Origin of the sequence: Bacteroides reticulotermitis JCM 10512 (genome assembly GCF_000517545.1) — a bacterium.
GTDB lineage: Bacteria > Bacteroidota > Bacteroidia > Bacteroidales > Bacteroidaceae > Bacteroides > Bacteroides reticulotermitis.
The window spans coordinates 1-57,671 of record NZ_BAIV01000034.1; the positions used below are offsets into that span (position 1 = coordinate 1).

35 protein-coding genes and 8 pseudogenes are annotated in these 57,671 nt (G+C 42.3%); 25 read left to right on the forward strand and 18 right to left on the reverse strand.

Annotated features, from left to right (window positions below):
* Positions 1–63: 63 nt before the first annotated feature.
* The 8 genes from JCM10512_RS17595 to trpB form a co-directional block, all read right to left on the reverse strand.
* The gene (locus JCM10512_RS17595) at positions 64–1,107 is read right to left on the reverse strand and encodes an asparaginase (RefSeq protein ID WP_044165002.1); all 1,044 of its coding nucleotides are present in this window, start codon (positions 1,105–1,107) and stop codon (positions 64–66) included.
* A 200-nt stretch (positions 1,108–1,307) separates the two neighbouring features.
* The gene (gene trpA, locus JCM10512_RS17600) at positions 1,308–2,078 is read right to left on the reverse strand and encodes a tryptophan synthase subunit alpha (RefSeq protein ID WP_044165003.1); all 771 of its coding nucleotides are present in this window, start codon (positions 2,076–2,078) and stop codon (positions 1,308–1,310) included.
* A gap of 21 nt (positions 2,079–2,099) precedes the next feature.
* Complete coding sequence (locus JCM10512_RS17605) at positions 2,100–2,723, reverse strand: phosphoribosylanthranilate isomerase (RefSeq protein WP_044165004.1); 624 nt, start codon at positions 2,721–2,723, stop codon at positions 2,100–2,102.
* Between the two features lie 33 nt (positions 2,724–2,756).
* On the reverse strand, positions 2,757–3,539 hold the full coding sequence (gene trpC, locus JCM10512_RS17610; RefSeq protein WP_044165006.1) for an indole-3-glycerol phosphate synthase TrpC: 783 nt from the start codon (positions 3,537–3,539) through the stop codon (positions 2,757–2,759).
* Positions 3,540–3,547: 8 nt separating this feature from the next.
* Entirely contained in the window at positions 3,548–4,543 is a 996-nt protein-coding gene (gene trpD, locus JCM10512_RS17615) for an anthranilate phosphoribosyltransferase (protein WP_044165007.1), read from the reverse strand.
* A gap of 4 nt (positions 4,544–4,547) precedes the next feature.
* Positions 4,548–5,114, reverse strand: a complete 567-nt coding sequence (locus JCM10512_RS17620) for an anthranilate synthase component II (RefSeq protein ID WP_044165009.1) — start codon at positions 5,112–5,114, stop codon at positions 4,548–4,550.
* Positions 5,115–5,118: 4 nt separating this feature from the next.
* Positions 5,119–6,477, reverse strand: coding sequence for an anthranilate synthase component I family protein (locus tag JCM10512_RS17625; protein ID WP_044165053.1), 1,359 nt, complete (start codon positions 6,475–6,477; stop codon positions 5,119–5,121).
* A gap of 159 nt (positions 6,478–6,636) precedes the next feature.
* Positions 6,637–7,827: a tryptophan synthase subunit beta gene (gene trpB / locus JCM10512_RS17630; protein WP_044165010.1), complete on the reverse strand. Its 1,191-nt coding sequence runs from the start codon at positions 7,825–7,827 to the stop codon at positions 6,637–6,639.
* Positions 7,828–8,460: 633 nt separating this feature from the next.
* Here trpB and JCM10512_RS17635 point away from each other — a divergent pair.
* The 4 genes and pseudogenes from JCM10512_RS17635 to JCM10512_RS17650 all read left to right on the forward strand — a co-directional run bounded on the left by JCM10512_RS17635 (position 8,461) and on the right by JCM10512_RS17650 (position 12,738).
* Positions 8,461–9,606 carry an iron-containing alcohol dehydrogenase gene (locus JCM10512_RS17635; RefSeq protein WP_044165011.1) on the forward strand — a complete coding sequence of 382 codons (1,146 nt, stop codon included), beginning with the start codon at positions 8,461–8,463 and terminating at the stop codon, positions 9,604–9,606.
* A gap of 392 nt (positions 9,607–9,998) precedes the next feature.
* Positions 9,999–10,619 (forward strand): flavodoxin family protein, encoded by a 621-nt coding sequence (locus JCM10512_RS17640; protein WP_244437278.1) that lies wholly within the window; start codon positions 9,999–10,001, stop codon positions 10,617–10,619.
* Positions 10,620–10,697: 78 nt separating this feature from the next.
* Positions 10,698–11,770, forward strand: a pseudogene (locus tag JCM10512_RS17645) (alpha/beta hydrolase).
* A 395-nt stretch (positions 11,771–12,165) separates the two neighbouring features.
* The gene (locus JCM10512_RS17650) at positions 12,166–12,738 is read left to right on the forward strand and encodes an HdeD family acid-resistance protein (RefSeq protein ID WP_044165015.1); all 573 of its coding nucleotides are present in this window, start codon (positions 12,166–12,168) and stop codon (positions 12,736–12,738) included.
* Positions 12,739–12,900: 162 nt separating this feature from the next.
* Here JCM10512_RS17650 and JCM10512_RS17655 read toward each other — a convergent pair whose 3' ends face one another.
* From JCM10512_RS17655 to gltB, 10 genes and pseudogenes are all read right to left on the reverse strand, one after another.
* Positions 12,901–15,090 (reverse strand): glutamine synthetase III family protein, encoded by a 2,190-nt coding sequence (locus JCM10512_RS17655; protein ID WP_044165016.1) that lies wholly within the window; start codon positions 15,088–15,090, stop codon positions 12,901–12,903.
* 97 nt (positions 15,091–15,187) lie between these two features.
* Positions 15,188–16,553 (reverse strand): annotated as a pseudogene (locus JCM10512_RS17660) (ammonium transporter).
* A gap of 104 nt (positions 16,554–16,657) precedes the next feature.
* On the reverse strand, positions 16,658–17,014 hold the full coding sequence (locus JCM10512_RS17665; RefSeq protein WP_044165018.1) for a P-II family nitrogen regulator: 357 nt from the start codon (positions 17,012–17,014) through the stop codon (positions 16,658–16,660).
* Between the two features lie 149 nt (positions 17,015–17,163).
* A pseudogene (locus tag JCM10512_RS17670) lies at positions 17,164–17,903 on the reverse strand (hypothetical protein).
* Between the two features lie 175 nt (positions 17,904–18,078).
* Complete coding sequence (locus JCM10512_RS17675; RefSeq protein WP_044165020.1) at positions 18,079–19,311, reverse strand: LL-diaminopimelate aminotransferase; 1,233 nt, start codon at positions 19,309–19,311, stop codon at positions 18,079–18,081.
* A gap of 128 nt (positions 19,312–19,439) precedes the next feature.
* Complete coding sequence (gene dapF, locus JCM10512_RS17680; protein ID WP_044165022.1) at positions 19,440–20,246, reverse strand: diaminopimelate epimerase; 807 nt, start codon at positions 20,244–20,246, stop codon at positions 19,440–19,442.
* A gap of 828 nt (positions 20,247–21,074) precedes the next feature.
* Positions 21,075–21,836: a glycerophosphodiester phosphodiesterase family protein gene (locus tag JCM10512_RS17685; protein ID WP_044165024.1), complete on the reverse strand. Its 762-nt coding sequence runs from the start codon at positions 21,834–21,836 to the stop codon at positions 21,075–21,077.
* A gap of 119 nt (positions 21,837–21,955) precedes the next feature.
* Positions 21,956–23,619 (reverse strand): annotated as a pseudogene (gene asnB, locus JCM10512_RS17690) (asparagine synthase B).
* A gap of 13 nt (positions 23,620–23,632) precedes the next feature.
* On the reverse strand, positions 23,633–24,976 hold the full coding sequence (locus JCM10512_RS17695) for a glutamate synthase subunit beta (protein WP_044165025.1): 1,344 nt from the start codon (positions 24,974–24,976) through the stop codon (positions 23,633–23,635).
* 64 nt (positions 24,977–25,040) lie between these two features.
* Positions 25,041–29,587: pseudogene (gene gltB / locus JCM10512_RS17700) on the reverse strand (glutamate synthase large subunit).
* A gap of 360 nt (positions 29,588–29,947) precedes the next feature.
* On the opposite strand from gltB, the pseudogene glmS reads away from it, so the two are divergent.
* The 21 genes and pseudogenes from glmS to JCM10512_RS17810 all read left to right on the forward strand — a co-directional run bounded on the left by glmS (position 29,948) and on the right by JCM10512_RS17810 (position 57,389).
* Positions 29,948–31,790, forward strand: a pseudogene (glmS, locus tag JCM10512_RS17705) (glutamine--fructose-6-phosphate transaminase (isomerizing)).
* A gap of 101 nt (positions 31,791–31,891) precedes the next feature.
* Positions 31,892–33,775, forward strand: a complete 1,884-nt coding sequence (locus JCM10512_RS17710; RefSeq protein WP_044165026.1) for an amidophosphoribosyltransferase — start codon at positions 31,892–31,894, stop codon at positions 33,773–33,775.
* Between the two features lie 28 nt (positions 33,776–33,803).
* Positions 33,804–34,984 (forward strand): annotated as a pseudogene (carA, locus tag JCM10512_RS17715) (glutamine-hydrolyzing carbamoyl-phosphate synthase small subunit).
* Positions 34,985–35,085: 101 nt separating this feature from the next.
* A pseudogene (gene carB, locus JCM10512_RS17720) lies at positions 35,086–38,321 on the forward strand (carbamoyl-phosphate synthase (glutamine-hydrolyzing) large subunit).
* A 1,545-nt stretch (positions 38,322–39,866) separates the two neighbouring features.
* Positions 39,867–40,448, forward strand: coding sequence for a UpxY family transcription antiterminator (locus JCM10512_RS17725; RefSeq protein ID WP_044165028.1), 582 nt, complete (start codon positions 39,867–39,869; stop codon positions 40,446–40,448).
* 2 nt (positions 40,449–40,450) lie between these two features.
* Positions 40,451–40,813, forward strand: coding sequence for a UpxZ family transcription anti-terminator antagonist (locus JCM10512_RS17730; RefSeq protein WP_044165029.1), 363 nt, complete (start codon positions 40,451–40,453; stop codon positions 40,811–40,813).
* A 123-nt stretch (positions 40,814–40,936) separates the two neighbouring features.
* On the forward strand, positions 40,937–42,871 hold the full coding sequence (locus JCM10512_RS17735; RefSeq protein ID WP_044165031.1) for a polysaccharide biosynthesis protein: 1,935 nt from the start codon (positions 40,937–40,939) through the stop codon (positions 42,869–42,871).
* A gap of 222 nt (positions 42,872–43,093) precedes the next feature.
* Complete coding sequence (locus JCM10512_RS17740) at positions 43,094–44,404, forward strand: UDP-glucose dehydrogenase family protein (RefSeq protein WP_044165032.1); 1,311 nt, start codon at positions 43,094–43,096, stop codon at positions 44,402–44,404.
* A 120-nt stretch (positions 44,405–44,524) separates the two neighbouring features.
* Positions 44,525–44,959, forward strand: a complete 435-nt coding sequence (locus JCM10512_RS17745; protein ID WP_052517284.1) for a cytidylyltransferase domain-containing protein — start codon at positions 44,525–44,527, stop codon at positions 44,957–44,959.
* A 323-nt stretch (positions 44,960–45,282) separates the two neighbouring features.
* The gene (locus JCM10512_RS17755) at positions 45,283–46,332 is read left to right on the forward strand and encodes an N-acetylneuraminate synthase family protein (protein WP_044165034.1); all 1,050 of its coding nucleotides are present in this window, start codon (positions 45,283–45,285) and stop codon (positions 46,330–46,332) included.
* Positions 46,332–46,847, forward strand: coding sequence for a 3-deoxy-D-glycero-D-galacto-nonulopyranosonate 9-phosphatase (locus JCM10512_RS17760; RefSeq protein WP_044165036.1), 516 nt, complete (start codon positions 46,332–46,334; stop codon positions 46,845–46,847). Before JCM10512_RS17755 ends, JCM10512_RS17760 begins: the two co-directional genes overlap by 1 nt.
* Before the next feature lie 443 nt (positions 46,848–47,290).
* Positions 47,291–48,733, forward strand: coding sequence for a lipopolysaccharide biosynthesis protein (locus JCM10512_RS17765; protein ID WP_044165057.1), 1,443 nt, complete (start codon positions 47,291–47,293; stop codon positions 48,731–48,733).
* A 2-nt stretch (positions 48,734–48,735) separates the two neighbouring features.
* Complete coding sequence (locus JCM10512_RS17770) at positions 48,736–49,869, forward strand: O-antigen ligase family protein (protein ID WP_044165037.1); 1,134 nt, start codon at positions 48,736–48,738, stop codon at positions 49,867–49,869.
* A 26-nt stretch (positions 49,870–49,895) separates the two neighbouring features.
* A complete protein-coding gene (locus JCM10512_RS17775) occupies positions 49,896–51,257 on the forward strand; it encodes a hypothetical protein (protein ID WP_044165038.1) in 1,362 nt (453 codons plus the stop codon).
* Positions 51,251–51,829, forward strand: a complete 579-nt coding sequence (locus JCM10512_RS17780; protein WP_044165040.1) for a CatB-related O-acetyltransferase — start codon at positions 51,251–51,253, stop codon at positions 51,827–51,829. Before JCM10512_RS17775 ends, JCM10512_RS17780 begins: the two co-directional genes overlap by 7 nt.
* 14 nt (positions 51,830–51,843) lie before the next feature.
* Positions 51,844–52,938 (forward strand): polysaccharide biosynthesis protein, encoded by a 1,095-nt coding sequence (locus JCM10512_RS17785; protein WP_044165041.1) that lies wholly within the window; start codon positions 51,844–51,846, stop codon positions 52,936–52,938.
* Between the two features lie 23 nt (positions 52,939–52,961).
* Positions 52,962–53,717: an NAD-dependent epimerase/dehydratase family protein gene (locus JCM10512_RS17790; RefSeq protein WP_044165058.1), complete on the forward strand. Its 756-nt coding sequence runs from the start codon at positions 52,962–52,964 to the stop codon at positions 53,715–53,717.
* An 11-nt stretch (positions 53,718–53,728) separates the two neighbouring features.
* A complete protein-coding gene (locus JCM10512_RS17795) occupies positions 53,729–54,541 on the forward strand; it encodes a hypothetical protein (RefSeq protein ID WP_148298462.1) in 813 nt (270 codons plus the stop codon).
* Positions 54,542–54,620: 79 nt separating this feature from the next.
* Positions 54,621–55,397, forward strand: a complete 777-nt coding sequence (locus tag JCM10512_RS17800; protein ID WP_044165044.1) for a glycosyltransferase family 2 protein — start codon at positions 54,621–54,623, stop codon at positions 55,395–55,397.
* A 29-nt stretch (positions 55,398–55,426) separates the two neighbouring features.
* Complete coding sequence (locus tag JCM10512_RS17805) at positions 55,427–56,080, forward strand: sugar transferase (RefSeq protein ID WP_044165045.1); 654 nt, start codon at positions 55,427–55,429, stop codon at positions 56,078–56,080.
* Between the two features lie 22 nt (positions 56,081–56,102).
* Positions 56,103–57,389 carry a DegT/DnrJ/EryC1/StrS family aminotransferase gene (locus JCM10512_RS17810; RefSeq protein ID WP_044165046.1) on the forward strand — a complete coding sequence of 429 codons (1,287 nt, stop codon included), beginning with the start codon at positions 56,103–56,105 and terminating at the stop codon, positions 57,387–57,389.
* Positions 57,390–57,671: the final 282 nt, after the last annotated feature.

Consider the following 57,671-nt stretch of genomic DNA (forward strand, 5'->3'; position numbering starts at 1 on the left):
TCTGATTTGATCTTTCGACTTGGAAGAGATCAAAATCAGAGGGTTATTCGATTATCTTGAGTTTTAGATCGGCTTGGTAATTTCTCCGATTAAACAAGAATTCATTTTATAGCGAATCTCTTTGTTAGATAGCCCATGGCCTAATAAAAACATAAGTTTGGTGACTGCACATTCCGGTGTACTGTCGTATCCACTGATAACTCCGGCTTCTAAAAGATGCATTCCAGTTTCGTAACGTCCCATTTCTACAGCACCGGAGGCGCATTGAGTAATGTTGACAATTACAATTCCACGATCGGTTGCTTCCTTCAATTGTTGAATAAACCACTCTTTTTGCGGGGCATTCCCGGAACCAAACGTTTTCAGTACAACCGCTTTCAGTCCCGGAACATGGAGCAGAGAGGTTACAATACCTTCCTGAATGCCGGGAAAAAGAGTTAGTATCACCACGTTGGTGTCGAATAAGTAGTGGGGTTTTAGCGGCTTGGTTAGGTCGGGCTGGCGAATTAAGTTAGGTTCGTACTTGATGTGAATGCCTGCTTTTGCCAATGGCGGATAATTGAACGAACGAAACGCATTGAAGTTTTCCGCATTGATCTTGGTAGTCCGGTTGCCACGCATCAAATGATTCTCGAAGAATATACATACTTCGGGGATCATGGCGGTACCTTCCGGATTTTTGGCGGCGGCAATTTCAATAGCTGTAATCAGATTTTCTTTTCCGTCCGTACGAAGTGTGCCGATGGGGAGCTGAGAGCCGGTAAGGATGACTGGTTTACTCAGATTCTCAAGCATGAAACTAAGTGCGGAGGCCGTATATGCCATCGTATCAGTACCGTGTAGAATCACAAAACCGTCGAAGTAATCATAGTTGTAATTGATAATCTTCACGAGCTTGGCCCAATAGGCAGGTTCCATATCCGATGAATCAATCGGAGGATCGAACTGATAAGAGGAGATGCGATAGTTGAATTTTTTAAGTTCAGGGACGTGCTTGAGCAAATGGTCGAAGTTGAAGTTTTCCAATGCTCCGGTTTCCGGATTTTCTATCATTCCGATTGTACCACCCGTGTAGATTAGCAAAACGGAAGGGGTTTTTACTCTCATGCTTATCGGTTTTCTGTTAAATCGCTGACAAATATAGGGATTTCTCGCGAATTATGAATTATGAATGATGAATTATTGGCAGCTAAAATAGATGCAAATAGGAGAAACTTATAATTAGCAAGTAAACGCTTGTGTTTTTTAACAGATCCGTTATTTCCCTTTTAGTTCATCATTCACAATTCCCGATTCGTAACATCAAATTATTTGATGCTCTTTTTGAGCTCGAGGATAGCCTTCTCCGCATCCTTTTCTTCTTCAAGCAGGGTGACAAAACGACTGCCGATAATGGCTCCCGAAGCATGTTCGCAAGCCGCATCGAAAGTTGCTTTATTCGAAATCCCAAAACCTACCATCAACGGATTGACCAACTTCATATCTTCTATTTTCTTGAAGTACGCTCGTTTCTGATCATCGAAATCGCGTTGTACGCCTGTGGTAGCGGCAGATGAAACCATATAGATGAAGCCATCGGTATGCGTATCAATCTCGCGTACGCGCTCTTCACTGGTTTCCGGAGTGATGAGCATAATTACTTTTACGTTATGGCGTTCGGCAATGCTGCGGTAGTGCTCCTGATAATCACGAAACGGAAGATCGGGAATAATTACTCCATCAATGCCGCACTTCACACATTGTTTGCAGAAGTGCTCGAAGCCAAATTGCATGATGGGGTTGAGATAGCCCATCAATACCAAAGGGATAGTTACATCGCTGCGGATGTCTCGCAATTGATCGAACAGCAATTTGAGTGACATTCCATTGCGGAGTGATTGAGTAGCTGCATGTTGGATAACGGCACCGTCGGCCATTGGATCACTAAAGGGAATACCGATTTCGATCATCTCGACTCCGTGCTTCTCGAGGGTACGGATAATGTGAGCCGTACTGTCTACTGTCGGATGTCCGGCGCAGAAGTAGATAGACAATAGATCTTTCTTGTTGCTACTAAAGAGTTGATTAATTCTGTTCATGACTATTGTAATTTGATTTGTTTATTGTTTGAGATTGTTTAAAAAGGTGCGAATCCGCTCGCTGTCTTTCTCTCCCGGGCTGAGTTCGAAGCGGCTATTGATATCATAGCCAGCTAGTAACGGATGGTTGAAAGCACAAAGAGCCTGAGCACTTTCCATGCGTATGCCTCCACTAAGCAGGAAAGGTGTTTTTCCTTGGTAAGAAGGTAACAGGCACCAATTGAACTGAGTGCCTGATCCGCCGTGCTGCTCGCACTGTGTGTCGAAGAGGAAAAGATCGCATGAGTCTTCATACTCATCCGTCTTTTTCAAATCGGAAGAATCGGCTATGGAAAACACTTTGATCAGTTTCACGCCTGCGGCACGCAACGAACGGCAGTAAGCCGGTGATTCCTTTCCATGCAGTTGCACATAGTCCAAGCCGAAGCGATCGGCATACATGCGGACTGTTTCTTTCTTTTCGTTGACAAACACGCCTACACGTTTGGCGCGAGTAGGCAAGTAGCCCGGAAGCTCGTGTACATAACGGGGAGACTTGGAATAGAAGATGAATCCCAGCATATCTATTTCTTGCATGGCTTCTATCTCTTGTATATTCTCAGCATGCCGCATGCCGCATACCTTGATTATTTTTCCGTTTATCATAGAACTGGCTGTTTTAAGTGAATGAAATTAAGTTTATCGGGTGCCCTGTACGAATTCTTGCAAGGATTCGCCCGGCTGCGGTGTTTTCATGAAGGTTTCGCCAATCAGGAAGCCACGGAATCCGGCCTGGCGGAGACGTTTGACTGTTTGCGGATCAGATATTCCACTTTCAGAGATAAGAACACTCTCCTGAGGTAGTTGTTCAGCCAAGCGGAATGAGTTTTCTACATTGGTGAAGAATGTACCCAGATTTCGGTTGTTGACTCCGACCATATCTATACCTTTATATATATAAGGTAATTCGTCCGCACTGTGGATTTCGAGCAATACTTCAAGGCCTAGTTCGTGGGCTTTCTCAGTCAGGGCGTGGCACTGCTCCGGTTGCAGAGCAGCTGCGATAAGTAGTACAGCGTCTGCACCCACGATCTTTGCCTGATAAAGTTGGTATTCGTCGATGATGAAGTCTTTCCGAAGAATAGGGATATTCACCAACGGGCGGGCGGTACGAATATCTTTCAGGCCACCGCCGAAGAACTTCTCGTCAGTCAGTATCGATAGTGCAGAAGCTCCTGCGGCAAGATAGGCCGGAACAATCTCTTCGACTCGTGCTTCCTGTTTAATCCAACCTTTGGATGGAGAGCGGCGTTTGAACTCAGCTATAATGCCCGAGTCGGAGGCAATTAATGCCTGTTTCATGGAACGTGCTTCCGGAATACCTTCGATACTTTCCAGTAACTGGTCGATGGTAATCGTTTGTTTTTGAAGATCGACCTCAAAACGTTTGTTAGCTATAATTTCGGATAATATATCTTTCATTGCGGATCTTAGTTATTGAGTTCGATGAATTTTTTCAGAGTCGCTAATGCCTGTCCACTTTCTAACGATTCTTTGGCAAGTGCGATACATTCCTCGATCGGTTTCTCCGGACGCATCACTTGAATGGCAAAAGCAGCGTTGATAATGACCACATTCTTCTGAGCGTCGGTGGCTGTATTACTCATGACGCTATCGAATATCCGGGCAGCTTCTTCGGGTGTTTGACCGCCATCTAGTTCCGTGTCGAGACAACGGGCAAAGCCCAACCCTTCGGGCGTATATATCTTTTCATTGCCGCAAGTGGCTACCTTGAAACTATCCGTGAGTGATATCTCGTCATACCCGTCGAGATTGTGAACAACGGCAAACTTCGTTTGGCTCTCCTGATATGTGTACGTATACAGCCGTAGCAACGGAAGATTGTATACACCTAATAGTTGATAAGTCGGAATGACTGGATTAACCAGTGGTCCAAGCATGTTGAAGAACGTACGTACGGCCAAGGCCTTGCGGATGGGGGCGACTGCTTTCAATGCCGGATTGAATAAAGGAGCATGCAGATAAGCAATGTTGCACTTCTCGATGCTGCGGCGCAAATGGTCGACGTCGCTGGTAAACTTGACGCCGTGTTGTTCCATCACGTTACTGGCTCCGCTTACGGACGTTGCACCGTAGTTGCCATGTTTAACAACCGGGAAACCTGCACCGGCTACGGTAAAGCAAGCGGCGGTGGAGATGTTGAATGTATTCTTTCCATCGCCTCCTGTGCCTACAATGTCGATGGGAGAGAACTCACTCAAGTCCACCGGAACACGCATTTCCAACAATGCGTCGCGGAAGCCGCAAAGTTCTTCAACGGAAATGTTACGCATCAGGAAAACGGTTATCAGAGATGCTACCTGTACGTCATTGTATTGACCTTGCGTGATGTTTTGTAAGATGGTACGGGCCTCGTCGCGACCCAGATATTGATGCTCGAAAAGCTTATATAGAATTTGTTTCATGAGGTTATTCGTTTAAAAAGTTTCTGATGATTTCTTTTCCTTGCGGGGTGAGAACCGACTCGGGGTGGAACTGTATGCCGCGCACGTCGTACGTTTTATGATGAAGTGCCATAATCTGCCCTTCTTCGCTTTCGGCTGTGATTTCCAGACAATTGGGAAAGTGGTCACGACTCACGACCCAAGAGTGATAACGTCCGACAAGCAGCGAGTGTCCGAGACGGTTGAACAATACATCTTCGCGGATGATGTTTACAGGTGTTTGTACGCCGTGATACACATCTGTCAGGTTTTCGAGTGTAGCACCGAAAGCTTCCCCGATCGCTTGATGTCCCAGACAGACTCCTAATATACTTTTGCTGGGTGCATATTGCTTGATGACAGGTAGTAACAGTCCCGCTTCTTCCGGAATACCCGGTCCCGGTGAAAGGATGATTTTATCGAATCGGTCTACCTCTTTAAGAGCTATCTGGTCGTTGCGGAATACCTCTACATCGGTTGCCCCCAGTTCTTTCACCACATGCAATAAATTATAAGTGAAAGAGTCATAGTTGTCTAAAAGTAATATTTTCATTGTTTTAGTTTTTGAGGGTGACTGCTATATCTATTGCTTTCTTGAGTGCGCCGAGCTTGTTGTTAACTTCCTGTAGCTCGTATTCTTCCTGACTGCGTGCTACGATACCACCTCCTGCTTGGATCCATAATTCGTTGTTACGGCTGACAAATGTGCGGATGGTAATCGCTTGGTTTAGCTCACCGTTTAGTCCGATGAAACCAATGCAACCGCCATATGCTCCTCGGTTGTGAGGCTCGATGTCGCTGATCAGCTGCATGGCGCGTATTTTGGGTGCGCCGCTGAGCGTACCTGCGGGGAAGGTGTCGATGAAGCTTTTCATCTTGTCGGCATTCTCATTCAGTACTCCGCTTACACGGCTTACTAAGTGAATGACGTGACTATAATATTGGGGCTCTTTGTAAAACACGACCCGTACATCGTGGCAGTTACGGGAGAGATCGTTGCGTGCGAGGTCGACCAACATCACGTGTTCCGCATTCTCTTTGGGATCGGCAAGCAAGGCTTCTGTCAACTCCTTGTCTTTCACCAAGTCACCTGTTCGGCGGGTTGTTCCGGCAATCGGATCAATGTAGGCGTTTCCGTCTTTGATTTTGCAGTGCGTCTCAGGTGAAGAACCGAAAATACGATAACCTCCGAAGTCAAAATAGAAGAGGTAAGGAGAGGGATTGATGCTTCGTAAAGCACGATACACTTTAAAATCGTCTCCGGCATAAGGTTGAATGAAGCGTCGGGAAAGTACGATCTGAAAAACATCGCCACGTAGGCAGTGAGCAATACCCTTGCGTACGTTCGCTTTGTGTTCTTCGTCTGTGATTGGGCTGGTTGCCGGTCCGGTTACGGAGAAATTATAGGAAGCGTAATTCCGGTTTTCGATGGCCGATTCAAGTTGGTCCAATCCGCTTTCTTCGCCTTCAGCAAGCATCTCGATCAATGCCAACTCATTCTTGAAGTGATTGAACACAATCACATATTTATATAATATGTAAAGTATGTCGGGGGCGTCATTCTCTTCGGCATGACTCTCTTTGATCGAGATGTTTTCGAAGTACTTCACGGCATTGAATGTGGTATATCCATATAGTCCGCAAACATTTTTGTCCGCTCCGCTGACCTGAAACTGACTGATGAATTGATTTATCGCTTTTTCAACGGTAAACGACTTAGTCAGCGGCTCCTGATGACGGCTGTTGTCCGGATAGGAGGTGGTAACGATACCGTCGTTTATACCGATACTTGCCAATGGGCAGAGTGCGATGAATGATAAAGAGTTCTCGTCGGCGTGATAATCTGAACTCTCCATTAGAGCCGACTGCGGATACATATCGCGTACTTTCAGGTAAATGCTGACAGGAGTATGCATATCGCCCAGCACCTGTTTGCTATGGGTGGTATAATTGAAAATCTTGCTCAGACCTTTTTCCTGTGGAACAGAGGTCGGTTTGGATTGCTGATTTGTATTATTCATACGTTTCTTCTATTATAAAATGATCCTTATTTGGTAGATACTTTTGCGATATACTTAAGCGAGAGTCGAAGCGAAGTTCAGGTATGTTTCAATATCTTTGTCTCCTCGTCCGGAAACGGTTAGCACTACCACATCGTTCGGTTTGAATGTATGCTTCTTCAATGCACCGAGTGCGTGTGCCGATTCCAATGCGGGAATGATGCCTTCCAATTTGGTCAGCTCGTAGGCTGCCTCTATAGCTTCGTCGTCGTTGACAGCCAGAACAGTAGCCCGTTTTTGTGCGGCAAGGTTGGCGTGTAAGGGACCGATGCCCGGATAATCCAAACCGGCGGAGATAGAATAAGGTTCTTCAATCTGTCCGTCTTCATTCTGAATGACGTATGTACGAGATCCATGGATGATACCTGTCTTACCCAGATGAATGGTGGCTGCCGTCATTCCGCTGTCTATTCCTTTGCCACCTGCTTCTGCAAGAATAATGCGAATACGGGTGTCGTCGATGTAGTGGTAAATCGTTCCTGCCGCATTGCTTCCTCCGCCTACGCAGGCAATTAGGTAATCAGGATAGTCGCGTCCCTCTTTCTCTTGCAATTGCTTTTTGATTTCTTCGCTGATGACCGATTGCAAACGTGCTACCATGTCCGGATAAGGGTGTGGACCAACAGTTGAACCAATGATGTAAAACGTATTGGTGGGATGACAACACCAGTCGCGGATGGCTTCGTTTGTAGCGTCCTTCAAGGTCATATTGCCCGAAGTAACGGGTATCACGGTTGCTCCGAGCATCTTCATTTTCTCCACATTGATATGTTGGCGTTCTACATCCGTTTTGCCCATATAGACGATACATTCTAAGTTCATCAGTGCACAAACGGTAGCCGTTGCTACACCATGCTGTCCCGCACCTGTTTCGGCAATGATCCGCTTCTTACCCATGCGGCGGGCTAATAGGATTTGCCCAATGGTATTGTTGATTTTGTGGGCTCCGGTATGGTTCAAGTCTTCTCGTTTGAGGTAAATCTTACAACCGTATTTTTTGGAAAGGCGATGAGCCAGATAGAGTGGGGAAGGGCGTCCTACATAGTCGCGAAGTAACTGGTCGAATTCTTGTTTGAAGTCCTCACTCTGGAGCACTTGGAGGTACGTTTCTTTTAATTCGTCTACACACTTGTGAAGAATCTCGGGTACGTAAGCACCGCCAAACTCTCCGTAATAACCATCCTGATCTGCTAAGAAACTTTTCATAATTTACTGTTTTTATTTATTGTTTTTTTATTGATTTCGGGAAAAAAGAAAATAAAAAGAGCCCTGCCGCAAGTTGCGACAGGGCTCTTTCAAATTTGTTATATCTTTAGTTAAGTATATACATGTGAGCACTGCTCCCTTACGATTGTCGGAGTTGTAAAGGGTGCCACCACCAATATGTATTTACTAACATTGTTCTCATGTCTTTTTCTGTTATTTCGAGGCAAATATAAACACTTTGTTTTAAATGGCAAATGTTTTCTGACTTTTTTTTATTTTCCGGTTCTTTTTTGTCATAGAACTATTTGGTGGACTTATCTGTTTTACTCTAAATAAACGTTCAAATAAAACTATCACTTATGAAACAAAGAAAAGCTTTGATTGGAATTGCAGTTGTGATTTTTATCCTTTTGTTGCTCTATTGGTTGTTTGTGGCGGAAGATCTCAATGCATGGTTTGCCGGGTAAACATCTGATCTGTAAGAAGCGGGCACCAGAATCATTTCTCTGATATAAATCAGGAGATGGTAGCTACATTCCGCAGTCACTTTTAGTTTTATTTCTTATCTTTGCATAGAAAGTATAGGGGCCTTTTATTGAGGTCCCCATGGAATTAAATTAACTATTCAGCTATATGGAGAATTTTATTTTTCAGAATCCCGTGAAACTGATAATGGGGCGTGGGATGATTGCTCAGTTGGCAAAAGAAATACCTGCAGACAAACGTGTGATGATTACGTTTGGAGGCGGTAGTGTAAAGAAGAATGGTGTTTACGATCAGGTAAAGGCTGCTCTCAAAGATTATTTTACGGTTGAATTTTGGGGCATTGAGCCTAATCCAGCTATAGAAACGCTCCGCAAGGCAATTGCATTGGGGAAAGAACAGAAAGTCGATTACTTATTGGCTGTAGGCGGTGGTTCGGTGATTGACGGTACAAAGTTGATTGCTGCCGGATTACTATATGAGGGAGATGCGTGGGACTTGGTCCTGGCCGGACGTGCGGCAAGAAAGACAGTGCCGCTTGCTACTGTACTAACATTACCTGCCACCGGTTCGGAAATGAATAACGGTGCGGTGATTTCCCGTCATGAAACGAAAGAGAAGTTTCCTTTTACGGGCAACTATCCGATGTTTTCCATTCTCGATCCGGAAGTTACGTTTACGTTGCCTCCTCATCAAGTGGCTTGTGGCTTGTCGGATACATTTGTTCATGTGATGGAACAGTATATCACAACGCCCGGACAGAGCCGTGTGATGGATCGTTGGGCAGAGGGAATCTTGCAGACTTTGGCTGAGATTGCTCCGAAAATCCGCGAGAACCAGCACGATTATCAGTTGATGGCTGATTTTATGCTGTCCGCTACAATGGCGTTGAACGGATTTATAGCCATGGGTGTGTCGCAAGACTGGGCAACGCATATGATGGGGCATGAGTTGACGGCCCTTCATGGGTTGACTCACGGACATACATTGGCTATTGTTTTGCCGGCTACGCTTCGTGTGTTGCGTGATGCCAAAGGCGATAAACTTGTGCAATACGGAGAACGGGTGTGGGGCATAACTTCTGGCACACGTGATGAACGGATTGATGAGGCTATTCGCCGGACGGAAGAATTCTTCCGCTCACTCGGACTCACTACTCGTCTGCATGAAGAGAATATCGGTCAGGAAACGATCGAAGAGATCGAACGTCGATTCAATGCTCGCAAAGCTGCGTACGGAGAAAATGGTAATGTAACGGGTGCAGTAGCTCGTCAGATATTGGAAAGTGCGCTTTAAGTAAGCTTCTTTCTCTTTACTTATAAGTCATAAAGGCTGCTTCTCTCAGATTTGTTCTGTGAGGAGCAGCCTTCTTTTATGGTACTAGGTGAGGAATTTCAATATAGTCTTTGGCTGACTGACTAAATTGGCAACGATATTACAGGGCTATATAAAGTGTATGGAACAGCTTTTGTTTCCTGTGACATCACGACCATCTTGATAGAAAGACTTAGCCATAGAATATAGAAAGAAAAAGGTTGCGAAGCCGTCTTAGTTCTTACCTTAATTCAGGGTATCGGTCTGTTTAGGATATAAAAGAGTAATTGAGGTAAGATTATCCTTAATTCGGGTACAATAGGGCCTGTTTGAATCGCGTAATTTTGTAACGTGGAAATTAGAAACAAATGAATATGAAACGAATTTTAATTTTAGCGACTATGGCAATAGCTGTTCTAACGGTATCGTGCAATGGACAATCCCGGAAAACAAGTACGGAGGCTTCGAAGAAGTCGAAGAAAGTGTTGGTGATCTCTTCAAGCCCCAGCAAAGGAGGTAATTCGGATTTGCTGTGCGATGAGTTTCTTAAAGGAGCTCAGGCGGCAGGGCACAAAGGAGAGAAGGTCTTTTTGGGAGATCTGGATATACGTTTTCTCAAGATCAAAGATGATTATAGCGATCGTAATTTAGGTATTAATGACGATGCTCCGAAGGTGGTAGCCAAGATGATTGAAGCGGATGTGATTGTGATGGCGACACCTATTTACAATGATAATATGTGTGGTCAGATGAAGACGATGCTAGATCGTGTCTTTGAAAGAGAACGTGAAGTGAGCAATAAAGAGTTCTACTTTATCATGACGGCGGGTGGTCGCAATACCGAATGCGCTTTGTTGGGATTCCGCAATTTTATCCATTACCTGCCCGGTTCGCAGGAGAAGGGAGTCATTGAAGGCACAGGCATATACCCGAAAGGTGCTGTGAAAGACAAGCCGGTAATGAAAGAGGCTTACGAGATGGGAAAGAATGTATAAGACATTGTCTATAATTTGAATTAAATACCGAACATAATGACAAACAATATCTTGAAAAAATATAGCATAGCTTTGATTATGTGCCTCTGCACAGCGGGAGCCTTATATGCAACCCGTCCAGACGGAGCTATAGTTGAAAAAACAGTAAACAATAATTTAAATTCCAATAGAACGATGAACGAAAATCTGAATTTAACTCAAAAATGGGATAAGGTGTTCCCAAAAAGTGATAAAGTGAATCAGAGCAAAGTAACCTTCCGAAACCGATACGGTATCACGTTGGTAGCTGACCTATATATACCGAAAGAGCAAGTTGCTGAGAAGATGCCTGCAATAGCCGTATCTGGTCCGTTCGGTGCCGTGAAAGAGCAGTCGTCAGGCCTTTATGCCCAAACGATGGCCGAACGCGGATTCCTGACTATTGCCTTCGATCCGTCCTATACAGGTGAGAGTGGCGGTGAGCCTTGCTATGTAGCTTCGCCCGATATCAATACGGAAGATTTCTGTGCCGCCGTCGATTACCTCTCAATACGTGATGATGTAGATCCCGAACGTATCGGAATTATTGGGATTTGCGGATGGGGTGGAATGGCCATTAACGCAGCCGCTATTGATACCCGAATCAAGCAACGGTTACCTCAACGATGTACGATATGAGCCGTGTAAATGCCAATGGTTATTTCGACTCGATGGATGCCGACGCACGGTACGAACTCCGTAAACAACTCAATGCTCAGCGCACTGTTGATGCTAAGAACGGTTCTTTCGCTTTAGGTGGCGGTGTGGTAGACCCGTTGCCCGTCGATGCTCCCGAATTCGTGAAAGATTATCATAGCTATTACAAGACCGATCGTGGTTATCACGAGCGTTCGCTTAACTCCAATGGAGGTTGGAACAAGACGTCTGCCCTTTCATTCATCAATATGCCTTTGCTTGCCTACAGTGACGAAATTCGCACTGCCGTGCTTCTGGTTCATGGCGAAAAAGCACATTCCCGCTATTTCAGTGAAGATGCTTTCAAGAAACTGAAAGGTGACAACAAGGAGCTGCTTATCATTCCCGGTGCAAGCCACGTAGATCTGTATGACAACCAAGCAGGTGTGATTCCTTATGATAAGATGGAACGGTTCTTTCGGGCAAATCTGAAATAAGAGAAGAGCTAAAAAGAGATTCTAGCGGGCGAATATGTCCGGGCAACTCTGTTCGATCCGAGGAATAAACAGGGTTGTCCAGAATCTATCTTGAATAATTCAAACCATGTAAGAAAAGCCAATCCCAGTATAAATGAATATACTGGGATTGGCTTATTTAAGTACCCCATTCGTCTACTGAAACTATGGAAATAGCGTTGCAGAAAAGTAGACTTCCCCTCCGGATGTATTAAAAAAGCAACTCCGAACCCTCTGCGAAATGCCAAATATGGCGACCCGGTTCGTTGCCCGATTTCGAACTTATTACAAACTCCGATTGTTATTTCTATATATTGGTAGAAAAAACTATATTCGCAAGAGTATTACGTATGGCTTATCTTAAATAAACAGATTATATGAAATCGATGAATTATTCTTTATTGCGTGCGATATGCGCGTTTGTAATTGGTTTGGTACTGGTACTTTGGCCCGATGCGGCTGTAAACTACTTGGTAATAACCATCGGAGTGTTGTTCCTCATTCCCGGAATTATCTCCATCATTGGCTACTTTGCAACGAAATCCGAAGATGGAATACCCAAACGATTCCCTATCGAGGGCGTGGGTAGCCTTTTGTTTGGCCTTTGGCTGGTGGTGATGCCCGGTTTCTTTACCGACATCCTGATGTTTATCCTGGGCTTTATTCTGGTATTGGGAGGCGTACAACAGATTGCTTCACTGATTACGGCACGGCGTTGGATGCGCGTTCCGATGGCATTCTACATTGTTCCTACATTGATTTTGATAGCCGGTCTTGTTGCCCTATTCAATCCCACGGGAGCTATCAACACGGCGTTTATGATTATCGGCGTAAGTAGTTTGGTGTATGCTGTTTCAGAGTTGGTGAACTGGTTCAAGTTCTCACGTCGCCGTCCTAAAAAGCCGGTAAATGCAGTGGCCGACATTGAAGATGCCCAGATTATAGAATGATAGAGTAGGGGGGGATAAAAAAATAGAAGAGGACTACCGTCACGGCACCCCTCCCCTGCAAACTTAAAACAACCAACAAAAGAAATAGATAATATCTATCCTTTATATCTTTAACAGAAGAATGAAGAGGCGCCTATGCGGACTTTTCATTCTTCTTCTTTTTTATCTAATAAACAGAAGTTCTCTGTATTTAGGCAACGTCCACATCTGGTTGTCAACGATGAGTTCCAGCTTGTCGATGTGGTAGCGGATTTCTTCCAGTGCCGGTGCGATGTTATCGTGGTAAGCAATGGCTTTTTCGCGTTCACATTCGATCTTGTTAGCTACCTTACGTGCTTCGATCATCGAATCAACATGTTCTTTGATGAAAGCGGTGCGAACAGAAATCTCTTCGATCAGTTCCAGATTCTTGGATGACAACTCAGTTGCCTTATCAACAGGGAACAAAGACTGCATCTTATACACATTGTCGATCAGGTTAGTCTGGTAACGAGTAGCTACCGGAATGATATGGTTCATCGCCAAGTCGCCCAATACACGTGCTTCGATCTGAATCTTCTTCGTATATGTTTCCCATTTCACCTCGTTGCGTGCGTGCAATTCCTTCTTTGACAATACGCCGGTTGCTTCGAACATCGCAATGCTCTCCGGTTTCAGGTAGTTGTCGAAGATAACCGGAACGCTTGTTTCGCAATCCAAACCACGTTTGGCAGCTTCAATCTTCCATTCTTCGCTGTAACCGTTGCCATCGAAATGGATTGGTTTGCAGATCTTGATATAACCACGAACTACGTCGAGGATAGCAGAGATCTTCGGTTCACCCTTTTCAATCAACGCGTCTACGTCTTTTTTGAACGTTGTCAGCTGATCGGCCAAGGCTGCGTTCAGAGCAATCATTGCGCTGGCACAGTTAGCCTGCGAACCTACGGCACGGAACTCGAAACGGTTGCCGGTGAAGGCGAACGGAGAAGTACGGTTGCGGTCGGTGTTGTCGATCAACAGTTCGGGAATCTGCGGAATATCCAACTTCATACCCTGTTTGCCGCTGAGGCTGATCAAATCGTCGATTGTACTGCTTTCGATATGTCCCAATACTTGAGTCAACTGCTTTCCGAGGAAAGAAGAGATGATAGCGGGAGGTGCTTCGTTAGCTCCCAGACGGTGAGCGTTCGTTGCGCTAGAGATAGCAGCCTTCAGCAAACCGTTGTGTTTGTAAACAGCCATCAGGGTGTTGACTACGAATGTTACGAAGCGCAAGTTCTCTTCCGGAGTTTTGCCCGGACCCATCAACAAGATGCCAGTGTCAGTACCAAGTGACCAGTTGTTATGCTTACCCGATCCGTTAACCCCTTTGAAAGGTTTTTCGTGTAGCAACACGCGGAAACCGTGACGGCGGCTTACTTTACGCATCACCGACATGATGAGCAAGTTATGGTCGTTGGCCAAGTTACATTCTTCGTAGATAGGAGCCAACTCGAACTGGTTGGGTGCAACCTCGTTGTGACGAGTCTTCACCGGGATTCCCAATTTCAGCGATTCGATTTCAAGATCTTTCATGAAAGCAGCCACACGAGTCGGGATTGCACCGAAATAGTGGTCTTCCAACTGCTGATTCTTGGCGCTATCGTGTCCCATCAGCGTACGGCCTGTCAACAATAAATCCGGACGGGCAGCGTACAAACCTTCGTCTATCAGGAAGTATTCCTGTTCCCATCCCAAGAAAGCGACAACCTTCTTTACATCCGGGTTGAAGTAATGGCAAACAGCTGTTGCAGCTTTGTCTACGGCACGGAGTGCTTTCAACAACGGAGCTTTATAGTCAAGTGCTTCACCGGTATAAGCAATGAATACCGTTGGGATGCACAAGGTATCGTCTATGATAAAGGCAGGAGATGAAGGATCCCATGCGCTGTATCCACGAGCTTCAAATGTATTACGGATACCACCGTTGGGGAAAGAAGAAGCGTCCGGTTCCTGCTGTACAAGCAGTTTGCCTGAGAATTCTTCCATCATGCCGCCTTTACCATCGTGTTCTACAAAAGCGTCATGTTTTTCGGCTGTTCCCTCTGTCAATGGAGAGAACCAGTGTGTGTAGTGTGTAACTCCCATTTCAGTAGCCCACTTCTTCATTCCGGAAGCTACTTCGTCCGCGATTGTGCGGTCGAGTGGAGCACCATTGTCAATTGCATCGATCAAAGTGTTGTATACCTTGCTAGGCAGGTACTTAAACATCTTTTCTTTGTTGAATACATACTTGCCGAAATATTCCGATGGACGTTCGGCAGGAACTGGAACTTCAACTGCTTTCTTCTTAAAAGCCGTTTCTACGACTCTGAATCTAAGTTTTGACATAATACCTAAGTTGATTTGTTGTTAAATATGTTAGAGTAAAAAAAGTTCTTTATGTGTTCCCGGAGAGGCGATCAAACCCATCCGGGATTTATTTATCTTAGTTGTAAGCAGACTCTCCGTGTTCGTATACATCGAGGCCTTCTTCCTCAACGCGAGCGTCAACCCGGATACCTACCAGCTTGTCTACCACTTTGAACAGGATGAAAGTCATCACCGCACTGAAGACGATAGAAACCACTGTGGCGATAATCTGAATCCAAAGCTGATTCCAGTCACCGTACAAAGCACCTTGCACACCGCCTTCACCTGAGATATACTGTGTAGCGAAAACACCTGTAAGGATAGAACCTACGATACCGCCTATTCCGTGTACACCGAAAGCATCGAGCGCATCGTCATATTTGTATTTCGGTTTGATTACCGCTACCATGTAGAAACATACCAATGAAGAAACCAATCCGATGAAGAAAGCGCCCAGTACATCTACCGTACCTGCTGCCGGAGTGATGGCAACCAAGCCTGCAACGGCACCTGTACATACACCTACTGTAGTCGGCTTCTTATTGTGCAGCCAGTCGATAACCATCCATGTCATTGCGGCAACGCAAGTTGCGAGGTGAGTTACCAAGAAAGCGTTTCCGGCTATTCCGTCCGCTGCCAAGCCACTTCCGGCATTGAAACCGAACCAACCCAACCACAGGAACGCTGTTCCCATGAAGACGAAAGTGATGTTGTGCGGAGTGATCGGGCGACTGGTGCTGTAGTCTTTTCTACGTCCCAGCATGATAGCCATAACCAAAGCGGATATACCTGCGTTGATGTGTACCACTGTACCGCCGGCGAAGTCGATTGCCCCTAAGTTCTGAAGCCATCCGCCTCCCCATACCCAGTGAGCCATCGGGTTGTATACCAAGATTGCCCAAAGAACGCTGAAGAGCAGGAAGCCTGAAAACTTGATTCTTTCGGCAAAGGCACCGATGATCAGAGCTGGAGTGATGATGGCGAACATACATTGGAAAAGAACGAAGACAAGTTCGGGAATATTGCCCGCTGTCAGGGTAGTGGTTGTTATGCCGTGGAGCATAACTTTATCGAAACCTCCGATGATGCATCCCCACACGCTTCCCGATTCCATGAAACTGGTTCCAAATACAAAGCTATATCCGAAGCCGATCCACAGGATGCTGATTACGCCCACCAGAAGCAAACACTGCATGATGATACTTAATACATTTTTTTTGGCGTACCAAACCGCCATAAAACAAGGCTAATCCAGGGATGGTCATTAATAATACGAGTATAGTTGCTACGATAATCCAAGCGGTGTTTCCACTGTCGAGTGTCGGTGCTGCCACTTCGGCGGCTTCGGGAGCGGCCTCTACCGCTGCTACTGTTGTGCTGGCTACGATGGTGTCGATTGCTGCTACAGAGTCCTGTGCGAACGTTTTCGCACTTCCCAACATGGTAAATAAGAGTATAGCACTTGCTATCCACAACGTTTTCGTGCTGTGGCCTTTATATGTTTTATCCATAATTCTATCTTTTAAAACCTGATTTAAATTTTAGTTTAGCGCTCTTGCTCTGCATTGTATAAAGCGATGTCGCCTCTCTCAGCTGTCCGGATTCGGATGGCGTCTTCTATCGGGATGATGAAGATACGTCCGTCACCAATTTCTCCGGTCTGTGCCGATTTGATAATCGCTTGCACGGTTTTCTCCGCATTCTTGTCGCGAACGACGATAGAGATTAGAATACGTTCGATAGAACTGGTATCATATACAATACCTCGGTAGATACGACCTTGTCGTGCTTTTCCAATACCTCTTACGTCATAATAAGAGAACCATTCGATGTCCGCTTCGAGAAGTGCTTCTTTCACTTCTTCAAATTTGGTCTTGCGGATGATAGCTTCAATCTTTTTCATAAACCTTAAAATATTAGTGTGACTTGCAAAAGAAGAGGTATAGGGACCGGGAGTTATTGTAGGTTACCATACAACAAACCGATAAAAGAAACTCTAACTACTTTCCTGTTCCCTATACGCTCTCCGGATATTCTCATTCTCTCTCTCTATTAAAAACTTAATCCGAATGTAAAGTAAGCTCCTTCCGTACGCGGATTCACGGTTACCTTGCAAATGCCGGAACGGAGAAGGAATCTGTCACTTTGATCTCTTTAGAAGCTGCCAGGCTGACATCGGAAACACTGAAACCACTGGAATATCCGTTGTAGAACGTCGTTTCCCAAGGAACCATGCCCAAGTCTACTGCCCAGTCGAGTCCGCCTAAACTGAATGGAGCACTAAGTGCGAGGTAAGAGGAATAAGCTCTTTTTCCATTCTCTTTCACGCCGTCGGCACCTGCGAAGTTGGTGTACCAATTAACTGCCAACGGACCAAAATCATAACCCACCTGTGCCTCATATACATGAGCTGTGGAGTGTGCACCATACTTGAAATACTTGTTGGTGATAAACTCATCACCTTCGCCGGCCGTTTTGTTGAACCAATAGTCGGTTACCGAAACGCTGAACCCGCCAGTCGCATATCCCAATGTTAAATCAAATTCTTTCGTATCTTTCGACTCAAGTCCTACTGATCCCCATGCACCGAGTGAAAAGCCTTTGTATGAAACGCCTAATGCCGGTTGGATGCTGACTCCACCCAAGTCCTGACCACGCCAGATATAACCACTTACCAGATCCGCTCCAACCGAAGCTTCTACCTTATCTTGTGCCGTCATTGTAGCCGGAGCAAGAGTTATCAGTAATGCTGTTGCCATTACTCCCAGTTTTTTGTTACTCGTCATTTTCATCGTCTTTTTGCCTTTAATAGTTAGAAAAATGTGGATGTACGGTCCATGCGTTATATAGTAGCGCGCAAAATACTATCAGTTAAATAAAAAATTGAGAACTTAGTATGGAGGAATACGTTTCTTTCATAAGTCTGTATAGGGATTTTTGTTCTACTAATTCTCAATTTTTTAAATCTTAAAGCCAGCTTTTAATTCGTCTCATTGCTTCGATGCAGTCATTACGTTCGCCGAATGCGGTTAGCCGGATGTAACCTTCACCGCTCGGTCCGAAGCCAACTCCCGGTGTGCCTACCACATTGGCTTCATACAACATTTGCTCGAAGAAACGCCAGGAAGGAGTATTGTTCGGGGTTTTCACCCAGAGGTACGGAGCGTTCACTCCACCGTATACCTTCAAGCCGGTTGCCTCCAATCCTTCTTTCATGATTCGGGCGTTTGTCATATAATAATTGATTGTCTCTTTTATCTGTTCTTTTCCCTCGGGTGTGTATGTTGCTTCGGCTGCTCGTTGAGTGATGTAAGATGTTCCGTTGAACTTGGTGCACTGACGGCGGTTCCAAAGCTTGTTGAGCGGAATGCGGTCTCCTGCCAGGGTGGCGGCGGTCAGCTCTTTAGGTACTACTGTGTATCCGCAGCGTACACCGGTGAAGCCTGCTGTTTTGGAGAAACTGCGGAATTCGATCGCGCATTTCTTTGCACCTTTTATTTCATAAATAGAGTGGGGGACGTCTGCATCCTGGATGTATGCTTCGTAGGCAGCATCAAACAAAATGAGCGTATCGTTTGCCAGTGCATAGTCTACCCACTTTTTCAGTTCCGGTTTAGTGAGTGTTGTGCCGGTCGGGTTGTTCGGGTAACAGAGATACACAATGTCTATCCGTTTCGTGGGAATTTCAGGGATAAAATTGTTTTCACTTGTACAAGGCATATAAGTGACATTGCTCCATTTTCCTGTTTCCTCTTCGAGCATCCCGGCCCGGCCACACATCACATTACTATCAATATAAACCGGATAAATAGGATCGGTTACACCGACACTGTTGTCGTGACGGAGAATATCTCCGATGTTGCCAGTGTCGCTTTTTGCTCCATCGTTCACAAAGATCTCGGTTGGCGAGAAGTGAATGCCACGAGGTGCATAATCATTTTTAATAATCGCTTCAATCAAGAAGTCGTATCCCTGTTCGGGACCATAACCGCGGAATGAATCCTTGCGGGTTAATTCGTCCACTGCCTTGTGCATTGCCTCGGTGCAAGCCTTGGGCAGAGGCTGAGTAACATCGCCGATACCGAGTCGGATGATGTTCTGCTTAGGGTGTGTTATCCTGAATGTATTTACCTTTTTCGCAATATCCGAGAACAAATAACTTCCCGGTAATTTAAGAAAGTGTTCATTTACTAGTGCCATCTTGTTCTTGTTTTAAGTTTATAGAAAATTCTTCCCATCTCTCTCCAATGGAGAGGAAGTTGTGTTACTTTTATATTCAAATATCTATTATATCTCATTTGCTCTGTTCCATTTCCTGTCCGCTCTCTTTAGGAGAATGTGATCTCTCCGTCGAATACTTTGGTTGCCGGTCCGGTCATTAAAACATGTTCGGTTACCTCATCCCATTCGATGGTGACGGCTCCTCCGTCCATGATTATCTCGCTCTTCCGGCTTGCCAATCCGTTAATGACCGCGGCTACTGCTGTAGCGCAAGCGCCCGTTCCGCAGGCTTGAGTGATGCCCGATCCTCTTTCCCATACTCGCATTCGGATTTTATCTTTTCCGATTATTTGAGCGAATTCTACATTCGTCCGGTCCGGAAAGAGGGGGTAGTGTTCCAACTTGGGTCCGATTTCAGGTAAGTCAATTTGATTAATATCCTCCACGAAAGTCACCAAATGTGGGTTTCCCATGGATACCTGAGTCGATTGGTACGGAAATTCATCACCAAAAAGAACGCTTCCGGTGGAAACCGGACTTCCCATATCTACTGTAACGGCTATAACAATTCCTTTGTCTACCTGCAATTTCAGGGTTTTGATGCCGGACAGTGTTTCGAGTGTTATCTCTGTTTTCTCTGTCAATCCATATTCGTATACGTATTTTCCTACGCAGCGACTACCATTTCCGCACATCATTGCTTCCGAACCATCTGCATTGAAGATGCGCATATTGAAATCAGCTTTATTCGAATAACCTATTAATATAAGTCCGTCACTTCCAATTCCTGTATGAAACTTGCTCCATTCAATGGCCTTCTCCTCAGGATTTGCTATCGGATATCGGAATGTGTCTACGTAAATGTAGTCATTACCGGCTCCGTGCATTTTGGTAAACCTAACGGTGTTTGTCATTTTGTTGTTTATTTATTGGTTGTTGTTTCCTTTTGTTTTATTACAATGCAAAGATATGACTTTTTGTTTTATATTTTATCATATAACCTATCTAATATCTATTTATTTTTCAAAAACTTTCAATCGCAGTAAATTAGGCGCTCGTAAATGCGAAATTGTAAGTACGAATAGGCCTCTATTAATAAACTATTATTTTATCGAAATGTTTTGCATATCCTTTCATTATATATGAAGTTTTTTTGATCGGTATTATTGCAGTTTAGCACTACAATTCATCTTTTTATGGGGTTTTTGACTTGACAAAGTGAAACTAAAAGGACGGTTTTTGCTAACTTATTGCATTCTTGTTACAAAAAAGAACCCGTTGTAAAAATCTGAAGTTTTTTTATTCTACTTCGCAGCCGATTTCTTCCATTCGCAAGGAAATTGTGAGAGCAAAATACCTATTTTCCTGTTTGGGGCTTGAAAGTAGGATTAGAGCAAAAAGAGTGAGGTAGCTGAAAGTGACTATCGATCTCAAAAAGAATGCTCGAAAAAAGATCTAGATCTTTTCTAAAAAGAGCCTGATCTTTTGACTGAAAGACCTCGATGTTTTTTTTAAAGATCTAGATGTTTATCGAGTCTGTTGCGTGCTTTGACTTTACCTGCTTTCAGTTTATACGTTTTTGGTTATCGTGCGTTTTTCATTGTCACTATTATATCCGTTGTACAAAGTTGCTTTACAGCTTTTGGTTTTGCGTACACTGAATGGCTAATAATGAGAAATACCGACTACCGGGCTTCTTACAGCGAGGTAATCGGTATTTCTTACCAATCAGTGGATTTCTGTTATTTCTTTAGCAGATTTAGTAGTACAACCGGTTCGTTGGTTGTGATGAAATCTACCTTTTTTTCGATGAGCCACTCCATATCTTCCGCTTTATCTACGGTCCACACGTTGACTTTCATATTCAGGTCATGACATTCTTTGATCCATTCGGGGTTTTTGCGGAATACACCGAGTTGATAGTCGGGGCCTGTGCAACCTATCTCCTTCAATTCTTTGGGCGAAAGATCACCGTTGAGGTAGAACACAGGTGTTCCGGCAGGGGCAAGGCGGATAAACTCTTTGGTGGCATGTAACGAGAATGAAATATATTCCATGCGTTTTTCGAGTCCCATGCGTTTCACCATGGCGATGATTTCCTGCACAGCTTTCGTTTCACGCTTGGTGTTTCTGTGTGCTTTCAACTCCAGAACGAGTTTGGTGGTATTCTTTTGACCGGCTTGCAGGAATCGTTCCAAGCTAGGCAGGTACTCGCCGTTGGACAGTCGAAGGCCGGTGAGGACATCTGCTTTGGAGTATTCCATAAATTTCATCTTGAATACCGGGTCGTGGTTGACCACCAACTTATTGTCTTTGGCAAGCCATACATCAAACTCCGAACCGTAGCAACCGATTGAGTCAGCCTTTTGGAGAGCGGTGATGCCATTCTGTGAAGAACCGGGAGTTTTCCAGAATCCTCGGTGAGCAATTACTTTTGTTTGCGCTTGCAGGCAACAGGAAGCTATCAAAAGTGCGCATGCCATCATCATTTTTCTAAAATTCATTTTATCTCTTGTTTTAAGGGTTATCCAGTGTTTGGGTTCAAAATTATAAAAAAGAAAACGCAAATTAGCCAATAATATGCTAATCTGCGTTAATCGTAATATAAATGTAAAGGATTGTTTTATACGTAGGCTTCTTCGTGTACCCCTTTTATGGCCCGTCCACTCGGGTCGTTCATGTTCTTGAAAGCCGTATCCCAAGCCAGTGCTTCAGCTGTAGAGCAGGCTACACTAGGTACACTGGGTACGCTTCGTGCGGCACTTTCACTGGGGAAATGTTCTTCAAAGATACTCCGGTAGTAATACTCTTCCTTGTTCATCGGCGTATTGATGGGGAAACGTTCGGCAGCAAGAGCCATCTGTTCGTCACTCACGCAGCGGATGTAACCTCTTTCAATGTGTCGATCCATGAATAGCCAACTCCGTCACTGAACTGTTCTTTCTGTCGCCAAGCTACACTTTGTGGCAGCATATCGGAGAAAGCTTCCCGGACAATGCGCTTTTCGATCTCTTTACCGGTACACATTTTACCTTTCGGATTGAGTCGCATCGCTACATCGAGAAACTCTTTGTCGAGGAACGGAACACGTCCTTCAACTCCCCAAGCGGATAAACTCTTATTGGCACGGAGGCAGTCGTAAAGATGCAGTTTGCTCAACTTACGTACCGTCTCTTCGTGAAAGGCTTGCGGAGTCGGTGCTTTGTGGAAATAAAGATAACCTCCGAAAACCTCATCAGCCCCTTCACCACTCAACACCATCTTGATGCCCATCGACTTAATCACACGGCCTAGCAAGTACATGGGAGTAGATGCCCGAACGGTAGTCACGTCATAGGTTTCGATGAAATAGATCACATCGCGGATTGCGTCCAGACCTTCTTGTACCGTATAATCGATTTCATGATGCACGGTTCCGATATATTCGGCCACTTCGCGAGCCTTTATCAAGTCCGGTGCGTTTTTCAAACCAATGGCGAAAGAGTGTAGTTGCGGCCACCAAGCATCGCTAGCGCCATCAGTCTCAATACGTTTGGCTGCATATTTCTTCGCAACTGCCGAGATTACCGAACTGTCAAGGCCGCCAGAGAGTAATACCCCGTATACGTCGCTCATCAACTGACGATGTACAGAATCTTCCAATGCTTCTTTTACGTCGCTTACGTGGGCTTCGTTGTCTTTTACAGCCTCATATTCTGTCCAATCACGCTTATACCAGCGTTTCATTTCTCCCTCTTTACTGTAATAGTAATGTCCCGGAAGGAAGGGCTCGTATTCGTCGCAGAAGCCTTCGAGTGCTTTCAGTTCGCTGCCGAAGTAGATCATTCCCTCTTTGTTCTTACCTATATATAAAGGTATAACACCGATCGGATCACGGGCGATCAGGAACTCGTCTTTTTCTTCATCGTAAAGCACAAAGGCAAAGATACCGCTGATATCTTCCAAGAAGTTTATACCCTTGTCTTTATACAAAGCCAGAATCACTTCACAGTCGCTTCCGGTCTGGAATTCGTATTTGCCATCGTATGCGGCACGAATATCACGGTGATTATATATTTCCCCGTTCACGGCAAGGATTTGCTTACGGTCGGGGGAGTATAAAGGCTGTCCACCGCTTTTCGGATCGACAATCGACAGACGTTCGTGTGTTAGAATGGCACTTCCACCTACGTAGATACCACTCCAGTCCGGTCCGCGATGACGGATTTTTTGCGCCATTCTCAGCGCTATACCTCTCAGCTCTTTTGTCTGAGCTTTTATGTTGAGTATACCTGCTATTCCACACATAATCGTACTTTTTTTATTTATTGCTTAAATAAGAATCAATTGCTGCTGATGCTGTCCGTCCTCCGGCCATAGCGCGTACTACAAGACTTGCACCGGTATCGGCATCCCCTGCCATGAAAACGTTTTCAGCATATTTGGGGTGTTCGGGCTTCAGGAATCCCATAGCCAGAAGCACCATATCTACTTCGATTACCTCTTTCTTGCCTGTCGGTGTCATTACCGGACGTCCGCCTTCGGGTGAAGGGGCCCATTCGACTTCTTCTACCTCCACGCCGCTTACCTTACCGTTCTTACCGATGAATTGGTTGGACGTCAGACACCAACGACGGCTGCAACCCTCTTCGTGACTGGATGTCGTTTTGAAAACGATGGGCCATTGCGGCCATGGAGTCGCGGGATTGTGGTCAACCGGCGGTTTGGGCATGATTTCAATCTGTAATACGCTGACAGCTCCTTGGCGAACGCTTGTACCGATACAGTCGGAACCTGTGTCACCACCACCAATAACCAATACTTTTTTGCCTTTGGCGTTTACCAACTTATCTTTCGGAAAGGTTTGTCCTTCCAATATTCGGTTTTGTTGTGCCAGCATATCGAGTGCGAGGTAGATACCTTTCAGTTCGCGTCCCGGAATGGGCAGATCACGTGCGGTTGGAGTTCCGGTGCAAACACAGTAAGCATCGAATCCTTCCGGAAGACGGTTCAAATCGACTTCCACACCCATCTCAAACAAGATGCCTTCCGCTTCGAGTATGCTCATGCGTCGGTCTATCACATTCTTGTCCAGTTTGAAGTTCGGAATACCGAAACGCAACAAGCCACCGGGGGCTTCGTCTTTATCGAATATGGTAACGGTGTATCCCTTCTGATTCAGTTGGTTGGCTACTACCAATCCGGCAGGGCCTGCACCGATCACGGCAACCTTCTTTCCGTTTCTCACCGGAATGATGGGTTGAATATATCCTTCGCGAAAAGCAGCTTCTACAATTGCTACTTCGTTTTCACGAATGGTCACCGGTTGGTCGCAGGATAATTTCAATACACACGACTTCTCGCAAGGAGCGGGACAAATACGTCCGGTAAATTCGGGAAAGTCGCATGTGGACGATAAGATCTCATAGGCCTTTCTCCATTTTCCTTTATAAAGCGCGTCCTGCCATTCCGGCTGTTTGTTTGCTATCGGGCAAGCCCAATGGCAAAATGGTACTCCGCAATCCATGCAGCGTGAAGCTTGTAATCGGCGGCTGTTCGTATTTAACGTTTGTTCTACTTGGCTATAATCGGTGATTCGCTCGCTTAGCGGACGATATCCGGCCTCTTGACGAGGTATGTTTAAAAAAGCTTTAGGATCTCCCATCTCTTTTTAAGTTTTAAGTTTAAATTCAGTTCTGCATCAATACTCGATTCCGATACCTTGACGGTTAGTAGTCTCTTTGCATATCTGCGATCTTTTGCTGTAACTTTTTCATTTGCTCTTCCTGAAGCACCTTTTTGTATTCGATCGGTACTATCTGGATGAATTGATCCACATAATGATTCCAGTCGTCGAGCATGGTGCGGGCTAACTTAGAACCTGTGTACAGATAATGTTGGCGTACCAGTTCGTGCAATTCTTTCCGGTAACTGGCTTCCTCGATGAGCGAAAGCTCTACCATTTCCATGTTGCAGAAGTAGTCGAAGTTACCGTCTTTGTTCCATACATAAGCTACACCGCCACTCATACCGGCAGCGAAGTTACGTCCTGTCTTTCCCAGAATCACGACACGTCCTCCGGTCATATATTCGCAACAGTGATCGCCTACACCTTCCACAACCGCAGTAGCACCGGAGTTACGTACAGCGAAACGTTCGCCTACACAACCGTTGATGTAAACTTCCCCGCTGGTAGCTCCATAAAGCAAGGTATTGCCCGCAATTGTATTGTTCTCAGCGTCGAAGTTGCTACGGATCGGAGGCAATACAGCGATACGTCCGCCACTCAACCCTTTTCCTAAATAGTCATTCGCTTCTCCTTCCAGTTTGAAATTCACCCCCGGTACGAGGAAAGCGCCGAAAGACTGTCCGGCAGACCCTTTGAACTTTATATTTAAGGTGTGTTCCGGCAATCCCTTCTCACCATATTTCTTGGCAATCACTCCGGATAACATAGCACCTATGGCACGATCCGTGTTCGCGATCGTATATTCCAGCGAAACCTCTTTTTCGTGTTCGATGGCATCCTGAGCAGCATCTATAATTGTCACATCCTTCACACTGGAGATACCATGATCCTGATCGATCACGTGGCGGATAGCTGCACTATTGTCTATGCGAGCCAACAGTCTGGTGAAGTCTACCAATTCATGTTTCGGATTCGGATCATTGCCTGTTTTACGTTCAATCAAATCCGTACGTCCGATGATGTCGTTCATTTGCGTGAATCCCATTTCAGCCAGATGTTCGCGTACTTCCTGAGCCAGGTAAGTGAAGAAGTTCACCAAGTATTCGCTATGTCCGTGGAAACGTTTGCGTAACTCTTCGTTCTGTGTGGCAACACCTACCGGACAAGTATTCTGGTGACATTTACGCATCATCACACAACCCAATACGATCAGGGCGGAAGTTGCGAAGCCAAACTCTTCAGCTCCTATAAGCGCCATCAAAATAATGTCTCGTCCCGTTTTAAGCTGGCCGTCCGCTTGCAGAACAACTTGTCCACGAAGCCCGTTCAATACCAGTGTTTGTTGCGTTTCGCTCAGACCGATTTCAGGAGAGATACCTGCGTAACGGATCGAAGAGGCAGGCGAAGCACCTGTACCACCTTCAGCACCGGAGATTACAATTAAGTCGGCTTTCGCTTTAGCAACACCGGCTGCAATCGTTCCCACACCGCTTTCGGCAACTAGCTTCACGCTGATCTTAGCTTTCGGATTCACGTTTTTCAAATCGAAGATAAGTTGTGCCAAATCCTCAATTGAATAAATATCGTGATGGGGCGGGGGAGAGATCAACGAAATTCCCGGAATGGAGTGACGCGTCTTAGCGATTACGTCGTTCACCTTGAATCCCGGAAGCTGTCCGCCTTCACCCGGTTTAGCTCCCTGAGCTACTTTTATTTGAATTTCATCCGCGTTCACCAAGTATTCGGCAGTAACTCCAAAACGACCGGAAGCAACCTGCTTGATAGCACTACGCAACGATGTTCCGTCCGGTAGAGGTTCGAAACGAGAAGCATCTTCACCACCTTCACCCGTATTGCTACGTCCGTGAATGCGGTTCATGGCAATAGCCATTGCCTCATGTGCTTCTTTACTGATGGAACCGTATGACATGGCACCGGTCACAAAACGACGAAGAATGTTCTCTACCGGTTCTACTTGGTCGATGCTAATCGGATTCCGTCGGAAACTGAGGAAATCACGCAGGAAGATCGGTTTCTCTTTCTCGTCCACCAGATGCGTGTATTCTTTAAACTTCTTGTAGCTTCCCAAGCGAGTAGCCAATTGAAGTGTACTGATTGTTTCCGGATTCCAAGCATGCTCTTCTCCATCTTTGCGGTAAGCGTACAATCCGTTATGATGAAGCATTCCGCCTACTTCTTCCGCGAATCCTTCATCGTGGAAAGTGATGGCATCCCTGGCAATCTCTTCCAGACGGATACCGCTAATCGGTGAACCGATACCTCCGAAGTAAGCTTTGCTCAACTCTTCGCTTAAACCGACCGCTTCGAATATCTTCGCTCCGCGGTATGAACGGATTGTTGAGATACCCATCTTGCTCATAATCTTGAACAGACCTTTGCAGATGGATTTGATATAGTTTTTCTCAGCTGTTGCATAGTCCAGCTGGATCTCTTTCTCTTTCACTAGTTTGTCGAGGATGGCGAAGGCATATACGGATTCAGGGCACTTGCTCCAAAGCCCAAGAGCAGGGCAGCGTGCATCACCTCGCGAATCTCACCGCTTTCTACAACCAGTGCAGTCTGTACACGTTTCCCAACCGAAATCAAGTGATGGTGAACTGCACTCACAGCCAATAGGGATGGAATGGCAGCATGTGTAGCATCCACTTCGCGATCCGTCAGTACAATGTAGTTTACGCCCTCGGTCACAGAATCTTCCGCCATTTTGCATAGCTTGATTATTGCTTCTTGCAGACCGGCTTTACCCTTGGATACTTCAAACAACATCGGTAGCTTCACCGTTTTAAAACCCTTGTAGCGGATGTTGCACAGAATATCCAATTGCGTATTACTCAAAATCGGATGATTCAACCGTACCATCTTACAATGGCTCTCGTTGGGTGTCAGGATATTCATTCCCACCGCGCCGATGTACTCAGTCAGCGACATAACCAACTCTTCACGAAGCGGGTCGATCGGCGGATTGGTAACCTGCGCAAACTGTTGACGGAAATAGTTGTATAATAATTGAGGCTTATCCGAAAGTACTGCCAACGGTGTATCGTTACCCATCGAGTTGATCGGTTCGGCACCCGTACTTGCCATCGGCGTAATCAGACGCTCGACATCTTCCTTCGAGTAACCAAATGTACGAAGCATCCGGTCATAATTAGGCACTTCGTGCGAAACTTTGCGGCCGCTCTTCAACTCGTCCAACTCAATTCGGTTGGTCGATAACCACGTACGGTATGATTTGGCCTCTGCCAATTGTTTCTTCAGTTCGCCATCGTAGTATATTTCCCCTTTTTCCGTATCGATCAATAAAATCTTTCCCGGTTGCAGGCGTCCTTTCTCTTTGATGTCCCCCGGTTCGAAGTCCATTACACCTACTTCGGAGGCTACCACCATCATATCTTTCTTGGTAATCAAGTAGCGTGCGGGACGCAGACCGTTACGGTCGAGCATACCACCAGCATACCGTCCGTCGCTGAACAACAACGCAGCCGGACCGTCCCAAGGTTCCATTAAGATCGAATGATATTCATAAAATGCTTTCAAGTCTTCGCTGATCGGATTCTTCTCGTTGAACGATTCCGGTACCAGCATAGCCATGGCATGCGGTAGGCTCAATCCCGACATAACCAAGAATTCCAATACATTATCCAGCGAAGCACTGTCACTCATATTCGGTTGTATGATCGGGCGAACTTCTTTTATGTTTCCCAGTACAGGCGACGAGAGCACACTTTCGCGAGCTTCCATCCAACCGCGGTTACCCCGGATCGTATTTATTTCACCGTTGTGCGCCAGCAAGCGGAAAGGCTGAGCCAATCCCCAAGTTGGGAACGTGTTGGTACTAAAGCGCGAGTGAACCAAGGCCAGGCCGCTGGTGAAGTAATTGTTCGTCAGGTCCGGGAAGTAGTTGCGCAATTGCAACGATGAAAGCATACCTTTATATATAATACTCTTTGTCGACAAAGAAACAATGTAGAAATCATTCTTTGTAGCGATGGATGAGAGTCTTACTTTATTTTCAATTTTCTTTCGGATCAGGTATAGTTTGCGATCGGCAGTTTCCGTTTCGGTAAATCCGGTAATGAATACCTGTTTGATGTCCGGTTCATTCGAGAGAGCTGCCTCTCCCAATATTTCGGGGCATGTCGGTACATTACGCAGATGCATCAACGTAAGTCCTTCTTTTTCAATCTCTTCAATTATAATGCTCAAGATTGCTGCCTTATCCTTTGCATTTTTAGGCAGAAAGAACAGTCCGGTACCGTATCTTCCTTTTTCAGGAACCGGTATACCTTGTAATAAAATGAATTCATGCGGAATCTGTAACATGATTCCGGCACCATCTCCCGTCTTGTTATCTGCGCCTTCCGCACCGCGGTGGCGCATGTTTTCCAATACCTTTAAAGCCGACTCCACGATATCGTGAGACTTCTCGCCGTGAATGTTGACTAACATACCAACACCGCAGGCATCATGTTCGTATGCTGCATCATATAACCCCTCTTGCAGGGGCTGTCGTTGTTGGCCAGGATTTTCTTTTGTTTTGTTGTTAAAAAGTTCTTGTTTCTTCATTCTTGTAGCCTTAATGATTGGTAATACCTATTTGATGTGTCAAAATGTTCGGCAAATTTAATAATTTAATTTCAAAATGATAGTAAATTAAAGCTTTTGTGTTTTATGAAATAAAAACTAGAACCTTAAAACTGATAAACTGTAAGCGAATGCGCTATTTTTAGTTTTGATTCGTAATTTAGTAGCACTTTATTTTTATTTGATCGTAACTGATTTCTTTTTGAGACTAAAATAATATATTATTTAACTATATGATATCTTTGCAACTTTATTGTGTGTTTCTGTCAAATAAATATTGAAAATATAATCTTTATGTTATTTGGAATATGTATCTTTGCACCGAAATAAAAATATCATAATATGTGTGGAATCGTAGGCTATATTGGTCAAAGAAAAGCCTATCCCATCCTTATTAAAGGACTGAAGCGACTAGAGTATCGTGGATATGACAGTGCTGGGGTAGCATTAATCAGTGATAACCAACAATTAAATGTGTATAAAGCGAAAGGTAAAGTTACAGAGCTTGAAGATTTCGTTACACAAAAAGATATTTCCGGTACGATCGGTATTGCCCACACTCGTTGGGCGACCCACGGAGAGCCTTGTACGGCAAATGCCCATCCCCACTTTTCCTCCTCAGAGAAACTTGCTCTTATCCACAATGGAATTATCGAGAATTACGCTGTTCTCAAAGAAAAACTTCAAGCTAAAGGCTATATTTTCAAAAGCAATACAGATACGGAAGTACTTGTTCAACTTATCGAATACATTCAAGAAACCAATCATGTCTCTTTACTCGCCGCTGTCCAATTGGCTTTGGGCGAAGTGGTCGGAGCTACGCCATTGCTGTACTCGACAAAGAACATCCCGATGAGATTATTGCCGCCCGTAAAAGTAGCCCGTTGGTAGTCGGTGTAGGGCAGGACGAATTCTTCCTAGCTTCGGATGCCACGCCAATCGTGGAATATACCGATAAAGTAGTTTATCTGAAAGATGAAGAGATTGCTGTCATTCACCGCGGGAAAGACCTTAAGGTAGTCAACCTGAGCAACGTGGAGATGACTGCGGAAATAAAGAAAGTAGAATTGAACCTCGGACAGTTGGAGAAGGGCGGTTATCCCCACTTCATGTTGAAAGAGATCTTTGAGCAGCCCGATTGCATTCGCGACTGTATGCGTGGTCGAATCAACATCGAAGCCGACAATGTGGTTCTTTCAGCCGTAATAGACAACAAAGACCGACTGTTGCAAGCCAAGCGATTCATCATTGTGGCTTGCGGAACCTCGTGGCATGCCGGCCTGATCGGCAAACATCTGATCGAGAGTTTCTGCCGCATACCGGTAGAAGTAGAATACGCTTCCGAATTTCGTTATCGGGATCCGGTGATTGATGAACATGATGTTGTCATCGCTATCTCGCAGAGTGGTGAGACAGCCGATACACTGGCCGCTGTCGAATTGGCAAAAAGCCGGGGAGCGTTCATTTATGGAATTTGCAATGCCATCGGTTCGTCCATTCCCCGTGCCACAGATACCGGTTCCTACATTCACGTAGGTCCTGAGATCGGTGTAGCATCCACCAAAGCGTTTACCGGACAAGTCACCGTACTTGCCATGCTGGCGCTGACACTGGCTAAAGAGAAAGGAACAATCGACAAAGCCCACTACTTGGATATCGTACAAGAACTGAGTCACATTCCCGATAAGATGAAAGGCTCCTGGAGTTGAACGATCGGATAGCTGAGCTATCTAAAATATTCACTTACGCTCATAACTTCATCTACCTGGGACGCGGATATAGTTATCCCGTAGCTCTGGAAGGTGCCTTGAAACTGAAAGAAATTTCGTATATTCACGCCGAAGGTTATCCGGCTGCGGAAATGAAGCACGGACCTATCGCTCTGATCGATGCTGAGATGCCCGTAGTTGTCATTGCTACCCAGAACGGATTGTATGAGAAAGTGCTGAGTAACATTCAGGAAATAAAGGCCCGTAAAGGTAAAGTGATCGCTTTGTTGACAAAGGGAGATACGATAATCAGTAAGATAGCCGATTACAGCATCGAGCTACCCGAAACATTGGAATGTCTTGATCCGTTGATAACGACGGTTCCTCTCCAGTTATTGGCCTATCACATTGCCGTATGCAAAGGCATGGATGTAGATCAGCCTCGAAATTTGGCGAAGTCCGTTACGGTAGAGTAGAGGAGGGATGGCCTTTGTTGTGGAATAGAATTATATATAGAATAACAATAATTAAAAGTAATCCGGTTTCCTCTCCTTAAGGGAGGACCGGGGAGAGACTTATGGAACAACTGAAACATGAATGCGGCGTTGCCATGATACGCTTGTTGAAACCCTTGGAGTATTATGAGAAGAAGTACGGCACTTGGATGTACGGACTAAATAAGCTCTATTTGCTGATGGAAAAGCAGCATAACCGGGGACAGGAAGGAGCCGGGTTGGCATGTGTCAAACTAGAGTCCAGTCCGGGTGAAGAATATATGTTTCGTGAACGTGCGATGGGGTCCGGAGCCATCACCGAGATTTTTGAAACGGTACAAGCCAATTTTAAAGACCTACCTCCGGAACAATTGCACGACTCAGAATATGCCAAGCGCGTCTTGCCATTTGCCGGAGAAGTATATATGGGACACCTCCGTTACTCCACAACCGGGAAATCAGGAATCTCCTACGTACACCCCTTTCTCCGAAGAAACAACTGGCGTGCCAAGAACCTTGCGCTGTGCGGCAACTTCAATATGACTAACGTCGATGAGATCTTCGCCCGCATCACCGCCATCGGACAACATCCCCGCAAGTACGCTGACACCTACATCATGCTCGAACAAGTGGGACACCGCCTCGACCGGGAAGTTGAACGCCTGTTCAACCAAGCCGAAGCTGATGGCCTTACCGGTATGGAAGTCACTCACTACATCGAAGAACATATCGAACTGGCAAACGTACTTCGTACCTCCAGCCGAGAGTGGGATGGGGGATATGTAATCTGCGGACTTACCGGTAGCGGAGAGACTTTTGCCATACGCGATCCTTGGGGTATTCGTTCGGCATTCTGGTATCAGGACGACGAAATAGCCGTATTGGCATCCGAACGTCCTGTTATTCAAACCGCCCTGAACGTACCTGCCGAAGAAATCAAAGAACTTCTTCCGGGGCAAGCCCTCCTGATCAGTAAAGAAGGTAAATTACGTACTTCCCAGATCAATAAAGCTCAAGAAAAAAGAGCCTGTTCCTTCGAACGCATCTACTTCTCCCGAGGTAGTGATGTCGACATCTATAAAGAACGCAAGCTTCTGGGCGAAAAACTCGTACCCAACATTCTGAAAGCCATTAATGATGATATCGATCATACCGTATTCTCCTTTATACCGAACACTGCCGAAGTCGCTTTTTATGGCATGCTGCAAGGATTCGACGACTATCTGAACGAGGAAAAAGTACAGCAGATAGCCGGATTGGGACATAGTCCGAATATGGAAGAATTGGAAACTATACTTTCCCGACGGATACGTAGCGAGAAAGTAGCGATCAAAGATATTAAACTCCGTACCTTCATAGCCGAGGGCAACAGCCGAAATGACTTGGCAGCCCACGTGTACGACGTAACCTACGGTAGCCTTGTTCCCGGAGTCGACAACCTTGTCGTGATCGACGACAGCATTGTGCGCGGAACGACGTTGCGACAAAGTATCATCGGTATACTCGACCGGCTCGGTCCTAAGAAGATCGTAATTGTCTCCTCCTCGCCGCAAGTTCGTTATCCCGATTATTACGGAATCGACATGGCCCGGATGAGCGAGTTCATTGCTTTCAAAGCCGCTATCGAACTACTGAAAGAACGTGAAATGCGCGACATCATCGCCTCCGCCTACCGGAAATCAAAAGATCAGGTAGGGTTGCCCAAAGAACAGATGGTAAACTACGTGAAAGAAATCTACGCTCCGTTTACCGACGAAGAGATCTCCGCCAAGATGGTCGAACTACTCACTCCGCAAGGCACAAAAGCTAAAGTCGAGATCGTTTATCAACCTCTGCAAGGGTTACACGAAGCGTGCCCCAAACACATGGGCGACTGGTACTTTAGCGGTGACTATCCGACCCCTGGCGGTGTGAAGATGCTCAACAAAGCATTTATAAACTATATCGAACAAATGTATCAATTCTAACAACCATACAACGATTCAGCAATAAAGAATGAGAAATGTAACTTTAATCCTCGACGACGGGAGCCGCTTCAGCGGAAAGTCGTTTGGTTACGAGAAGCCGGTGGTGGGCGAAGTAGTATTCAATACCGCCATGACAGGATATCCGGAGAGTCTGACCGACCTTCGTATGCCGGCCAGTTGATGACATTGACCTATCCGTTGGTAGGAAATTATGGTGTACCTCCTTTCACCATCGAGTCGAATGGATTGTCCACCTTTATGGAAAGTGAGAAAATCCATGCCGAAGCGATTATCGTAAGCGACTACTCCTGTGAGTATAGTCACTGGAATGCGGTAGAGAGCCTGGCCGATTGGTTGAAGCGTGAGCAAGTGCCCGGTATCACAGGCATCGATACACGCGAGCTGACCAAAGTACTTCGCGAGCACGGAGTTATGACCGGTCGCATTGTGTTCGACGATGAATCCGGTTCCGATGGTTTGCCGGCTGACAGTTATGAGTCGATAAACTACGTCGATCGCGTATCCTGCAAAGAAGTTATCTCCTACCTGCCCGATGGTACTTCCCGTACTTTCCCGGTCGATACTCCTTTCGCCGATATCAACACGCAATTGGCAGCTGCCAATTCTCAATTGAAAAAAGTAGTTCTGGTAGATTGCGGTGTGAAGACCAATATCATCCGTTGTTTGCTGAAGCGTAATGTAGAAGTGATCCGCGTCCCCTGGAACTATGACTATAATGGTTTGCAGTTCGACGGACTCTTCATTTCCAATGGCCCGGGCGATCCGGACACATGTGATGCCGCTGTGCAGAACATCCGTAAAGCCATGACAAACGAGCAACTTCCCATCTTCGGTATTTGCATGGGTAATCAACTTCTGTCCAAAGCCGGAGGAGCCAAAATCTATAAGCTGAAGTACGGACACCGCAGTCACAATCAGCCGGTGCGTATGGTAGGTACCGAACGTTGTTTCATCACCTCCCAGAATCACGGCTATGCAGTCGATAACCAAACACTGGGAGCCGATTGGGAACCGCTTTTCATCAATATGAACGATGGCTCCAACGAAGGAATCAAGCATAAAACCAATCCTTGGTTCTCCGCTCAGTTCCATCCCGAAGCGGCAAGCGGGCCGACAGATACGGAATTCCTGTTCGACGAATTTGTGAGAAGCCTTTCATCCTCCCTTTCGCAGGGCAAAGGAGCGTAAGGAAACTCCCGGCAGATCTTTTAATTATGATGAATATTAACCATAACAAAACTAACTTCCCGAACCCTTTCCAAAGAAGAGGGCGTGATGAGGCCAAATATATGAAAGTATTATTGTTGGGTTCCGGTGCCCTGAAAATCGGTGAGCAGGTGAGTTCGACTATTCCGGTTCACAAGCGCTCAAAGCGCTCAAAGAAGAAGGAATAGACACCGTTCTTATCAACCCGAATATTGCTACGGTACAAACATCCGAAGGAGTAGCAGACCAGATCTACTTCCTTCCCGTCACCCCGTACTTTGTCGAGAAAGTAATCCAGAAAGAGAAGCCGGACGGCATCATGCTCGCTTTCGGCGGACAAACCGCACTGAACTGTGGAGTTGCTCTCTATAAAGAAGGAATACTCGAAAAATATAATGTGAAAGTTCTCGGAACCCCCGTACAAGCCATCATGGATACCGAGGACCGCGAGCTTTTCGTGCATAAACTGGATGAGATCGATGTTAAGACCATCCAGAGCGAAGCAGTCGAGAATGTAGTCGATGCCCGTCGTGCAGCCAAAGAACTCGGCTACCCTGTCATTGTCCGTGCCGCTTACGCATTGGGCGGACTAGGTTCCGGTTTCTGCGATAACGAAGAACAACTCAATGTACTTGTTGAAAAAGCGTTCTCCTTCTCACCGCAAGTGTTGGTCGAGAAGTCACTACGCGGTTGGAAAGAAGTAGAGTATGAGGTTGTGCGCGACCGCTTCGACAACTGTATCACCGTTTGTAATATGGAAAACTTCGATCCGCTCGGCATTCACACCGGCGAGTCCATCGTTATAGCACCCTCCCAAACGCTGACCAATAGTGAATACCATAAACTTCGCGAACTGGCCATCCGTATCATCCGGCACATCGGCATAGTGGGCGAGTGTAACGTGCAATACGCTTTCGATCCCGAATCGGAGGACTACCGCGTCATCGAAGTAAACGCCCGCCTTTCCCGTTCTTCCGCTTTGGCCTCCAAAGCAACCGGTTATCCGTTGGCTTTCGTTGCCGCTAAGTTGGGACTCGGTTACGGACTCTTCGATCTGAAGAACTCGGTAACGAAAACCACTTCCGCATTCTTCGAACCCGCACTCGACTATGTTGTTTGTAAAATCCCTCGTTGGGACTTAGGCAAATTCCACGGTGTGGACAAAGAACTCGGTTCCTCGATGAAGTCGGTAGGCGAAGTTATGGCTATCGGCCGCACCTTCGAAGAAGCCATTCAGAAAGGGCTCCGCATGATCGGACAAGGTATGCACGGATTTGTAGAAAACAAAGAACTTGTCATACCCGATATCGATAAAGCTTTGCGCGAGCCGACCGACAAACGTATTTTTGTCATTTCTAAAGCTTTCCGTGCAGGCTATACCATCGATCAGGTACATCAGCTTACCAAGATCGACAAATGGTTCCTCCAGAAACTGATGAATATCATGCACACCTCCGAAGAACTTCGGAAGCTGCGTCTGGACGACGGTAAACTCGTAGTTAGAGATGTCAACGACACTACGCTGATTCCTGCCGATCTGCTGAAGACAGCCAAAGTGCAAGGCTTCTCCGATTTTCAGGTCACCCGTGCCGTAGGTTTTGAAGGCGATATGGAAGACGGAATCTTGTTGGTTCGTAAGCTTCGTAAGAGTCTGGGCATTGTTCCGGTCGTTAAACAGATCGATACTCTGGCTGCCGAATATCCGGCACAGACCAACTACCTTTACCTCACCTATGGCGGAGTAGCGAATGATGTGCACTACCTGGGCGATCATAAATCCATTGTCGTACTCGGTTCCGGAGCCTATCGCATCGGTTCATCTGTAGAGTTCGACTGGTGTGGTGTGCAAGCACTGGAGACTATCCGCAAAGAAGGCTGGCGTAGCGTGATGATCAACTACAATCCCGAGACTGTATCTACGGATTATGATATGTGCGATCGTCTCTACTTCGACGAATTGACCTTCGAACGTGTGATGGATATCCTCGAACTAGAGAACCCCCACGGAGTGATTGTCTCCACCGGCGGACAGATACCGAACAATCTCGCGCTGCGTCTTGACGCTCAAGAAGTCAACATATTGGGCACAACGGCTAAGAGCATCGACAATGCCGAAGACCGTGAAAAGTTCTCCGCCATGCTCGACCGTATCGGTGTCGATCAACCACGCTGGCGCGAACTTACCTCCATGGAAGATATCAATGAGTTCGTTGACGAAGTAGGCTTCCCCGTACTTGTACGTCCTTCTTATGTACTTTCCGGAGCCGCCATGAATGTCTGCTCCAATCAGGAAGAACTCGAACGCTTCTTGCAACTGGCTGCCAACATCTCGAAGAAACATCCTGTAGTAGTTAGCCAGTTCATCGAACATGCCAAAGAGGTCGAAATGGACGCTGTAGCGCAGAACGGTGAAATCGTAGCTTACGCCATCAGTGAGCATATCGAATTTGCCGGTGTACACTCCGGAGACGCCACCATTCAGTTCCCTCCGCAGAAACTCTATGTTGAAACCGTTCGACGTATCAAGCGCATCAGTCGTGAGATAGCCAAAGAGCTTAATATCTCCGGACCGTTCAACATCCAGTATCTGGCTCGCGAAAACGACATCAAGGTAATCGAATGTAACCTTCGTGCCAGCCGTTCCTTCCCGTTTGTCAGCAAGGTGTTGAAGATCAACTTTATCGAACTGGCAACGAAGGTCATGCTTGGCCTGCCTGTAGAGAAACCCAGCAAGAATCTTTTCGAACTCGACTATGTCGGTATCAAAGCTTCTCAGTTCTCATTCAATCGTTTGCAGAAAGCCGACCCTGTGCTCGGAGTCGATATGGCTTCCACGGGCGAAGTTGGTTGCATCGGTATGGACACCTCTTGTGCCGTGCTGAAGGCCATGTTATCCGTAGGCTATCGCATTCCGAAGAAGAACATCCTTCTCTCTACCGGAACTATGAAGCAGAAGGCCGATATGATGGACGCTGCTCGCATGCTGGTCGACAAAGGCTATAAACTCTTCGCTACCGGCGGAACACATAAGGCACTTGCCGAGAACAATATTGAGAGTACACACGTATTCTGGCCTAGCGAAGAAGGTCATCCGCAGGCGTTGGATATGTTGCGAGATAAAGAAATCGATATGGTAGTCAACATTCCTAAGAACCTGACTGCCGGTGAGCTCGACAACGGTTATAAAATCCGCCGTGCTGCCATCGATTTGAATACGCCGCTTATTACCAATGCCCGTCTGGCTAGTGCGTTTATCAATGCTTTCTGCACCATGTCCATCGACGATATAGGCATCAAAAGCTGGTCCGAATACAAATAAGAAAATACACACAACACTTATCCAAAAGGCTGCTTTCGTGCAAACGGGGGTAGCCTTTTTACATACAATGAACCAAGTCATATCCATCTATCAATTATAATCACCAAATCCAAATGTACCTTTTTTAAAATCGAAATCTACATAAATACATACTAGAATAATAGAATCCCCACAATTCGAACCGTTACGGGAATTTTGATTAATCTCTGAAATAACTCGAATCAAATTAGCCCCGCTTAATCTGTGATAGATAAGGCGGGGTTTGACGTATTTTCATAGTCGTTTTTTACGGTCAATAATTGTTTTACCATTTTAATCTTTATTTTTGCGGGCACATTTTAATGTTTTGTGTAGGGATTGTTTAATTACTTGGTTAAACAATTGTCCCACCCCGCTTGCGATAAGTAGGGCGGGATTTATTTTATAGCTACTTCCAATTTGTGGGCAATGTATCGTAACCCTCCATCAACGTACAGTTAGCGAACGTATACTTACGCATAGATGGCGTAACTAAACGTATCAATTTCTCATATATAGGTCCTGCGTTCAGACGTCCAGTAATAAGTGTACATCCGTTAAATGTAAAAGCAAGTTCTCCCCCTTCATACCATTTTTATGCATTTAGTTTTGTACACCACTACCGCGCAGTGTAAATGCATATATAATTTTGCGAGATTCAAGCAAAACTTAATTTGTTGTGTATGAAATACCTTGAATGTCAATTAGTTGTATTTGTTGGCTGATGTTGATCAAATATGCTATGCAAAACACTAAAGGGTCTGTTTTCTGTCAGAAATGTGCAAAAATAGGGGTTTTATGTGTATGTTAAGCCCCTCAAAACGCTCATTTCAGATGTTAAAAATGTCCACCCATTGATTTTTCAAACTAATTTCAGGGAGAAAAAGGCCCCAAAATAAAAGCAGCTCACATGTCCGTTTCAAGACTGTGTGAGCCGCTTTTTTGGTCTCAATCAGCAGGTTAATTACCTCTTCAAAAATTAACCCTAAATAAACTCATTATTTACCTGTTTTATACATTTGGTTTTATCCGGCGTTTACCCTATAATGTTGCTCTATCGCCCGCCAGTAGGGTGTTTCAGCGTTTTTCTCTCCCACCCAGTTGTGTCGGTTTCGTCTAGGGGGATACAATCCTTTGATATTCCAGACTAACTACCGCGAAATATGGGGAAATATCTATTGATATTTGTTTGAAGAAGTCTGAGCTGACTAAGCAAACCAAACTCAAATAACAGAATTATTCTTACGTTAGAAAACTTGTATTTTCTAATTGTTTTACTTGTATATTTTATAGATACGATATATATTTCTGTAACTTCTTAGACGCAGGGGCGTATTTAGGTGTTTTTAGCAAATATAGCTGTACTTCAGTGACTCGGTAGATGACGTTTTACATGGTTTGATATATTATTACGATATTTTTTGAAAAAGAAGGTCTTTGTATGTTTTAAATCAGGTATTTTATCTATCTTTGCGACGTTTAACATCCGTTGCCTGAAAAGTGCCGGATCTAATTGGGGACAAAAAAGTGATTTTAATAAATAATAAGTCATTAGATGCTTCGCCTAGCAATGGGACAGGGGAAGGCGTAGCGTGCTCTAAACACTGGTATGTAGCTTATGTGCGTATACATCATGAGAAGAAAGTATCAGAGCATTTGGAGAGAATGGGGATTAAAAGTTTCGTACCTATACAGCAGGAACTCCGGCAGTGGAGTGACCGGCGTAAGCTTATCGACAAAGTTGTTCTGCCGATGATGGTTTTCGTATATGCTGATCCGAAAGAACGCAGGGAAGTGTTAACCATTTCCACGGTCAGTCGTTTCATGGTGATGCGTGGTGAAAGTACTCCGGCAGTTATTCCCGATGAACAAATGGATCGTTTCCGCTTCATGCTCAATCATTCGGAAGAGTCTGTGAGTATGGTCGATGTTCCGTTGATACACGGAGAAGAGGTTCGTGTTATCAAAGGACCGCTAAAAGGACTGGTTGGTGAGTTTGTCACCGAAGGGGGAAAGAGTAAAATTGTTATTCGTCTTAACATGTTAGGTTGTGCCTGTGTTGACATACCACTGGGTTATGTAGAACCTATCAGAGAAAAAAGGGGGTAAGAATGGAGAATTCAACTGACTCGCTGCAAGACAAACTAGACAGTTTGTATCATACCGCTAATGCATTACTACATCCTACAGCTGATGGTGACTGTATCTATGTAGATGATTTTGCTTGTTTGAATCAAGCTATTCACGAGCAAATAAATACACTGTATCCTTACCGGGGCAAAACGGCAGATGAAGAAGCTGCACTGTGCTTAGCCCTTTTGATGGGGTATAGTGTTTCTTTATACGCCAATCCGGATGATGAAGCCAAAAAACAAGTTGTTTTGGAGCGATCACGTGAGGTGTTGACTATTCTGCCATCATCACATTTAAAAGATCAATTACTCGCAGTGTGTAACGAATACGAGAATATTTAATATTTAGTTAACTGCAGTTAAGCAATTGGTTCTTCTTGTTGAATATTTTAATAGACTTAGACTTTTTACAGCTATTTCTTTATGGGGAATTTTGTAATATAACATTTATTGGGGAAACAAACAATGAAACACAAATTGGAATCAATCATTCGCTATTTAACCAAAAACTATTTTAGTTATTGGTTTATATTGGGGGTAGATGTATTTATTGCTGTGACTTGTACATTGATAGCCTATCTTGGTATTTATCATGTTGTGGGTTTATCGGCTATGCGTCATAATTTACTTGAGATACTCGCAGTGTCGATAGTTGGTAGTGTACTTGGGATTGTTATCTTTCATACTTACCGGAATACCATTCGTTTTTCACAATTGAAAGAGTTATGGGCTTTAATGGGAGCTGCTTTTCTTAAAGTTGCCTGCATCGCTATTGTACTTTGGAATTTTCTGCCAAGTGAAAGTACAACTGATGCTCAAAAAGTTGTTTTTATACTTTTTGATAGTATGTTGACTTTTATATTGATGGTAGGATTTCGTATTTTGTTAGTCCTCATTTATGAGTTTTTGCTGAGTTTCATGAGCAAAAGGAATATACGCTTGCTTATTTACGGAGTTGATGAGAAAAGTGTCTCTTTGAAACTCCGTTTAACACAAGGCGATCATTTTAAAGTGGTAGGTTTTTATCGATACGGGAATAGTGATTCCCTTCGCCGCATTTCCGGCTTACCTGTTTATTCTTTCAAGGACGAAATCTCTTTCTATACTTTAGTACGAAAAAAATGTATTCAGGGTATTCTATTTGCATATTATGAGGATACACGAGCCGAAGAAGGACGCTTGCTTCAATATTGCAAGACCTATAAAGTCAAGACGCTGATTGCTCCTACTATCAGTGAAGCCGATGCCAATGGACACTTTCACCAATGGGTACGTCCAATTAAAATAGAAGATTTATTGGGACGTACTGAGATTCAAATCAATATGGAAGAAGTGATGACCGAATTCTATAATAAAGTCGTTTTGGTTACCGGTGCTGCAGGTAGTATTGGCAGTGAACTATGTCGGCAATTGGCACAAATGCACATTCGTACATTAGTCATGTTCGACTCCGCCGAATCTCCTTTGCACTATCTTCGTTTGGAATTTGAGAAAGAATATCCGGATCTTAAATTTATTCCGGTTATTGGTGATGTACGGGTAAAAGAGCGTTTACGCATGGTGTTTGAGACTTATCGTCCACAAATCGTGTTTCACGCTGCCGCATATAAGCATGTTCCGTTGATGGAGGAAAATCCTTGCGAAGCGGTACTTGTCAATGTGATAGGTTCATGTCAGGTAGCTGATACGGCTTTGGCATATGGGGCCGAAAAGATGATCATGATTTCTACCGACAAAGCAGTCAATCCAACCAATGTAATGGGGTGCTCGAAACGTTTGGCAGAAATCTATATACAGAGTTTGGGATGTGCTATTCATGAGGGTAAAGTGAAAGGTCATACAAATTTTATCACTACCCGCTTTGGTAACGTATTGGGTAGTAATGGTTCTGTTATTCCCCGCTTTAAAGAACAAATTGAGAATGGAGGACCGGTAACAGTCACTCATCCTGAGATTATACGTTTTTTCATGACTATTCCCGAAGCATGCCGTTTAGTGATGGAAGCTGCTACCATGGGACGAGGCAATGAAATCTTTGTATTCGAAATGGGTAAACCCGTGAAAATTGTGGACTTAGCAAAACGAATGATCGAACTTGCAGGATTTAAGCCTGATGAAGATATAGAGATTCAGTTTACAGGATTGCGGCCCGGAGAGAAACTTTACGAGGAAGTTCTGAGTAATGATGAAAATACGATTCCAACAGGGAATAAGAAAATAAAGATGGCCAAAGTACGTCATTACGAATATTCGGATATTCTGGATAGGTATGCAGAGTTTGAAAGATTGTCTCGTGAAGTGAAAATAATCGATACGGTTAGACTAATGAAAGAAGTCGTACCGGAGTTTAAGTCAGAAAACTCTCCTAGGTTCGAGAAGTTGGATAGTTATCGTCCCTAAAAGACGTATAGGTAAAGCCATCGTAAAATAGAGTTATTTGTTGCTGCAATACAATTTGTGATTATGTACAGTAACTCGGATTTTGAAAGATTCTTTATTCGCTACAAAGCAGAAGCCTTTCCGGTGCGAATCGATACAGAAAATAATCTTTAGCAACAAGATCCGTATAACTTGTTTGAAAAATAACACAAAGAGTTTATAATCTTATAAAAATATACAGACATGAATATTGCTATAGTAGGAACAGGTTATGTTGGTCTTGTATCAGGAGCATGTTTTTCTGATATGGGTATTAGTGTGACTTGCGTAGACGTTGATGAGAGAAAGATTGAAAACCTCAAAAATGGAATAATTCCAATATACGAACCTGGGCTTGAAGAAATGGTTCATAAAAACGTAAAAGCAGGACGGCTGAAATTCTCTACTAATCTTGCAGAAGTCCTCGATGATGTAGAAGTTGTTTTCAGTGCGGTAGGTACACCGCCAGACGAAGATGGTTCGGCTGATTTAAAGTACGTTCTTGCTGTAGCAAAAAATATAGGTGAAAATATAAAAAAATATACTGTTGTAGTAACTAAGTCCACAGTGCCAGTTGGTACTGCTAAAAAAGTAAAAGCAACAATTCAGGCAGAACTTGACAAACGTGGCGAGCAAGTTGAATTTGACGTTGCGAGTAATCCTGAATTCTTAAAGGAAGGAGCAGCTATCAAAGACTTTATGTCTCCAGACCGTGTTGTAGTTGGGGTTGAGTCTGACAAAGCAAGAAGGCGAATGGCTCGTCTTTACAAGCCTTTTATGCTTGTAAATGACCGTTTAATATTTACGGACATACCATCTGCTGAAATGATTAAATACGCAGCTAACTCTATGCTTGCGACACGTATTAGCTTTATGAATGACATCGCAAACCTTTGTGAATTGGTAGGTGCAGATGTGAATATGGTTCGCAAAGGTATTGGTACAGATACTCGCATTGGAAAGAAATTTCTTTATGCTGGTTGTGGATATGGTGGAAGCTGTTTTCCTAAAGATGTGAAGGCTCTTATAAAGACTGCACAAAAAGTTGGTTATGAGATGGAAGTTCTACAGGCTGTAGAATCTGTAAACGAAAAACAGAAATCAGTTCTATTCAACAAATTGATGAATCGCTTTAATGGTGATATTAAAGGTAAAACTGTTGCTATGTGGGGACTTGCTTTCAAACCTGAAACTGATGATATGCGTGAAGCACCTGCATTGGTTTTGATAAATAAAATTATTAGAGCAGGTGGTTTTGTTAGGGTATATGACCCCATTGCAATGCCTGAATGCCAACGTCGTATCGGTGATAAAGTAACATATTGCAAAGATATGTATGAAACAGCTATAGATGCAGAAGCACTTCTACTTGTAACTGAATGGAAGGAATTCAGAATGCCAAGCTACCCTGTCCTAGCAAAAGCTATGGTGAATAAAGTCATCATTGACGGTCGTAACATCTATGATGCAAAAGAAGTTGCAGAAAACGGGTTTGAATATTATAAAATTGGATAAAGTCTAGTTATAACTATTGATGTAATTTCGCAGTATTAGAATGTCTTATTTATTTAATAAAAGACAATTCTGGTAATAGTCGTTAGCTATGTTTTAATAACTATAAAAATATATCACTAAATGAATATCGGAATAATTATTCAGGCTCGAATGGGTTCGGTTCGTCTGCATGGAAAAATTTTAAAGAAATTTTATGGAGAAGAAACTCTTATTGAGGTTCTTCTCAATAATCTACATAAAGTGGAAGGAACAAAAGTTATTGTTGCTACATCAGTAAATGAAAACAATGACGACCTTGAAACTTTTCTTCTTAATAAAGGTGAACTCGTTTATCGTGGCTCAGAGAATGATGTACTAGACCGTTTTATTAGAGCAGCAGAGGCTAATAATGTTGATGGCATCATCCGCATCTGTTCTGACAATCCATTTATGGACTGGCGCGGAATAACAGAACTAATTCAGAAGGCTAAGGTTAGTGATGCTGATTATATTGGCTTCCGTATTAACGATAAGCTTCTATTCTTACCCATTTTGGCTTCTGGGGTGAATATGTAACCTTGGATGCTCTAAAACGCGTAGCATTTGCCACAGAAGAGGGGACACTTGCTCACGAGCATGTTACCTATCATATATACAATCATCCTAATGAGTATAAATGCGAATGGATTGTGTGCCCTGTTTATCTTCAGAATCGCAATGACATCCGTCTGACTGTTGACACATTGGATGATCTCATAAATGCTACCAAGGTATATTCTGATCTAAAGGCACAGAATGACAATTTTGTTCTTCAAGATGTTGTAAGCTACTTAGATGCACATGAGGATATTAAACAATCAATGCTAAAAAATATAACTCAAAATAACAAGTGATAAGAAATGATAACTAAAGGTCAAACTTACATTATTGGAGAGATTGGGCAGAATCACAATGGTTCAGTTGATATCGCAAAGCTTATTGTAGAACTCATAGCACGTCCTGTTCACGAAGATGTTTTTGGACTTGATCTTAAACCGATGAATGCCGTTAAGATGACTCGTCGTGACCTTAATGAAGAGTTTACTAACACTCAAATGAATCGTCCATACGAGAATGCGAACTCATTTGGGAAGACATATGGTGAGCATCGCGCTTTCCTTGAACTAGACGATGATGCACACTTCGAGGTTTACAAGTTTGCAAAAGATAAGGGGCTGGATTTTGTAGAAACTCTTTGCGCAAAGGGTTGTCTCTCTATGCTTAAGTTGTTCACACCAGATTACTTGAAGGTAGCAAGCCGCGATCTCACGAACCTTCCCCTACTTGCTTCTATGGCAGAAACAAAAATACCTATAATTTTATCTACAGGTATGGCAGGAAAGAAGGAGTTGGATGATGCGCTTGAAGCCATCACACACTATCATGATGAAATTTCAATTCTTCATTGTGTTTCTCAATATCCTACTCATCCAGGCAACTTGAACCTCAATACTATCCGCTATCTTAAAAAGCATTATGGACAGTATCGCATAGGTTTCTCTGATCATACTATTGGTATTTCTGCTCCTGCTATTGCTGTTGGAATGGGTGCCGAGATTATAGAGAAGCATATTACCATTGATCGTCACATGAAGGGGACAGATCAGCCGGGGTCTTTAGGTCCCGATGGAGTAAATCGTATGGTGCGTGATATCCGAATGGTTGAGCATTGGCTGGGTACAGAAGATATTTACATCGACAAGAGTGTAGCCGGTTCAAAGGAGAAGCTTGAACGATCAATTGCCTCAAAATATGAAATCAAGGCAGGAGAAGTTATCACTAAGGATAAAATACACATGCTTAGTCCAGGTAATGGATTCAAGTGGGCACAAAATGATATGATTATTGGTCATAAAGCGATTAAAGATATTCCTGCAAACGAAATCATTTATCAGAACCTCATAGACTAATGGATAAGAATCTACCAAAACTGATACTTACAGACATCGATGGTGTTTGGACTGATGGAAGTATGTATTATGATGCTACTAACATTGAGTTGAAGAAATTTAGCACTTATGATAGTGCAGGTGTTTTATTTGCTCACCATCTTGGAATTCCTGTAGGTATCATCACTGGCGAAAACACTGAAATAGTTAGACGACGAGCAGAAAAGCTTCAAATAGACTACCTCTACCTTGGTGCTAAAGATAAAGTTGCTATTGCTCTTGAACTATGTAAAAGAATGGATATCACCCTTGATGAAGTAGCATATATCGGTGATGATTTGAATGATATTAGACTTTTAAAATTGGTTAAATGGTCAGGTGCTCCGTCCACAGCTCCTGAGTATATTAAGGTAATTACAAATATTCATTTAACAAAAAAAGGAGGTAATGGTGTATTCCGAGAGTTTGTTGAAACAATTCTAGGAAGCAATGTCATTTCAAAAATTATCCATGACGTTTCTCTATTGAACCAATAGAGAAACTAGTCCATTAAATTTATGAGAAAGGCAGCCGTAGTCTGTCGGCTGTTGAAGAATATTTTAATTACTAGAAAAGTTGTATACCAACAGAGGGTTATGTAACTAATAAGACTTTTGCAAGTAAAAGTCCTTCTATTTTTATGTAGAATGTTTGGTACATGACCGACTAATATAGTGTAATGGTGCCAACAAAACAATATGGCAGCTGTTGAAGCTATTGCAAAGCTATTCTATGAATAAAATTACCACTTATGAGTATTTTGTAAATCTACTCGAGAATTACAAGGCATTAAGCGAAGAAGAAAAGCCGGTATTAATGCTATACTATTATGAAAATAATCTTAAAAAATAAAATCCATTTATCGCTTCGTAATAAGCAACTGCTTAATATATAAAGTGTTAATTATTATGAATTGTTGCTTTGGACGTTTCCAAATCATATGTCTTTTGTAAAAAATAAAATTTTCATATATTTAGTAACACGCTATATTACCTATGGACTACAGTTTGCTTTATCACTTATAATTGCAATACGTCTTGGCCCATACTATCTTGGTGTCTATGGTGTTGTGTTGCTTGTTTTAAGCTATTTTACACAAGTTAATTTTGGAATACCACATTCGCTCAATGTGTTGTTGGTGCAGAATAAAAAAAGTAAAAAAATACAAGATCGATACACCCTTAATTCATTAGTGATATTCACATATCTTAACATTGCTGTTGTAGCTGGAACTATGTTCTTTGCTTTCTTTGAAAAAGACAAATGGGCTGGTTATGATCTAGGGAAATATTTTCTATTAATTGCTTTTACGGCAGTTTTGACATACTATAATAGTATACTTACTACAGTTATAAGGTTTCGCAATCAAGTTAATGAATTATCACTTATAGGTACTATCCCTGTAATTGCGAATTTCGCTACTGTTTGGTTCTTTAAAGGGGAGAACTTAGTAATGAGTCTTACAGTGGTTAATATGTTATCTTGTTTAGTAATCACTTGTATATGCTATTGTAAGGGTGTAATTCCCCAATTTAGTATATCTGACATTAGTATTAAGCTACAAAAGGTACTAATCAACAAAGGTTTATATTTATTCTTTTATAATTCCAGTTTTTATTTTATTTTGATTGCAGTACGTACTATAATCAGCGGTAATTACAGTGTTGAGGAATTTGGCTATTTTACATTTTCTTACACTATAGCCAATGCTGTAATGTTAATGCTTGATTCTGTGAACACAATTATATTTCCTAAAACAATTGATATGCTCTCAAATACGGATAATACAGAAAAAACAGTTGTCTTGGATAAACTCAGAGTCGGATACATTACAACATCACATATGCTTATTTACTGTGCCTTAACAGTTTTTCCTCTACTTGTATTGATATTCCCAAAATATGAGCCAGCATTAACATCAATGAATATGATAGCTTTAACTATTCTAATGAATACAAATAGCTATGGATATAATACATTGTTGATTGCACAGAATAAAGAAAAGATTTCATCTAGGATTTCAGTTATTGCTTTATTAACAACCATTGCTATTGCTCTGTTTTTGGTCTTTATTATACATGTGGAATATTCATTCGTAATTATCTCAACACTTATTTCCTATATGATATTTTCATTGCTTGCAACTTACGAAGGTAATAAAATATTGAAAGGTCAATGTGATTTTCTTTATACATTAAAGACTTTTTTCCCATTAAAGCTTTTTATTCCGTATTCACTAGCATTAGTAATCTCTATAATGAGACTAGAGTGCATTATATTTTTACCGCTATTGATATTTATTATGTTGAATTTCAAAGATTTATATTTCTTAAAAAGAATATTTTCCAAGATAGTTAACAATCCCAATATAATTGATTTATAAATATGTTAGGCTTTAAAAAAAAAGACAAAATTGCGGGCTATTTATTGCTTCTGTTTTCTATTACAGAAGTGATGGTTAATTATATTAATATTGATGATGCTTACATTAATTTAATACGGGTAAGTGCAGGTTTATTATGTGGAACATATGCGCTTTATAAATCATCTTCTCACATAAGATCTGTTGTTATAAAATTAGCATTATTTTTTTCGATGTTATTAATTGCGTCCCTAATATCGAATTCAAATGCTCATTTTGTCAATATTCTTTGGGTTTGGAGCTATATTGGTATCGCATTATTAATCTACAATCATAGCATATCTGTAGACATCGCAAAATTAATACTTATTGCTTATACTATAGTTTTTTTAGTAGGGTCTGTTTTTAATAAGGTTGAAGCATCAGAACTCTTCACGACAGGTAGTGCGAATGGAGTTTCTGTTCTATTTATATATGCAATATCTTTATATTATATTATAAAATATCAGAATTTCAAAAATAGTAACATGCCATATTTGCCAATTTTGCTTTTGGCTTTTTTTTCCATATGGGCAGCAAATAGAAGCGGTCTGTTAACAGCTGTAATTCTGGCTTTTGGGGCATTTTTGAATAATATTGTATTTAATAAATCTGGTTATAATAAAGGGAAAAGTATTATTGCATTACTTCTTGTATGTGTTTTGATATTCTTCATTACTGATAATTATTTAGGTAGTTACTCTGAGAATATGTTAAATAAGTATGATCGCTATGGTAACGAATCAGTACGAATACTTATATGGTATGAATATTTTAATGCATGTTTAAATAATATAGAATATTTTTTGTTCGGAGCACCGGCATCTGATACTAAAATAATACATTATCATTTCTATAACGGAAATACTCATAATGCTTTTTTCATGTTGCATGCAAAATTTGGAATAATAGGTTTGATATTCTTTGTATATAATATCTTTAAATTTATTCTGAGGCAAATCGGGAAAGGTAAAATATATTTAATTGTTGTTGCTGCGGGAATTATAACTAGAGGTATGTTTGATTGGACGTCATTCCCAGGTCTTCACGATATATTTTTTTGGTTAATAATAATGTACAACTATTTGGGTGATGATGCTAAATATAAAATCGCCTAATATAAGTAATTTTTATAGAATAAATAATGAACTATTTACAAGCTATTGAACAATTATCCTTAATAGAACAAAAGTATAATGTAATGTCTATTAAGTATAAAAATATCTCTGTTTGGCCTTATTTGCGATCTTATTTGGTTGATCAAATTGGGTACCAGAAAGCCCGAAAATCATCAGTATCTAATATTTCATTCATACTAAAAAACTTGTTTACATATAATCCTCTTATGCTTAGAAAGAAATTTGATCTATGGTCATATAGTGGGGTCATTACAAGAAAAAAAATAGGAGAATATTATCACCATCATGCTTCGGGTGTATTGCCATATATTACTGATAGTGTATTGAACTTAGAGAATCCTGAAATCTCAAGACCTCATTTCCGACGATCAGAGATTCCAGAAAAAAATATTATTAGTAACTCATGGTCAATATTTCTTAGTAGAGGCATTGAATATTTTCTTAGACTCAAAAAACCGTTGAAGATAGATAATGTAGATATTTTAGATAAAATAAATGACGATTTAAACATATACTTCGATTATTGCTTTAGAATTAGGCTTTTATATGCTCAGAAGCTAGCTACAGATTTTTTGTTAGCATTGGGAAAGAAGCCCAAAGTAGTTGTTATGGAATGTCCATACGATCAAATGGGATATGTTTGGTCTTTTCATTCACACTCAATTCCTGTTATTGAATTACAACATGGTGTAATTAATGCAAATCACTATGCATATAACTCAGCATTTCATGGTGGTATTTTATCTCCTGACATTCTATGCGTTTATGGAGAGGAAGAATATAAGTTTATAACTAATAGATATACTCCTTATTGCCCAAAAGTAATAAAAACAGGATTATTTATTTTGGATGAGTCAAATAAATACTTTAAAGACGATATTTTCAAGGATTTACGAGGAAAATATAAGAATATTATAGTAGTAGCTGGGCAATCTGATTGTGAAGAATCTTTGTTACGATTTATAGAAGAGACTTCACATATTACTCCGGATAACCTTTACATTTACATTCCTAGACGAGTTTGTAACTTGAATTGCAACAGTGATAATGTGATAATAAAGTTTAATGTTAACATCTACCAATATATAAAATGGTGTGATATCCACTGTACAGTTAGCTCTACAACTTGTTTAGAATCTCAGTACTTTGAAAAACCTAATATATTTGTAGAAATTAATAATACAGCAAAAAAATATTATGAAGAAATTCTTAAAGAAGAGAATGGTAGTTACTTTGTAAATTGTCCAGAAAAGTTTAGAGATGTATGTGATGTCATAAATAATAATATTTTTATCTATCGTGACTTGTTTGCGAGGGGGACTGTCGAAAATGTTCGTAAAGTAATTAATAAATTTCTATTATGTTAGTAAATCTCATAAAACAATTTTTGCGTATTTTAAGAATGGGCAAGTTTTTTGTGGCAAAAATTCTGTATTCCATTCGACAGAATAGATTTGGAAAAGGTTCTTATGTTAGTTCAAATGTTCAATTGAGAAAATGCAATATTGGTGCTTATACTACAATAGGACCTAATAGCGTGCTTAATAGGGCAATTGTTGGGGCATATTGTTCTTTTGCATCCGATGTAATGATAGGTGGTGAAGAGCATGCTTATTGGGATATTTCGTCCTCAGACAAACTCACTAACCAAGGGATCTCAGAAACTGATACAATTATAGGTTATGATGTTTGGATTGGTGCTCAGTGTTATATTAGACAGGGCGTAAGAATTGGAAACGGTGTTGTAATTGGATCAAATTCATTTGTTAATAGAGATATTCCTGATTATGCGATTGTTGCGGGAACTCCAGCTCGTATTATGAAATATAGATTTGATAAAGAAATGATAGAAAAAATTAATCAAACTCACTACTGGGAATTTGACCCTCCAAAAGCAAAAGTAATTATTCAACAATTAAAAAACTGCATAAATAATTAATTATTGTAAACAGTATGTCAATTTTCAAAGATAAAACCCTGCTAATTACAGGTGGTACTGGTTCATTTGGTAATATGGTACTTAAACGTTTTCTAGAGAGTGATATAAAAGAAATTCGTATTTTTTCACGCGATGAGAAAAAGCAAGATGATATGCGTCATCATTTGCAAGATCAGCACTTAGCAGAGATAGCAAATAAAGTAAAGTTTTATATTGGTGACGTTCGTAATCGCAATAGTATTGATATTGCCATGCGTGGAGGTGTTGATTATATTTTTTCAGCTGCGGCATTGAAGCAAGTTCCTTCTTGTGAATTTTTCCCAATGCAAGCTGTTGAAACAAATGTTATTGGTACAAATAATGTACTAGAATCAGCAATTGCACACGGAGTTAAAAATATAGTAGTACTATCTACTGACAAAGCAGCTTATCCAATCAATGCAATGGGTATATCAAAGGCAATGATGGAGAAGGTTGCAATGGCAAAAGGTCGCCAACTTGGAGACAATTCGACTACAACTATATGTTGTACACGTTATGGCAATGTTATGGCAAGCCGTGGTTCTGTTATACCTCTTTGGGTTGAACAGATAACAGAAGGGAAACCTATTACTATAACAGATCCTAATATGACTCGTTATATGATGACTCTTAATGATGCTGTTGACCTCGTAGTATATGCATTTGAACATGGACATAATGGAGATTTATTTGTTCAGAAAGCCCCTGCATGTACTCTTGAAGTTCTTGCTGAAGCTCTAAAGGAAACTTATGGAGAAACTGATCCAAAATATTTAGAAACAGAAGTGAAGGTTATTGGTACACGTCATGGAGAGAAAGTCTATGAAACTCTTGTAACAAGAGAAGAAATGGCTCGTGCAATAGATTGCGGCGAATATTTCCGCATTCCTTGTGATGGTCGTGACTTAAACTATGACCAAGTAGAAGGTGGAAATCCTGATGTTGCAAAAATGGAAGAGTATCACTCTCATAATACTCGTCGATTAAATGTAACAGAAATGAAGGAGCTTCTTCACAAACTAACCTTTGTTCGTGAAGATCTTGGTCTTCAACCACGCACAAAAGCAAAGGAAATACGTTCCGAATAATTAAATGTCTAAAAAAATATGTTATGATTTCTGTTGGAATAACTGGGCAGGCGGGTTTTGTTGGCACTCATCTTTTTGCTGCGTTAGGTAATCACCCTGATAAATTCAATCGGATCCCATTTGAAGACGGCTTCTTTAATGATGATGAAGATTTACGCCATTTTGTAAAGAGATGCGATGTTGTTGTTCATCTAGCAGCAATGATGAGAAGCCCAATAGAAAGTATGGTATATGAGACCAATATGCGTTTGGTTAACCAAATAATTGATGCGTGTAATAAAGAAAACGTATCACCTGCTATAATGTTTGCATCGTCCATTCAAGAAGATAATGGAAGTGAATATGGACGTTGTAAACAGGAAGGTCGTACTCTTCTTATGAAGTGGGCAGAAGAACATAGAACTGGTTTTGGAGGAATGATTTTTCCAAATATCTTCGGTCCTCTGGCTCGCCCTAATTCACATTCTTTTATAGCAACATTTTGTTATCGACTGACTCACGGAGAAGAACCAAAGGTGTTAGTTGACAATGTAGTTAGTTTGAAATTTATAGACTCTCTAATTTCAGAGTTGATACCTATGCTCGAAGATGTGTGTGTAAATAAGTGTATATTGAATGTTTTTTTTAATGCAGACTATCAGCTTAAAGTAACAGAAGTCCTTTCTATATTAAAACGTTTTAAGAAAACCAATATTGATGGAGATAAAATGGTTGGATTGAACTCGCAGGTTGAAGTGGATTTATTTAAAACATTCACTTCGTATAAGGATTATAAATGAAAAGTATGGTTATGGATAAACAGAAACTTGTAATTTTGGTATTGTCATGCGATGGTTATAGCGACCTATGGGATGATTTCTTCAATTTGCGTGATAAATATTGGGTAGATTGTCCTTATAAATGGTATTTGGTCACAGAATCTAAAGATTATAAACGTGCTTGCGTCGAGGTTATCAAGTGCGGTAAAGAATTGAATTGGGCAGGTCGATTAAGAAAAGCTGTACATTCGATTGATTCTCAGTATTTTGGTGTATATTTGGAGGATTATTTTATTACAGAAAAAGTCGACAATGATGTAATTGCTGATTTGATAAACATTATGGATAACAATGGTGTGACATTTTTAAACACTTCTGATGTTTTCTATAATTCTATCGGAATGAATGATAAGACGTATTTTAAAGAGCATCTTATTATTATCCCTAACAACAAGTTATATGGTATAAGTACTGAATCTGCTATTTGGGAGAAAGATTATCTGCTTCAAAAGATTGGCGATAAAGATTATAGTGCATGGCAATTTGAAATTGATCGAGTTAATGAAGCGCAAACGCCCGGTGGACTAGGTGGATTTAATCTTTGTGATGAAAGAATGCCTTTTCATGTTAGTATAGAACCAGTGGTTATACAGGGCAAAATTTATCCCGCAGCAAGAAGGCTCTTTAAAAAGAAAGGGTATGAATTCTTGACTAAACGTGGCAACTTATCCTTTAAGGAAGTCTTTCTTTTTAATCTCAAAATGAAGATGGCTAATATAAAATGCGGAAAGAAGATAATAAAATGGCTTGCGACAAGGATTTTAGGAGTGAAATTTTTTACGTAATAGTGGGTATGTTTGTATAACTGATTTTGGATACTATAGTTTTCACTAGTTATTAGTTTTTTCCTATAATAAATTAAATATGGAAGACTACGGATTGGTCTCAATAATAATGCCAAATTGGAATTGTTCGAATTTTATTGGCCATACGATAGAGAGCGTTCTAGCGCAAACGTATCAGAATTGGGAATTACTTATTCAAGATGATTGCTCAAATGATAATTCTGAAGAGATAATAAAGTCATATCTTAACGAATGTTCCCGCATAAAATACGCCCGCAACAAGAATAACAGTGGTGCAGCAGTTACTCGAAATAATGCTCTAAGGCGTGCAAAAGGTCATTGGATTGCATTCTTGGATTCAGATGATCTTTGGTTGCCTGAGAAACTTGAGAATCAACTTAAGTTTATGGTAAAGAATGGATATAACTTTACGTATACAGGTTATCAAGAAATTAACAATGATGGATGTGAAACTGGTGTTCATGTAGTGGGACCAAAACATGTGAAAAAGTTCGGGATGTACGCTTTCTGTTGGTGTGGATGTTTGACAGTAATGTATAATTGTAAATATTATGGATTATTGCAAATTGTTGATATTAAGAAAAATAACGACTATGCGATGTGGCTAAATCTATGCCAGAAGTCAGATTGCTATTTATTGGATGAATGTTTGGGCAAGTATCGCAGAGGGCGTTCGGGTAGTATCTCTACCGATGGTTTCCATACTTTGATTCGATGGCACTATAAACTTTGGCATGAAGCAATGGGGTTTAACCCAATGTTGAGTTTTTTTTGGACTAGTGTTAATCTTGTATGCGGATTTTATAAAAAGATTAGATATGTAGAAAAGCATTAGAGATAAATTTATTTATAAAATAATTATCAATGATAATAAAACGTCTTTTTGACATAATAGCCTCATTTTTTGGACTGCTTTTATTATGGCCAGTTATTTTAGTTACAGCTATACTTGTATTAGTAAAAATGCCCGATGGCCCTGTTTTCTTTGTTCAAAGACGCGTAGGGAAAGATGGTAAGCTATTCAATTGCCATAAGTTCCGCTCTATGACAGTCGCTCATAATGATTCATCTGTTTCTGTTGCAGGCGATTCACGAATTACACCATTTGGAGCTAAATTACGGCATTATAAAATAGATGAACTGCCTGGACTTTGGGATGTTTTGATAGGAAATATGTCTTTTGTAGGACCACGGCCTGATGTACCAGGCTATGCAGATAAACTCGTCGGTAGCGACAGAGATATTTTAAAACTACGTCCAGGAATTACAGGACCAGCAACACTGAAATATCGTTTAGAAGATGAGATGATATCTGAATATGTGGCAAAGAGGCAAAAGGAAGGAGATTCAAGAAGCATGCAAGTTATTGCTGTGGAGTATAACGATAAAATAATCTATCCAGATAAGGTGAGAATAAACTGTTACTATTATCGTCATTACTCCTTTATCAAGGACATAAAACTGATTTTTGCTACGGTTTTAAACCGTAAAGTAACGTACAATGGAGAAGAAATATAAAGCTCGAAATATATAAATTTTTATGGCTGAAGAAAGAAAAACAATTAATCTTTGCTTAGCTCACATGAGTGAAGAAGGTTATGAACAAAAATATGTGAAGGAGGCATTTGATACTAATTGGGTTGTGCCAATGGGGCCAAATGTAAATGCTTTTGAAGAAGACTTAGCACAATTTGCTAATTCTAAAAAAGAAAATTCTGATGTTCTCAACCGAGAGGTCGTATGTCTCTCAGCAGGTACAGCAGCAGTGCATTTGGCACTTATTGGCTGCGGTGTTGGCACTGGTGATGAAGTTCTAGTACAGTCATTCACTTTCTGTGCGTCTAGTCATCCAATCACTTATCTTGGAGCAAAACCTGTGTTTATTGGTTCAGAAGGTGAGACATGGAATATGGATCCATCTCTTATGGAAAAGGCAATTATTGATCGTAAGGAAAAGACAGGGAAGTATCCCAAGGCAATTGTGCCAGTGGCGCTTTATGGTATGCCCTATCGTATTGATGAGATTTTGGCGATTGCTGATAAATATGGCATTCCTGTGGTAGAAGATGCAGCTGAAGGTATGGGGTCACGTTTTAATGGACAAGTGCTTGGAACATTTGGCAAATATGGTGTTTTATCTTTCAATGGTAATAAGATGATTACAACCTCTGGCGGTGGTGCTCTTATCTGTCAGAATAAAGAAGATGCTAACGAAGTGATGTGGTATGCAACACAAGCTCGCGATGCTTACCCCTACTACCAGCACACTGCAATTGGTTTCAACTATCGTATGAGTAACATATGTGCAGGAATCGGTCGTGGTCAAATGACTGTACTAGAGTCTCACATTGCACATCACAAGCATGTACAATCACTATATGAAGAATTATTTGTTGATGTTAAGGGAATTCATATCCATAAGCAACCTGTTGACCCGCGCTATGATTCAAACTTCTGGCTTTGTGCTGCTACTATTGACTCTGATGTAAAAATCGTAGGTCAGGAGAATGCATATGAGGAAGTAATCAAAACAGCTGTTGGTGGTGCTGCAGGAGTAATTCACGCTGTAGATTCTGCGACAACTGATTGCCAACCAAACGACAATGTAGAAGCACTTCGTGTGTTTATGCTTTCAAAGAAAGTAGAGTGCCGCCCAGTATGGAAACCGATGCACAAACAGCCAGTTTATGGAGGTTGCCCGATTTATACTAATGAAGTTGAAACTGACCTCTTCAAAATAGGATTCTGCCTGCCTGCAGGGCCTTACGTGACAGACGACGATGTTTGTTACATCGTTGATTGCATCAAAGAAGCTATCGTATCATAATATTGACTATCCTTATCGGCAACGAAAGAAATAAAGGCTTCATTGGTGATAAAACTTACTTGTATGTAAATCCCCATTTAATAATATCATGAACAAAGAACTATATTTTTCAATATAATTCTTTGTATAGTTCTTTCTCTAAGATTTTATTCTACTGAGTATGACACTATTAGATACAAGATAGAGTCATCAGCGACACTTTCTAAAGGGGATAATAGTTCGTTTGGAATGACTAATAACAGATATGGATTATCATCTATCAAATATAGTTGGGGAGTTTTG

Bases quoted from the DNA above. Each gene is read 5' to 3' on its own strand.
- JCM10512_RS17595 (WP_044165002.1), bottom strand. From the start codon at position 1,107: ATGAGAGTAAAAACCCCTTCCGTTTTGCTAATCTACACGGGTGGTACA.
- trpA (WP_044165003.1), bottom strand. From the start codon at position 2,078: ATGAACAGAATTAATCAACTCTTTAGTAGCAACAAGAAAGATCTATTG.
- JCM10512_RS17605 (WP_044165004.1), bottom strand. From the start codon at position 2,723: ATGATAAACGGAAAAATAATCAAGGTATGCGGCATGCGGCATGCTGAG.
- trpC (WP_044165006.1), bottom strand. From the start codon at position 3,539: ATGAAAGATATATTATCCGAAATTATAGCTAACAAACGTTTTGAGGTC.
- trpD (WP_044165007.1), bottom strand. From the start codon at position 4,543: ATGAAACAAATTCTATATAAGCTTTTCGAGCATCAATATCTGGGTCGC.
- JCM10512_RS17620 (WP_044165009.1), bottom strand. From the start codon at position 5,114: ATGAAAATATTACTTTTAGACAACTATGACTCTTTCACTTATAATTTA.
- JCM10512_RS17625 (WP_044165053.1), bottom strand. From the start codon at position 6,477: ATGCATACTCCTGTCAGCATTTACCTGAAAGTACGCGATATGTATCCG.
- trpB (WP_044165010.1), bottom strand. From the start codon at position 7,827: ATGAAAAGTTTCTTAGCAGATCAGGATGGTTATTACGGAGAGTTTGGC.
- JCM10512_RS17635 (WP_044165011.1), top strand. From the start codon at position 8,461: ATGGAGAATTTTATTTTTCAGAATCCCGTGAAACTGATAATGGGGCGT.
- JCM10512_RS17640 (WP_244437278.1), top strand. From the start codon at position 9,999: ATGAAACGAATTTTAATTTTAGCGACTATGGCAATAGCTGTTCTAACG.
- JCM10512_RS17650 (WP_044165015.1), top strand. From the start codon at position 12,166: ATGAAATCGATGAATTATTCTTTATTGCGTGCGATATGCGCGTTTGTA.
- JCM10512_RS17655 (WP_044165016.1), bottom strand. From the start codon at position 15,090: ATGTCAAAACTTAGATTCAGAGTCGTAGAAACGGCTTTTAAGAAGAAA.
- JCM10512_RS17665 (WP_044165018.1), bottom strand. From the start codon at position 17,014: ATGAAAAAGATTGAAGCTATCATCCGCAAGACCAAATTTGAAGAAGTG.
- JCM10512_RS17675 (WP_044165020.1), bottom strand. From the start codon at position 19,311: ATGGCACTAGTAAATGAACACTTTCTTAAATTACCGGGAAGTTATTTG.
- dapF (WP_044165022.1), bottom strand. From the start codon at position 20,246: ATGACAAACACCGTTAGGTTTACCAAAATGCACGGAGCCGGTAATGAC.
- JCM10512_RS17685 (WP_044165024.1), bottom strand. From the start codon at position 21,836: ATGAATTTTAGAAAAATGATGATGGCATGCGCACTTTTGATAGCTTCC.
- JCM10512_RS17695 (WP_044165025.1), bottom strand. From the start codon at position 24,976: ATGGGAGATCCTAAAGCTTTTTTAAACATACCTCGTCAAGAGGCCGGA.
- JCM10512_RS17710 (WP_044165026.1), top strand. From the start codon at position 31,892: ATGGAACAACTGAAACATGAATGCGGCGTTGCCATGATACGCTTGTTG.
- JCM10512_RS17730 (WP_044165029.1), top strand. From the start codon at position 40,451: ATGGAGAATTCAACTGACTCGCTGCAAGACAAACTAGACAGTTTGTAT.
- JCM10512_RS17735 (WP_044165031.1), top strand. From the start codon at position 40,937: ATGAAACACAAATTGGAATCAATCATTCGCTATTTAACCAAAAACTAT.
- JCM10512_RS17740 (WP_044165032.1), top strand. From the start codon at position 43,094: ATGAATATTGCTATAGTAGGAACAGGTTATGTTGGTCTTGTATCAGGA.
- JCM10512_RS17745 (WP_052517284.1), top strand. From the start codon at position 44,525: ATGAATATCGGAATAATTATTCAGGCTCGAATGGGTTCGGTTCGTCTG.
- JCM10512_RS17755 (WP_044165034.1), top strand. From the start codon at position 45,283: ATGATAACTAAAGGTCAAACTTACATTATTGGAGAGATTGGGCAGAAT.
- JCM10512_RS17760 (WP_044165036.1), top strand. From the start codon at position 46,332: ATGGATAAGAATCTACCAAAACTGATACTTACAGACATCGATGGTGTT.
- JCM10512_RS17765 (WP_044165057.1), top strand. From the start codon at position 47,291: ATGTCTTTTGTAAAAAATAAAATTTTCATATATTTAGTAACACGCTAT.
- JCM10512_RS17770 (WP_044165037.1), top strand. From the start codon at position 48,736: ATGTTAGGCTTTAAAAAAAAAGACAAAATTGCGGGCTATTTATTGCTT.
- JCM10512_RS17775 (WP_044165038.1), top strand. From the start codon at position 49,896: ATGAACTATTTACAAGCTATTGAACAATTATCCTTAATAGAACAAAAG.
- JCM10512_RS17780 (WP_044165040.1), top strand. From the start codon at position 51,251: ATGTTAGTAAATCTCATAAAACAATTTTTGCGTATTTTAAGAATGGGC.
- JCM10512_RS17785 (WP_044165041.1), top strand. From the start codon at position 51,844: ATGTCAATTTTCAAAGATAAAACCCTGCTAATTACAGGTGGTACTGGT.
- JCM10512_RS17790 (WP_044165058.1), top strand. From the start codon at position 52,962: ATGATTTCTGTTGGAATAACTGGGCAGGCGGGTTTTGTTGGCACTCAT.
- JCM10512_RS17795 (WP_148298462.1), top strand. From the start codon at position 53,729: ATGGATAAACAGAAACTTGTAATTTTGGTATTGTCATGCGATGGTTAT.
- JCM10512_RS17800 (WP_044165044.1), top strand. From the start codon at position 54,621: ATGGAAGACTACGGATTGGTCTCAATAATAATGCCAAATTGGAATTGT.
- JCM10512_RS17805 (WP_044165045.1), top strand. From the start codon at position 55,427: ATGATAATAAAACGTCTTTTTGACATAATAGCCTCATTTTTTGGACTG.
- JCM10512_RS17810 (WP_044165046.1), top strand. From the start codon at position 56,103: ATGGCTGAAGAAAGAAAAACAATTAATCTTTGCTTAGCTCACATGAGT.